Source organism: Acidovorax sp. NN32, from assembly GCF_057597245.1.
Genome location: NZ_CP199679.1, coordinates 4,932,501 through 4,989,239 on the forward strand (window position 1 = coordinate 4,932,501; position 56,739 = coordinate 4,989,239).

General features: G+C 65.5%; 52 protein-coding genes (1 of these 52 cut by a window edge). 16 read left to right on the forward strand and 36 right to left on the reverse strand.

From position 1 onward, the window contains the following. Nucleotides 1-27: 27 nt before the first annotated feature. The 6 genes from gshB to ACT89O_RS22840 form a co-directional block, all read right to left on the reverse strand. Complete coding sequence (gshB, locus tag ACT89O_RS22815) at nt 28-984, reverse strand: glutathione synthase (protein WP_487261278.1); 957 nt, start codon at nt 982-984, stop codon at nt 28-30. A gap of 285 nt (nt 985-1,269) precedes the next feature. Then, on the reverse strand, nt 1,270-3,138 hold the full coding sequence (locus ACT89O_RS22820) for a potassium transporter Kup (protein WP_121421466.1): 1,869 nt from the start codon (nt 3,136-3,138) through the stop codon (nt 1,270-1,272). Nucleotides 3,139-3,335: 197 nt separating this feature from the next. Beyond that, the gene (gene gshA, locus ACT89O_RS22825) at nt 3,336-4,631 is read right to left on the reverse strand and encodes a glutamate--cysteine ligase (RefSeq protein ID WP_055395416.1); all 1,296 of its coding nucleotides are present in this window, start codon (nt 4,629-4,631) and stop codon (nt 3,336-3,338) included. Nucleotides 4,632-4,734: 103 nt separating this feature from the next. After that, nucleotides 4,735-6,201 (reverse strand): TrkH family potassium uptake protein, encoded by a 1,467-nt coding sequence (locus tag ACT89O_RS22830; protein ID WP_228900232.1) that lies wholly within the window; start codon nt 6,199-6,201, stop codon nt 4,735-4,737. Nucleotides 6,202-6,225: 24 nt separating this feature from the next. Then, nucleotides 6,226-7,680: a Trk system potassium transporter TrkA gene (gene trkA, locus ACT89O_RS22835; protein ID WP_487261279.1), complete on the reverse strand. Its 1,455-nt coding sequence runs from the start codon at nt 7,678-7,680 to the stop codon at nt 6,226-6,228. Between the two features lie 60 nt (nt 7,681-7,740). Continuing rightward, entirely contained in the window at nt 7,741-9,021 is a 1,281-nt protein-coding gene (locus tag ACT89O_RS22840) for a glutamate-5-semialdehyde dehydrogenase (protein ID WP_487261280.1), read from the reverse strand. Nucleotides 9,022-9,084: 63 nt separating this feature from the next. Here ACT89O_RS22840 and ACT89O_RS22845 point away from each other — a divergent pair, with 63 nt between their 5' ends. Further along, nucleotides 9,085-9,369: a hypothetical protein gene (locus tag ACT89O_RS22845; RefSeq protein ID WP_156358621.1), complete on the forward strand. Its 285-nt coding sequence runs from the start codon at nt 9,085-9,087 to the stop codon at nt 9,367-9,369. Nucleotides 9,370-9,469: 100 nt separating this feature from the next. Here the strand turns inward: ACT89O_RS22845 and holA are convergent, their stop codons facing one another. Then, on the reverse strand, nt 9,470-10,525 hold the full coding sequence (holA, locus tag ACT89O_RS22850) for a DNA polymerase III subunit delta (RefSeq protein ID WP_055395424.1): 1,056 nt from the start codon (nt 10,523-10,525) through the stop codon (nt 9,470-9,472). A 194-nt stretch (nt 10,526-10,719) separates the two neighbouring features. On the opposite strand from holA, the gene rocF reads away from it, so the two are divergent. Beyond that, complete coding sequence (gene rocF / locus ACT89O_RS22855) at nt 10,720-11,670, forward strand: arginase (RefSeq protein ID WP_487261281.1); 951 nt, start codon at nt 10,720-10,722, stop codon at nt 11,668-11,670. A 96-nt stretch (nt 11,671-11,766) separates the two neighbouring features. Here the strand turns inward: rocF and ACT89O_RS22860 are convergent, their stop codons facing one another. The 6 genes from ACT89O_RS22860 to ACT89O_RS22885 form a co-directional block, all read right to left on the reverse strand. Beyond that, nucleotides 11,767-12,264: an LPS-assembly lipoprotein LptE gene (locus tag ACT89O_RS22860; RefSeq protein ID WP_055395428.1), complete on the reverse strand. Its 498-nt coding sequence runs from the start codon at nt 12,262-12,264 to the stop codon at nt 11,767-11,769. Between the two features lie 5 nt (nt 12,265-12,269). Further along, complete coding sequence (leuS, locus tag ACT89O_RS22865) at nt 12,270-14,963, reverse strand: leucine--tRNA ligase (protein ID WP_487261282.1); 2,694 nt, start codon at nt 14,961-14,963, stop codon at nt 12,270-12,272. 135 nt (nt 14,964-15,098) lie between these two features. Then, entirely contained in the window at nt 15,099-15,548 is a 450-nt protein-coding gene (locus tag ACT89O_RS22870; RefSeq protein WP_487261283.1) for an ExbD/TolR family protein, read from the reverse strand. Then, on the reverse strand, nt 15,545-16,312 hold the full coding sequence (locus ACT89O_RS22875; protein ID WP_487261284.1) for a MotA/TolQ/ExbB proton channel family protein: 768 nt from the start codon (nt 16,310-16,312) through the stop codon (nt 15,545-15,547). Before ACT89O_RS22875 ends, ACT89O_RS22870 begins: the two co-directional genes overlap by 4 nt. A gap of 132 nt (nt 16,313-16,444) precedes the next feature. Beyond that, nucleotides 16,445-17,290 (reverse strand): 4-hydroxy-tetrahydrodipicolinate reductase, encoded by an 846-nt coding sequence (gene dapB / locus ACT89O_RS22880; protein ID WP_121421477.1) that lies wholly within the window; start codon nt 17,288-17,290, stop codon nt 16,445-16,447. 81 nt (nt 17,291-17,371) lie between these two features. Continuing rightward, nucleotides 17,372-17,932, reverse strand: a complete 561-nt coding sequence (locus ACT89O_RS22885) for an outer membrane protein assembly factor BamE (protein WP_121508286.1) — start codon at nt 17,930-17,932, stop codon at nt 17,372-17,374. Between the two features lie 89 nt (nt 17,933-18,021). Here ACT89O_RS22885 and fur point away from each other — a divergent pair, with 89 nt between their 5' ends. Further along, nucleotides 18,022-18,438, forward strand: a complete 417-nt coding sequence (gene fur, locus ACT89O_RS22890; protein WP_055395436.1) for a ferric iron uptake transcriptional regulator — start codon at nt 18,022-18,024, stop codon at nt 18,436-18,438. 174 nt (nt 18,439-18,612) lie between these two features. Here fur and hprK read toward each other — a convergent pair whose 3' ends face one another. The 4 genes from hprK to ACT89O_RS22910 all read right to left on the reverse strand — a co-directional run bounded on the left by hprK (nt 18,613) and on the right by ACT89O_RS22910 (nt 21,985). Beyond that, the gene (gene hprK, locus ACT89O_RS22895) at nt 18,613-19,569 is read right to left on the reverse strand and encodes an HPr(Ser) kinase/phosphatase (RefSeq protein WP_055395437.1); all 957 of its coding nucleotides are present in this window, start codon (nt 19,567-19,569) and stop codon (nt 18,613-18,615) included. A 35-nt stretch (nt 19,570-19,604) separates the two neighbouring features. Continuing rightward, entirely contained in the window at nt 19,605-20,072 is a 468-nt protein-coding gene (locus ACT89O_RS22900; RefSeq protein WP_487261285.1) for a PTS sugar transporter subunit IIA, read from the reverse strand. A 113-nt stretch (nt 20,073-20,185) separates the two neighbouring features. After that, complete coding sequence (gene hpf / locus ACT89O_RS22905; protein WP_010464246.1) at nt 20,186-20,521, reverse strand: ribosome hibernation-promoting factor, HPF/YfiA family; 336 nt, start codon at nt 20,519-20,521, stop codon at nt 20,186-20,188. A gap of 237 nt (nt 20,522-20,758) precedes the next feature. Next, on the reverse strand, nt 20,759-21,985 hold the full coding sequence (locus ACT89O_RS22910; RefSeq protein ID WP_487261286.1) for an MFS transporter: 1,227 nt from the start codon (nt 21,983-21,985) through the stop codon (nt 20,759-20,761). A 270-nt stretch (nt 21,986-22,255) separates the two neighbouring features. On the opposite strand from ACT89O_RS22910, the gene ACT89O_RS22915 reads away from it, so the two are divergent. After that, the gene (locus ACT89O_RS22915) at nt 22,256-23,179 is read left to right on the forward strand and encodes a phosphoribosylaminoimidazolesuccinocarboxamide synthase (protein ID WP_487261287.1); all 924 of its coding nucleotides are present in this window, start codon (nt 22,256-22,258) and stop codon (nt 23,177-23,179) included. Between the two features lie 46 nt (nt 23,180-23,225). On the opposite strand, the gene ACT89O_RS22920 is transcribed toward ACT89O_RS22915, so the two are convergent. Both ACT89O_RS22920 and trxA read right to left on the reverse strand, forming a co-directional pair. Next, nucleotides 23,226-24,080: an META domain-containing protein gene (locus ACT89O_RS22920; RefSeq protein ID WP_487261288.1), complete on the reverse strand. Its 855-nt coding sequence runs from the start codon at nt 24,078-24,080 to the stop codon at nt 23,226-23,228. A gap of 13 nt (nt 24,081-24,093) precedes the next feature. Then, complete coding sequence (gene trxA, locus ACT89O_RS22925) at nt 24,094-25,002, reverse strand: thioredoxin (RefSeq protein ID WP_487261289.1); 909 nt, start codon at nt 25,000-25,002, stop codon at nt 24,094-24,096. A 157-nt stretch (nt 25,003-25,159) separates the two neighbouring features. Between trxA and purE the strand changes: the two genes are divergently transcribed. The 4 genes from purE (at nt 25,160) to ACT89O_RS22945 (ending at nt 28,952) form a co-directional block, all read left to right on the forward strand. Next, entirely contained in the window at nt 25,160-25,651 is a 492-nt protein-coding gene (gene purE, locus ACT89O_RS22930; protein WP_121421480.1) for a 5-(carboxyamino)imidazole ribonucleotide mutase, read from the forward strand. Nucleotides 25,652-25,730: 79 nt separating this feature from the next. Continuing rightward, complete coding sequence (locus ACT89O_RS22935; RefSeq protein WP_487257460.1) at nt 25,731-26,903, forward strand: 5-(carboxyamino)imidazole ribonucleotide synthase; 1,173 nt, start codon at nt 25,731-25,733, stop codon at nt 26,901-26,903. Nucleotides 26,904-26,905: 2 nt separating this feature from the next. Beyond that, nucleotides 26,906-27,922: an L-threonylcarbamoyladenylate synthase gene (locus ACT89O_RS22940; RefSeq protein ID WP_426305488.1), complete on the forward strand. Its 1,017-nt coding sequence runs from the start codon at nt 26,906-26,908 to the stop codon at nt 27,920-27,922. 76 nt (nt 27,923-27,998) lie between these two features. Further along, on the forward strand, nt 27,999-28,952 hold the full coding sequence (locus ACT89O_RS22945; RefSeq protein WP_487257461.1) for an SGNH/GDSL hydrolase family protein: 954 nt from the start codon (nt 27,999-28,001) through the stop codon (nt 28,950-28,952). A gap of 123 nt (nt 28,953-29,075) precedes the next feature. On the opposite strand, the gene ACT89O_RS22950 is transcribed toward ACT89O_RS22945, so the two are convergent. From ACT89O_RS22950 to dacB, 3 genes are all read right to left on the reverse strand, one after another. Further along, complete coding sequence (locus ACT89O_RS22950) at nt 29,076-30,374, reverse strand: lipase family protein (protein ID WP_487257462.1); 1,299 nt, start codon at nt 30,372-30,374, stop codon at nt 29,076-29,078. Nucleotides 30,375-30,505: 131 nt separating this feature from the next. Further along, a complete protein-coding gene (locus ACT89O_RS22955; protein WP_055395455.1) occupies nt 30,506-30,775 on the reverse strand; it encodes a SemiSWEET transporter in 270 nt (89 codons plus the stop codon). A gap of 50 nt (nt 30,776-30,825) precedes the next feature. Next, entirely contained in the window at nt 30,826-32,298 is a 1,473-nt protein-coding gene (gene dacB, locus ACT89O_RS22960; protein ID WP_487257463.1) for a D-alanyl-D-alanine carboxypeptidase/D-alanyl-D-alanine endopeptidase, read from the reverse strand. A 97-nt stretch (nt 32,299-32,395) separates the two neighbouring features. Here dacB and ACT89O_RS22965 point away from each other — a divergent pair, with 97 nt between their 5' ends. The 5 genes from ACT89O_RS22965 (at nt 32,396) to corA (ending at nt 36,636) form a co-directional block, all read left to right on the forward strand. Next, the gene (locus ACT89O_RS22965) at nt 32,396-33,394 is read left to right on the forward strand and encodes a DMT family transporter (RefSeq protein ID WP_121421485.1); all 999 of its coding nucleotides are present in this window, start codon (nt 32,396-32,398) and stop codon (nt 33,392-33,394) included. 30 nt (nt 33,395-33,424) lie between these two features. Continuing rightward, nucleotides 33,425-34,141 (forward strand): tRNA (adenosine(37)-N6)-threonylcarbamoyltransferase complex dimerization subunit type 1 TsaB, encoded by a 717-nt coding sequence (tsaB, locus tag ACT89O_RS22970; protein ID WP_487261290.1) that lies wholly within the window; start codon nt 33,425-33,427, stop codon nt 34,139-34,141. A 19-nt stretch (nt 34,142-34,160) separates the two neighbouring features. Beyond that, nucleotides 34,161-34,640: a ribosomal protein S18-alanine N-acetyltransferase gene (rimI, locus tag ACT89O_RS22975; RefSeq protein ID WP_121421487.1), complete on the forward strand. Its 480-nt coding sequence runs from the start codon at nt 34,161-34,163 to the stop codon at nt 34,638-34,640. A 28-nt stretch (nt 34,641-34,668) separates the two neighbouring features. After that, complete coding sequence (locus ACT89O_RS22980) at nt 34,669-35,451, forward strand: uracil-DNA glycosylase family protein (RefSeq protein ID WP_199727061.1); 783 nt, start codon at nt 34,669-34,671, stop codon at nt 35,449-35,451. Between the two features lie 198 nt (nt 35,452-35,649). Then, nucleotides 35,650-36,636, forward strand: coding sequence for a magnesium/cobalt transporter CorA (corA, locus tag ACT89O_RS22985; protein ID WP_055398450.1), 987 nt, complete (start codon nt 35,650-35,652; stop codon nt 36,634-36,636). A 293-nt stretch (nt 36,637-36,929) separates the two neighbouring features. Here corA and ACT89O_RS22990 read toward each other — a convergent pair whose 3' ends face one another. From ACT89O_RS22990 to ACT89O_RS23025, 8 genes are all read right to left on the reverse strand, one after another. Then, nucleotides 36,930-37,697 (reverse strand): 5'-methylthioadenosine/adenosylhomocysteine nucleosidase, encoded by a 768-nt coding sequence (locus ACT89O_RS22990; RefSeq protein WP_487261291.1) that lies wholly within the window; start codon nt 37,695-37,697, stop codon nt 36,930-36,932. A gap of 70 nt (nt 37,698-37,767) precedes the next feature. After that, on the reverse strand, nt 37,768-39,447 hold the full coding sequence (locus ACT89O_RS22995; protein ID WP_121421489.1) for a long-chain-fatty-acid--CoA ligase: 1,680 nt from the start codon (nt 39,445-39,447) through the stop codon (nt 37,768-37,770). A gap of 91 nt (nt 39,448-39,538) precedes the next feature. Beyond that, a complete protein-coding gene (pntB, locus tag ACT89O_RS23000) occupies nt 39,539-40,951 on the reverse strand; it encodes a Re/Si-specific NAD(P)(+) transhydrogenase subunit beta (protein WP_055398453.1) in 1,413 nt (470 codons plus the stop codon). A 35-nt stretch (nt 40,952-40,986) separates the two neighbouring features. After that, on the reverse strand, nt 40,987-42,588 hold the full coding sequence (locus ACT89O_RS23005) for a Re/Si-specific NAD(P)(+) transhydrogenase subunit alpha (RefSeq protein WP_487261292.1): 1,602 nt from the start codon (nt 42,586-42,588) through the stop codon (nt 40,987-40,989). 63 nt (nt 42,589-42,651) lie between these two features. Then, nucleotides 42,652-43,386, reverse strand: coding sequence for a hypothetical protein (locus ACT89O_RS23010; protein ID WP_121421491.1), 735 nt, complete (start codon nt 43,384-43,386; stop codon nt 42,652-42,654). Nucleotides 43,387-43,703: 317 nt separating this feature from the next. After that, nucleotides 43,704-44,768, reverse strand: coding sequence for a class II fructose-bisphosphate aldolase (fba, locus tag ACT89O_RS23015; RefSeq protein ID WP_055398457.1), 1,065 nt, complete (start codon nt 44,766-44,768; stop codon nt 43,704-43,706). Nucleotides 44,769-44,847: 79 nt separating this feature from the next. Further along, complete coding sequence (locus ACT89O_RS23020; RefSeq protein ID WP_487261293.1) at nt 44,848-46,239, reverse strand: histidine kinase dimerization/phospho-acceptor domain-containing protein; 1,392 nt, start codon at nt 46,237-46,239, stop codon at nt 44,848-44,850. Beyond that, nucleotides 46,236-46,943 (reverse strand): response regulator transcription factor, encoded by a 708-nt coding sequence (locus tag ACT89O_RS23025; RefSeq protein WP_487261294.1) that lies wholly within the window; start codon nt 46,941-46,943, stop codon nt 46,236-46,238. The genes ACT89O_RS23020 and ACT89O_RS23025 overlap by 4 nt, the downstream gene beginning before the upstream one ends. Before the next feature lie 79 nt (nt 46,944-47,022). Here ACT89O_RS23025 and ACT89O_RS23030 point away from each other — a divergent pair, with 79 nt between their 5' ends. Beyond that, nucleotides 47,023-47,763 (forward strand): phosphatase PAP2 family protein, encoded by a 741-nt coding sequence (locus ACT89O_RS23030; RefSeq protein WP_487261295.1) that lies wholly within the window; start codon nt 47,023-47,025, stop codon nt 47,761-47,763. Between the two features lie 19 nt (nt 47,764-47,782). On the opposite strand, the gene pyk is transcribed toward ACT89O_RS23030, so the two are convergent. From pyk to ACT89O_RS23055, 5 genes are all read right to left on the reverse strand, one after another. After that, entirely contained in the window at nt 47,783-49,219 is a 1,437-nt protein-coding gene (pyk, locus tag ACT89O_RS23035) for a pyruvate kinase (protein ID WP_055398460.1), read from the reverse strand. A gap of 113 nt (nt 49,220-49,332) precedes the next feature. Beyond that, nucleotides 49,333-50,118 (reverse strand): CPBP family glutamic-type intramembrane protease, encoded by a 786-nt coding sequence (locus ACT89O_RS23040; protein WP_487261296.1) that lies wholly within the window; start codon nt 50,116-50,118, stop codon nt 49,333-49,335. Nucleotides 50,119-50,132: 14 nt separating this feature from the next. Beyond that, entirely contained in the window at nt 50,133-51,530 is a 1,398-nt protein-coding gene (locus ACT89O_RS23045) for an aminopeptidase P N-terminal domain-containing protein (RefSeq protein ID WP_487261297.1), read from the reverse strand. Further along, nucleotides 51,527-52,312 (reverse strand): nucleotidyltransferase family protein, encoded by a 786-nt coding sequence (locus tag ACT89O_RS23050; RefSeq protein ID WP_487261298.1) that lies wholly within the window; start codon nt 52,310-52,312, stop codon nt 51,527-51,529. Before ACT89O_RS23050 ends, ACT89O_RS23045 begins: the two co-directional genes overlap by 4 nt. Beyond that, entirely contained in the window at nt 52,309-52,698 is a 390-nt protein-coding gene (locus tag ACT89O_RS23055; protein WP_431151130.1) for an S-adenosylmethionine decarboxylase family protein, read from the reverse strand. The genes ACT89O_RS23050 and ACT89O_RS23055 overlap by 4 nt, the downstream gene beginning before the upstream one ends. A gap of 123 nt (nt 52,699-52,821) precedes the next feature. Here ACT89O_RS23055 and tkt point away from each other — a divergent pair, with 123 nt between their 5' ends. Both tkt and gap read left to right on the forward strand, forming a co-directional pair. Then, nucleotides 52,822-54,903 carry a transketolase gene (gene tkt, locus ACT89O_RS23060; protein ID WP_487261299.1) on the forward strand — a complete coding sequence of 694 codons (2,082 nt, stop codon included), beginning with the start codon at nt 52,822-52,824 and terminating at the stop codon, nt 54,901-54,903. A gap of 88 nt (nt 54,904-54,991) precedes the next feature. Then, complete coding sequence (gap, locus tag ACT89O_RS23065; protein WP_055398466.1) at nt 54,992-55,990, forward strand: type I glyceraldehyde-3-phosphate dehydrogenase; 999 nt, start codon at nt 54,992-54,994, stop codon at nt 55,988-55,990. Between the two features lie 211 nt (nt 55,991-56,201). On the opposite strand, the gene ACT89O_RS23070 is transcribed toward gap, so the two are convergent. After that, nucleotides 56,202-56,739 carry the 3' portion of a mechanosensitive ion channel family protein gene (locus tag ACT89O_RS23070; protein WP_176887423.1) on the reverse strand. The gene runs 611 nt beyond the window's last position, so 538 of the gene's 1,149 nt are visible here — the last part of the coding sequence; the start codon falls outside the window, past its right edge — the gene reads right to left on this strand; it ends in the stop codon at nt 56,202-56,204.

Here is a 56,739-nt window from a genome sequence, read left to right on the forward strand (position 1 = left end):
AAGAGATAGGGACGAAAATTCAGCAGACTACGGGGCAGAGGACGTCAATGCAGCCTCCAGGGCCTCGATGAACAGGGAAGCGACATCGCACCCCGTCTGGTCAAAGATCTCCTGGAAGCAGGTGGGGCTCGTGACATTGATCTCGGTAACGCAATCGCCGATCACATCCACTCCAGCCAGCAGCAGGCCCCGCGCCTGAAGCACAGGCCCCAAGGCGTTACCGATTTCCCAGTCCCGTGTCGACAACGGCTTAGCCACCCCCTTGCCTCCGGCAGCCAGGTTGCCCCGGACTTCGCTGCCCTGCGGGATGCGCGCCAGGCAAAAAGGCACTGGTGCCCCCCCGATGATGAGGACACGTTTGTCGCCTTCGACGATCTCCGGCAAGAACTTCTGAACCATGACACTTTGCGCGCCGTGGCGGTTCAGGGTTTCGGTAATGCTTCCCAGGTTGAGCCCATCCGAGCCCACGCGGAAGATTCCCATGCCGCCCATGCCATCGAGCGGCTTGAGAATGATGTCCCCGTGCTCTGCATGAAAACGCTGAATGTCTGCGGCATCCCGCGTCACCAGAGTGGGCCCGATGAATTCCGGAAACTCCATGATCGCCAGCTTCTCCGGGTGGTCGCGCAGCGCACGGGGCTTGTTGAACACACGGGCGCCGTCACGCTCAGCCTGCTCCAGCAGGTGTGTCGCATAGAAATACTCGCTGTCGAAAGGCGGGTCCTTGCGCATCAGCACAGCGTCGAAGCTAGCCAAGGGTGCACTGCGCTCGGGCTGTGCGGTGTACCACTGCACCGGGTCTGCTGTCAGTTGGATGTCGCACACACGGGCCGTCACCTTGCTGCCACGCTGCCAGGTAATGTGCTGCGGCTCGCACACCGCCAAGGTGTGCCCGCGCCGCTGAGCCTCGCGCATCATGGCGAATGTCGTGTCCTTGTAGATCTTGAAGCTTTGCAGGGGATCGGCAATGAAGAGCAGTTTCATGGTGTCGGGTCAGAAAGGTGTGCAGGTGCTGCCAATGGCAGATCACTTGCAGGCAGATAAGAAGAACAGGGAGCGACGAATGCAGTGCGCCGTGTACCTCACGCTGGTGAACGCCTGTACTGTTGCACAAATAGCGCAAAGCTGCCCGCGACACCTCCCCAGAAAGCCGATCCGACTCCCGCAAATACCACGCCGCTGAGCGTCACCAGAAACGTAGAAGGTGTCGCACTGTAGATTTGAGGCCGCCAAGCGCCAGGGCCTGAAAACACTCAAAAAACAATTAGCTCAAATCTCGATCTTGGAGCCGAGTTCGACCACTGCGTTGTTCGGCAGGTGCAGGAAGTCTGCCGCGCCGCTGGCGTTGTGGTGCATCTGGGCAAACAGCTTTTCGCGCCAGGGGGCCATGCCGCCGCCCATGGTGGGGATGACCGTATCGCGCGAGAGGAAGTAGCTGGTCGTCATGGCCTCCAGCTCGCAGCCCCGGCCGCGCAGCAGCTCCAGCGCGCGGGGTACGTCGGGGTCGTTCTTGAAGCCGTAGTGGATCACCACCTGCCAGCAGTCGTGGCCCAGCGGTTCGACCTGCAGGCGCTTGTCCAGCCCGATCCAGGGGGTTTCGTGGTTGTGCACCGTCACAAAGAGGTTCTGCTGATGCAGCACCTTGTTGTGCTTGAGATTGTGCAAAAGCGCATTGGGCACCGCGCCGGTTTCGGCAGTGAGGAACACTGCGGTGCCATCCACGCGCGTGGGCGGACTGACGAACACCGACTCCAGGAAGTCCTTGAGGTCGATTGCGTCGGCACGCAACTTGTCATTCAGCAGGCGGCGCCCTTCCTTCCACGTCATCATCAACGAGAACACGATGCCCCCAATCAGCAGCGGGAACCATCCGCCCTGGAACAGCTTGAGCAGGTTGGACGCAAAAAACGCCAGGTCCACCACAAAGAAACAGCCTGTGGCCGCAATACACAGCGCCAGCGGGTAGCCCCAGCCATAGCGGATTACGAAGAAAGTCAGCGTGGTGGTGATCAGCATGTCCAGCGTCACGGCAATGCCGTAAGCCGCCGCTAGGTTGCTGGACGAGCGGAACATCACCACCGCAAGAACGATGGCGGCGAACAGCCCCCAGTTGACCAGCGGCATGTAGATCTGCCCCGTGTCGCGCACGCTGGTGTGCTGGATATTCAGTCGGGGCAGGTAGCCCAACTGAATCACCTGCTTGGTCACGCTGAAGGCGCCGGTGATGAGGGCTTGTGACGCGATCACCGTTGCCATGGTGGCCAGCACCACCAGCGGGATCAGCGCCCAGTCGGGTGCCATCATGTAGAAGGGGTTCTTCACGGCTTCGGGCTCGGCCAGCAGCAGTGCGCCCTGGCCAAAGTAATTGAGCGTGAGCGCCGGCATGGCCACGCCAAACCAAGCCAGGCGAATGGGCCGCTTGCCAAAGTGGCCCAGATCGGCATACAGGGCCTCGGCGCCGGTCACGCACAACACCACCGCACCCAGGATGATGAAGCTGGTGCCCGGGTTGGCCCACATGAACCCGACTGCATGGTGCGGGCTCAACGCCCAGAGGATTTCGGGGTGGCCCACGATGTGAGAGACCCCCAGGAGGGCAATGCTGAAAAACCACACCAGCGTGATGGGCCCGAAGAACTTGCCGATCCCGCTGGTCCCGCGCTTTTGTACGGCAAACAGGCAAAACAGCACGACCAGTGTGATGGGAATCACGTACTGCTTGAAGTGGGGCGAGACCACCTCCAGCCCTTCCACCGCCGACAACACCGAAATGGCCGGGGTGATGACGCCGTCACCATAAAACAGCGAGGTGCCGAAGATGCCCACTGCCAGCAGCACGCCACGCAGCCGGGGTTTGTCCTTCACGGCCTGCGAAGCCAAGGCCAGCATCGCGATCAGCCCGCCTTCGCCATGGTTGTCGGCGCGCAGCACCAGCACCACGTATTTCAGCGAAACAATGACGGTCAGCGTCCAGAAGAAGATCGAAAGAATGCCGTAGATGTTGTCTTGCGTGAACGGCACATGGCCGGACCCGAACACTTCTTTGACGGCATACAGCACACTGGTGCCGATATCGCCATACACAACACCGATGGCGCCCAGCGTGAGCGCTGCGAGCGATGACTTGGAGCTTTGCACTGACCGCACCCGACACACAAGGGTCGCCGGGTTCCGTTACTTTTGGGAACGCTATTGTGCGCTTGCGCCCGATCAAGCGCCTGGAGGCCACACCCTATGTTGCAACGCAGCAACTCACCCTTGGCAGTCGTGGGCCGGCGTGGCAGGCAGCGTCCCCTGGCTGGCAGGAACGCGCCGTGGGCAATTCAGGGAAGAGGCTAGTCGTACACCTCGGCGTCGGGGTTGGTGGCCTCCAGCTCATAGCTGGCTGCCAGCATCGCCAGGCGACCCACCACGCCATACATATAGAAGCGGTTGGGCGCACTCACCCCCGGGCGCACGCCAGGCTGGGGCATGTGGGTGCTGTGCTCAAAGGCCAGCGGCACGAAGCTGGCGCCCGGTGCATTGAGGTTTTCGTCCACGCCGCGCTCGGCATGCATGCGGTAAAAACCGCCCACCACGTAGCGGTCCATCATGTAGACCACAGGCTCGGCCACGGCCTCGTGCACACGCTCTTGGGTCAACACGCCTTCCTGGATGATGAGGTCGTTGACCGGCTGGCCGTCCTTGATGACGGCCATCTTGTTCTTGGTCTTGCGGTTGACCGCATCCAGCTCCTTGGCATCGCGCACGGTCATGATGCCCATGCCGTAGGTGCCGTTGTTGGCCTTGACGATGACAAACGGCTTTTCGTTGATGCCGTATTCCTTGTACTTGCGGCGCACCTTGGTCAAAAGCGCATCCACCGTGGTCTGCAGCTTGTCCATGCCTTTGTCTTCGGCAAAGTCCACCTCGTCGCACTGGCTGTACATGGGATTGATGAGCCAGGGGTCGATGCCCAGCATCTTGCCAAAACGCTTGGCCACCTCTTCGTAGTTCTTGAAGTGGGTGCTCTTGCGGCGCACGCTCCAGCCCGCGTGCAGCGGGGGCAGCAGGTACTGCTCGTGGATGTCTTCCAGGATGCCGGGGGCGCCGGCCGAGAGATCGTTGTTGAGCAGGATGGTGCAGGGGTCAAAGTCCTTGAGACCCAGGCGGCGCTTGGTGCGCACCACGGGCTCCAGCGTCACCGTGTCGCCGTTGGGCAATTCGATCAGCGTGGGCTTCTTGATTTCGGGGCTGATGGAGCCTACGCGCACGTTGAGCCCGGCCATGTTGAAGATGCGCTGCAGCTGCACCACGTTGGCCAGGTAGAAGGTGTTGCGTGTGTGGTTCTCCGGAATGATCAAGAGGTTGCGCGCCTCGGGGCAGATCTTCTCGATGGCGGCCATGGCGGCCTGCACGGCCAGGGGCAGCATCTCCTTGGTCAAGTTGTTCCAGCCGCCGGGGAACAGGTTGGTGTCCACGGGCGCGAGCTTGAAGCCGGCATTGCGGATGTCCACCGAGGTATAGAACGGCGGCGTGTGCTCCATCCACTCCAGCCGGAACCAGCGTTCGATGGCGGGCATCGAGTCGAGAACGCGCTGTTCGAGTTCGTTGATCGGCCCGGTCAGGGCCGTGATGAGATGCGGAACCATGGGGAGCCCTCAGAGGAGACGGGAACGATTGCAATCCATTGTAGGGTTGGGGCGTGACCGGGCCTTCGCAAGCCCGCCGGGCGGATTTTTCGGGCAGCCCCGTTCAGCGCCGCCAAAACGCCGGGGTTAGCAAGGCCATAAAGCTCAGAATCTCCAGCCGCCCCAGCAGCATGGCCAGCGTGCACACCCACACCTGAAAGTCCGTCAATACGGCGTAGTTGGACGCTGGCCCCACACTGCCCAGCCCCGGCCCCATGCAATTGACGCTGGCGATCACAGCGGAGAACGCGGTCACCGGATCCAGGTCGGTGAGCAGCAGCACCATGCTCAGGCCAATGATGGTGGCGCCATACACCAGCATGAAGGCGAGCACCGAGAAGATCACCCGGTTGTCCACCACCGCATCGCCCAGGCGCACCGGCTGCACGGCGCGGGGGTGCACCAGACGGTTCATCTCGCGCCGCGCCTGCTTGAGCAGGATGAGCATGCGGACCATCTTGATGCCACAACCGGTGGAGCCCGCGCTGGTCGCCACGCCCGACAGCAGCAGCATGAACACCGGCGCAAACACCGGCCAGCTCAGGTAGTCCACCGTGGCATAGCCGGTGGTGGTGGCAATCGACACCAGGTTGAACATGCCGTAGCGCAGCGCATCGAGCGGCGCATACACGCCTTTCACCCACAGCAGCACAGACACCAGCAGCCCCCCGCCCACCAGCGTGAACAAGGTGGCGCGCAGTTCGGGGTCGCGCCAGAACCCCTGCCAGTGGCCTTTGCGAATGGCCACAAAATACAGCGCAAAGTTGCAACTGGCCACCAGCATGAAGCCCACGGCAATGGCTTCCAGCAAGGGCGACTGATAAAAACCGAAGCTGGTGTCGTGGGGCGACAGTCCCCCCAGGCTCACCGTGGAAAACATGTACATCAGCGCGTTCACCGGGTCCATGCCCCCCGCCCAGTACGCCAGCGCACACGCCGTGGAAAACAGCGCGTACACCCCCCACAGCCCTTTCGCGGTTTCGGTCATGCGCGGGGTGAGCTTGGCATCCTTCACCGGGCCCGCCGCCTCGGCCTTGAACAGCTGACTGCCGCCCACGCCCAGCAAGGGCAACACCGCCACGGCCAGGATCAGGATGCCCATGCCCCCCACCCACTGCAAAAAGGTGCGCCACACGTTCATGGACACGGGCAATGCGTCGAGCCCGGTGAGCACCGTGGACCCGGTGGTGGTCAGGCCCGACACCGCCTCGAAGTACGCATGGGTGAACGACATGGGCCGGCCGATTTCATGGGTGACCAGCATCAGCGGCAGCGCCGCAAACAGCGGCAGCAGCACCCAGACCAGCGTGACCAGCATCACGCCATGGCGCGGCTGCAGCTCGCGCCGAAACAGGCGCAGCTTCCACCACAGGCCGCAGCCTACGGCCAGGGTCGCAGCCATGGCCACGGGATAGATGTGCCACACCCCATCGCGCAGGAACCACGACACCGACAACGGCAGCCCCATGGCCAGCGCAAAGATCATGATCAGGATGCCCAGCACCCGCAGCACGGGAAACATGTCCACCATGGCGTCGTTCTCGCAGGCCCTGCGTCAAAAGAAAGTGGCGCTCACGCGGAAGAGCTTTTCCACGTCACGCACCAGCCGCTTGTGGGGCAGGAAGAACACCACGTGGTCGTTGCTCTCGATGACGGTGGAGCTGCGCGGGATGATCACTTGGGGTTCGCGCAAATCATCAGGCGGCACGTCCGGCGAATCCGGCAGGCCGCGCACGATCAGGCCCATGTGCACCTCGTGCGGCAACTGCAGGTCGCTGACCTTGCGGCCGACCACGCGCGAGCTTTTGCGGTCGCCGCGCGCCACGATCTCCAGCGCTTCAGCCACGCCACGGCGCAGACTGTGCACGGCCTGCACATCGCCCTGGCGCACATAGGCCAGGAGCTCGCCCAGCATGGCCTGCGCAGGCGACAGCGCAATGTCGATCTGCGTGCCGTGCATCAGGTCGGCGTAGCTGCGCCGATTGATAAGGGCCAGCACCCGCTTGGCGCCCATGCGCTTGGCCAGCAGGGACGACATGATGTTGTCCTCGTCGTCATCGGTCAGCGCCAGGAAGAGGTCGATCTCTTCCACGCTCTCGCCGCCCAGCAGGTCTTCGTCCGTCGTATCGCCCTGCAGCACCAGCACATCGGACGGCAGACTGGACGCCAGCTCAATACAGCGATCAGGGTCGGACTCAATCATCTTGATGTGAAACCGCCCCGGCTCCTTGCTGAGCTGGCGCGCCAGCCGCAGCCCCACGCGGCCACCCCCGGCAATCATGATGCGCCGGACAGGCTGCCCCTGGCGGTCCCCGCGCCGGTGCAAGGCCGTGAGCACGTTGGCAATGTGGCCGCTGGCCGCCAGCACAAACACCTCATCGCCCGGCTCGATGCGCGTGTTGCCATCGCAGGCCACAAAGCGGTCCGGCTCGTCCTGAAACCGCCGGTAGATCGCCACCAGGCGCATGGCCACGTCGGGCAAGCTCTCGCGCAGCTCGCAGATGGTGCGGCTCACCATGGGCGCCCCGGCGCGCGCACGCACCGACACCAGGCAGGCGCGGCCGCCCGCAAACTCGCGCACCTGCATGGCCTCGGGGTATTCGATCAGCTTGCCGATGTAGCGGGTCAGGGACTCTTCGGGGCAGATGATGCGGTCCACGCCAAAGCCCTCGGGGCCGGTCAGCCGCTCATCCAGCGTGAATCCGTTGGAACGCACCCGCGCGATGCGCTTGGGGATGTTGAACACCAGCTGCGCCACCTTGCAACACACCAGGTTGGTCTCGTCCTGTGCAGCGCAGGCGATCAGCAGATCGGTGTCCTCGGCGCCCGCCTCGGCCAACACGGCCGGTTCGATGCCATTGCCCACCACACCGCGCAGGTCAAAGCGCGACTCCAGGTCGCGCAGGCGGGCGGCATCGGTGTCGATGACGGTGATGTCATTGCGCTCCGACACCAGGCTGTCTGCCACGCTCTGGCCCACACGGCCTGCGCCGAGGATGATGATTTTCATAAGAAATTGGGCCCTAGCGCTTTACAGGTAAGCGCTAACAGCTATGAAATAAGGAGCAAATCAACCCCGCACCTCACCCTCGCCCAGCACCACGTACTTGAGTGAGGTCAGCCCTTCGATGCCCACCGGCCCGCGTGCGTGGAACTTGTCGGTACTGATGCCGATTTCGGCGCCCAGGCCGTATTCGAAGCCGTCGGCAAACCGCGTGCTGGCGTTCACCATCACGCTGGCCGAATCCACCTCGCGCAGGAACTGCTGGGCGTGCATGTGGTCACGCGTCAGGATGGCATCGGTGTGGTGGCTCGAATAGTGGTTGATGTGGGCAATGGCCTCGTCCACACCGGCCACCACCTTCACGCTGATGATCGGGGCCAGGTATTCCTCACTCCAGTCCTGCTCGGTGGCGGGGGTGAGGAGTGCGCCAGGCACGTCGGCCAGCAGCGCCAGCGACTCCGGGCAACCGCGCATCTCCACGCCCTTGGCGGCGTACACCACGCCGATCTGGGGCAAGAATTCGGCCGCCACGCCGCGCGCCACCAGCAGGCCTTCGCTCGCGTTGCAGGGGCTGTATTTGTTGGTCTTGGCGTTGTCGGCCACCTTCACCGCCATGGCGATGTCGCAGGGGTCGTCCACATAGGTGTGGCAGTTGCCGTCCAGGTGCTTGATCACGGGCACCTTGGCATCGCGGCTGATGCGCTCGATCAGCCCCTTGCCGCCGCGCGGGATGATCACGTCCACAAACTGCGGCATGGCAATCAGCTGGCCCACGGCCTCGCGGTCCGTGGTCTGCACCAGCTGCACACCGTGCTCCGGCAGGCCCGCCTCCGCCAGTGCCTGCTGCACCAGCTTGGCCAGCGCCTTGTTCGAATCAATCGCCTCGGAGCCACCACGCAGGATGCAGGCGTTGCCGCTCTTGATAGACAGCGACGCGGCCTCGATGGTCACGTTGGGGCGGCTCTCGTAGATCATGCCGAACACGCCAATCGGCACGCGCATCTGGCCCACGCGGATGCCGCTGGGCTGCTGCTTCATGCCCAGGATCTCGCCAATGATGTCGGGCATGGCGGCGAGCTGCTCGCAGCCTTCGGCGCAGGTCTCCAGCACCTTGGGGCTGAGCTTGAGGCGGTCCACCATGGGCTCGGCCAGGCCGTTGGCCACAGCGCGCTCCAGGTCTTTGGCGTTGTCGATCTGCAGCGAAGCCACGTTCTCACGCAGCAAGCGGGCCAGCGCCTTGAGCGCTTTGTTTTTGATAGCTGCTGGCGCTTTGGCCATCAGCGCAGAGGCCGTTTTGGCCTGGAGACCGAGAGAATGCGTGTATTCGGCGACGTTGAGAGCGTTCATCCAGCGATTTTGCCGCACTTGGCTTTACCCTTGCGGCCTTGCCCTACTCGCACATCCTTGGCCATGACCACCACCGCCCCCGCCCAGCTCGTCGCCCTGACCGAAGCCTTGCAGGCCTTTGAACGCGGCGACCACACCGCCGCCACCCTGAGCACCCTGGCCCGCCAGCAAACCACCCTGCTGGCCGCCCTGCCCCCACGCTACGGCGAGGTGCTGCTGAACCTGCTGGACCGGCTGGAGTCGAGCGCGCTGTTTTCAGAGGAAAGCTGCTCATTCAGCCAGAAGGATCTGGTGGCCAACCTGCGGATGTGGGCAGACAAAGCGCGCGGGGTGCTGGAGCAGCCCTGAAGCCCACGTGCAGACAAAACCGTCACTACATTTTTGATAGCTACTTGCGCTTACTGGATAAGCGCCAGAGGCCAAAAACACTCAAATTTATCGGCCAACCTTACCGCGCGGCCTGGGTCAGCCTGCACACCTGCAACGCAAGCCTCTGCAGCGCCTGCCACCCATCGGTGGGCCAATCGGGCTGCTTGAGCCCCTTGACGATGCCGTCCACGATATGCGCCGACTGCAGCAGGCGCGCCAGCGCCGCGTCGCTGGCCCTGGGCAGGATGCGTTCGTACAGCTTTTCCTTGGCGCCCCACACCCGGTTTTCGCGCAGGGCCATGGGCAGAGGGCGGCCGGCGTTCATGGCGTCTTTCACGCGCTTCAAGGCACGGATGTCTTCGGCCAGCGCCCAGTGCACCAGCACTTCGGCCTCGCCCTCGGCCTGCAGGCCGTCGAGCATGCGCTGCACGCGGGCGGTATGGCCTGAGAGCACGGATTCAGAGAGCTTGAACACGTCGTAGCGCGCGACGTTGAGCACAGCGGCTTCGACCTGGGCCTGCGCCAGCTCGCCGGGGGGGTGGAGCAATGCGAGCTTTTGGATCTCCTGGTGGGCGGCGAGCAGATTGCCCTCCACCCGGTCGGCAAAAAACTGCAGCGTGCGCTGGCCCTCCTCGCCCGCCACCACGCGCTGGCCCTGGGCGGCCAGGCGCTGGGCGATCCACTGCGGCAGCATGCCGCGCTCGATGGGGTCGATCTGGATCGATGTGCCGCTGGATTCCAGCGCCGCAAACCATGCGCCCGTGCGTGTGGCCTTGTCAAGGCGCGGCAACATCACCAGCGTGAGCGTGCTGTCGTTGCCCTTGGCGGATTCAGCAATCTGCTGCAGCGCCACGCCACCATCCTTGCCGGGCTTGCCCGAGGGGATGCGGATCTCGACGATCTGCTTGTCGGCAAACAGGCTCAAGCTGCCGCCTGCAGCCAGCACGGCGCTCCAGTCAAAGTGAGCGCCTGCTACCGTGTACGAGGTGCGTTCGGTATAGCCCTGAGCACGGGCCGTGGCGCGGATGGCGTCTGCCGCCTCCTGCTGCAGCAGGGGCTCGTCGCCATGCAACACGTAAAGCGGCGACAGGCCCCGTTGAAGATGCGGTGAGAGTTGGGCCAGGGCGACTTGCATGCGGCAAAGTTTATCGCCTGGGCAGGCCCGGCACTGTGCACATTGCCAGCAAATGCCCTCACAGTGCACAAGAGAGACCGCGAACTAATCAGCTGCAGTGCTATTCACTGGCGCCCAAAGCCCCGAGAATTCCCCCGGGGCGCGTACACGCGCCCGTACCGACATCGACTGCCTTCCCAGAAAGCCCCCGCACCATGCCACCCAACGCCCTGCGCAGCGCCCAGCCCACCAGCCTGATCGGCGCCCCCACCGACATCGGCGCCGGGGCGCGCGGCGCCTCCATGGGGCCCGAGGCCCTGCGCGTGGCGGGCCTGCAGGCAGCGCTGGAGTCGCACGGACTGCAGGTGTTTGACCGGGGCAACTTGAGTGGCCCCGCCAACCCCTGGCAGCCGCCCGTGGACGGTTACCGACACCTGCCCGAGGTGGTGGAGTGGAACCAGCGGGTGTTTGACGCCGTGTATGCCGAACTGCAATTGGGCCACCTGCCCATCCTGCTGGGTGGCGACCACTGCCTGGGCTTGGGCAGCATCAGCGCCGTGGCCCGCCATTGCGCAGAAATGGGTAAGAAGCTGCGGGTGCTGTGGCTGGATGCCCATGCCGACTTCAACACCAGTGCACTCACGCCCAGCGGCAATGTGCATGGCATGCCCGTGGCCTGCCTGTGCGGGTTCGGCCCCGAGGCGCTGACCGGGCTGGCCCGCATGCCGGGCGGTGGCGCAGCGCTGCACCCGTCGCAGATCCGGCAGATCGGCATCCGCAGCGTGGACGCAGGCGAAAAGCGCTTTGTGCATGAGCAGGGCCTGGAGGTGTTCGACATGCGCTACATCGACGAGGTGGGCATGCGCCAGACCATGCAGCAGGCGCTGGCCGGACTGGATGCACACACCCACCTGCATGTGAGCTTTGATGTGGACTTTCTGGACCCCGACATCGCGCCAGGCGTTGGCACCACGGTGCCGGGAGGCCCCACCTACCGCGAGGCGCAGTTGTGCATGGAGATGATTGCCGACAGCGGGCGCCTGGCCTCGCTGGACATTGTGGAACTCAACCCTGCGCTGGATGTGCGCAACCGCACGGCGGTGCTGGCGGTGGACCTGGTGGAGTCGCTGTTTGGCAAAAGTACGCTCATGCGGACATCCCCCTGAGCACCTGCGCCTCGCCCATCACGAACGCCCGGCACGGCGCTGTAGCTGCCTGCTGCTCTGCGCTACCGCCAAGAGGCCACAGCCCCACGCCTGGGCTCAGCGCTTGGCCGCTGCCAGGCGGCGCATAAGCTGCTGCACCAGGTCGGTCCGCATGTTGCGGTAGAGCAGTGCTTCCTCAGCCTCCTTGGCCAGGGCGATGGTTTCGTTGTAGCTGATGTCGCGCTGCTGCAGCAGCTCGGTCTCGGGAATCAGTTCGGCACCTGCCGGGGTACGCAGCCGGAACCTGATGCGCAGGCGCAGCTGCAGTTCGCGCACCTGGCCGGAAGCATTGAGCCCCACCACCGCGCGCTCCTGCTGCTCCTGCAGCACATCCAGAATGGCATCGGCCGTGGGCATGGCCGCCGGGTCGCGCAGCAGCTGCAGCTTGCCGCCCGAACCCTCCAGCGTGCGCTGCAACTCCCGCGCGAGGGGCGAGCCTGCAGGTGCTGCGATGTAGAGCGAGTCAAACCCGAACTCGGGCACGCCCCGCAGCCGAAATCCGCAAGCGGACAGCAGGGCCACGGGCGCGAGGGAGAGCAGTGTGCGCTTGTTCATGGGGGCTATACCACCACGTTCACGAGGCGGCCAGGCACCACAATGACGCGCTTGGGTGCAGCGCCTGCAGCCTGGGCCACAAACGCCTCGCTGGCCAGGGCAATGCGTTCGATCTCGGCCTTGTCAGCCTGCGCGGGGACATGGATGGAGCCGCGCAGCTTGCCGTTGACCTGCAGCATGAGCTCGATCTCGTCCTGCACCAGCGCGTTCGCATCGACCTGGGGCCAGGGTGCATCCAGCAGGTCGCCCAGTTCGGCCGCGTAACCCAGGCCGCTCCAGAGGCTGTGCGCAATGTGGGGGGTGGCCGGGTACAGGCAGCGCAGCAGGATGCCAAAGCCTTCGATCAGCGCCACCTGAGCACCAGCCGAGTCGGTGGCCTTGAAGTCTTCGAGCGCGTTGATCATCTTCATCGCGCCGGAGACTACGGTGTTGTACTGCATGCGCTGGTAGTCGTAGTCCACCTGCTTGAGCACGGTGTGGATCTCCAGGCGCAGGGCCTTGGCTTCTTTGCCGAATTCCACATCTTTCAGGCTGCTGGCGCTTGCTACGCTTGCGCTTGCAGCTCCCATATCCATAGCAGACAGCTTGAGGCCGAAGTTCCACACCCGGCGCAGGAAGCGGTAGCTGCCTTCCACCGCCGCGTCGTTCCACTCCAGCGTGGCTTCGGGCGGGGCGGTGAACATGGTGTACAGGCGGGCGGTGTCGGCGCCGTACTTCTCGATCAGGTCCTGCGGGTCCACGCCGTTGTTCTTGGACTTGGACATGGTGCCCACGCCCTCGTAGTCGATGGGCGTGCCCACGGGCAACAGGCCGTCGCCGCTGGTGGCTTCGTTCTTCAGCTTGGCGCCGATGATCTTGCCGCCTTCGTCCAGCACGTGCTCCACGTCGTGCGGCCAGAAGTAGTCCTTGCCGCCCTTGGCGGTGCGGCGGCTGTAGATGTGGTTGAGCACCATGCCTTGCGTGAGCAGCTTGGTGAAGGGCTCGTCCACTTTCACCAAGCCCATGTCGCGCATGACCTTGGTCCAGAAGCGGGCGTACAGCAGGTGCAGGATGGCGTGTTCGATACCGCCGATGTACTGGTCCATCGGCATCCAGTAGTCGGCGCCACCGGCCACCATCGCGTCGGCATTCTTGGGGTCGCAGTACCGCATGAAGTACCACGAGCTGTCCACGAACGTGTCCATGGTGTCCGTCTCGCGGCGGGCAGGCTTGCCGCACACGGGGCAGGTCACGCCCGCGTGGAAGCCTTCGTGCTTGTGCAGCGGGTTGCCCGAGCCATCGGGGATACAGTCTTGCGGCAGCACCACGGGCAGGTCTTTTTCGGGCACGGGCACGGCGCCGTGTTCATCGCAGTGGATGATGGGGATCGGAGTGCCCCAGTAGCGCTGGCGGCTCACGCCCCAGTCGCGCAGGCGCCAGGTGGTCTTCTTCTCGCCCAGGCCCTTCTGCTCCAGCGCATGGGCCACGGCGTTCACGGCTTCCTTGTACGACAGGCCGCTGAAGCTGTCGGAGTTGATGGTCACGCCGCGTTGCTTGTCGCCGTACCAGTCGTTCCATTGGTGGTAGTCGAAGTGTTCGCCATCGACCAGCACGACCTGCTTGATCTCGATGCCGTACTTGAGGGCGAACGCGAAGTCGCGCTCGTCGTGCGCGGGCACGCCCATCACGGCGCCGTCGCCATAGCCCATGAGCACGTAGTTGCCGACCCAGACCTCGACCTTCTCTTCGGTCAGCGGGTGGGTGACGAACAGCCCCGTGGGCACGCCCTTCTTCTCTTGCGTGGCCAGCTCGGCCTCGGTCGTGCCGCCGCTCTTGCACTCTTCGATGAAGGCTTTCAGTGCAGGGTTGGTTTTGGCGGCATGGGTGGCCAGCGGGTGCTCGGGCGCCACGGCGCAGAAGGTCACGCCCATGATGGTGTCGGCGCGCGTGGTGAACACGTACATCTTGCCGTCGCCGATCAATGCGCCATCGTCGCCTGCAATGTCGTGCGTGAACGCAAAACGCACGCCTTCGCTCTTGCCGATCCAGTTCTCCTGCATCAGCTTCACGCGCTCGGGCCAGCCGGGCAGCTTGTCGCCGGTGACGAAGTCCAGCAGCTCTTCGGCGTAGTCGGTGATCTTGAGGTAGTAGCCGGGGATCTCGCGCTTTTCGACCACCGCACCCGTGCGCCAGCCCTTGCCGTCAATCACCTGCTCGTTGGCCAGCACGGTCTGGTCCACCGGGTCCCAGTTCACGACCTGGGTCTTGCGGTAGGCAATGCCCTTTTCCAGCATCTTCAAAAACAGCCACTGGTTCCACTTGTAGTAAGTGGGGTCGCAGGTGGCCACTTCGCGGCTCCAGTCGATGGCCAAGCCCATGGCCTGCATCTGCTTTTTCATGTACGCGATGTTTTCGTACGTCCACTTGGCAGGGGGCACACCATTCTTCAGCGCCGCGTTTTCAGCGGGCAGGCCGAAGGCGTCCCAGCCCATGGGCATCAGCACGTTGTAGCCGTTCATGCGCAGGTAGCGCGTGAGCATGTCGTTGATGGTGTAGTTGCGCACGTGGCCCATGTGCAGCTTGCCGCTGGGGTACGGCAGCATCGAGCAGGCGTAGAACTTCTTCTTGTTGGCGTCTTCCGTCACGCGGTAGGCATCGGTGGCGGTCCAGTGGCCGTGGGCGGCGCGCTCGACGTCTTGGGGAGAGTATTTGTCTTGCATGGGGGCTCGGGGGTGAGAGGGAGGTGCAGCCGCAGGGCCGCGCTGCGCAGATTTTAGGCTGTCAGGCCCCGCCTTCCGCGCCTGCCGCCGCCAGCGGCCTGTGCAGACCGGCTGGCACGGCGGCGCACGGCGGTTTCAGGGGGCCTTGGCAGGGGCAGACGGCGCGCCTGCGGCCGGTGGCTCGGCCACAAAGCCGATGCGCTGCAGCCCGGCCAGATGCGCTGCGCCCATGACCTCGACCACGCGCCCATAGGGCACTGCGGCGTCGGCGCGCAACTGGACTTCGGTGTCGGGCCGTTCGGCGCCGATGCGGCGCAGGCGCTCAGCCAACGCGCTCTGCGACAGCGGCTGGTCGTCCAGAAAGGCTTGGCCCGACGCATCGACCACAAGGGTAACGAACTGCGGCGCACTACCGGGCGTGGCGCCCTCGGAGCGTGGCAGGTCGAGCCGGATGGAGCTGGCCAGCAGCGGTGCCGTGAGGATGAAGATGACCACCAGCACCAGCATCACATCGACCAACGGCGTCATGTTGATGTCGCTCATGGGCTGTGGCCCGGTGGTGCGTTCGAGTCTGCCGAAACTCATGCCCCCACGCTCCCCATGGGGGCGGACCCGCCTTGGGGCGGCCCGGCGGCGGGTCGGCTCGCATTGCTCAGACCTTCTGTGGTGCCTGCCAAACTCTGGGGGGCCGCCGTGTCAATGACCAGTTCGCGCAGGTCGCGCGCAAACCCTTCCAGGTCCGCCTCGATGCGGCCGATCAGCCGCCCAAACACGTTGTAGGCCAGCACGGCGGGGATGGCCACGGCCAGCCCGGCCGCCGTCATGACGAGGGCCTCGCCCACGGGGCCGGAGACGCGGTCGATGGTGATCTGGCCCGCGCCCGCCATGGCCGTCAGCGCATGGTAGATGCCCCACACGGTGCCCAGCAGCCCCACGAACGGCGCGGTGGAGCCCACCGTGGCCAGCAGCACCTGGCCAAACTGCAGGCGCCCCAGCACGCCATGCAGGGCATCGCGCAGCACCCGGGTCAACCGCTGAGACAGGCTGCCCGCGCTGGCCAATGAGGCCGGGGCATCGGGCAGAGAATGATTTGCTATTGAATTTGCAGCAACCACCAGAGGCAAGACCAGCGCAGCGCGGTCAAAAGACTGCAAACGTTGTGCTGCAACCTCCATGGATGGCGCCTGCCAGAACGCCGCAGTGCAGCGGGCCACATCGGCACTGGCCTGGCGCATGAGCCGCAGCTTCCAGACGATGACCACCCAGCTTGCCACCGACATGGCCAGGAGCACCAGTGCGGCACCCTGCGTGACGGCGTCGCCCTGGCGCCACCAGTGGAGAGCGTCCATCAATACCTCGTTATTTGGCGCATCGCCCGCAACTGGCGCGCCCGAAGCCAGTGCCACCGTGGAACTGGCTTCGCCAGGTCACGGGTGGCGTTCCCCTGCAGGGGGAAGATGCGAAGCATCTCAGGGGGTTTCTCATTGCAGACCGAGCACGTCGAACATGTCGAACATGCCCGTCTTGTGCCCAGCGAGGAACCGCACCGCCCGCAGGCTGCCCTGTGCGTAGGTGGAGCGGCTGGAAGACTTGTGCGTGATCTCGATGCGCTCGCCGATGCCCGCGAACAGCACGGTGTGATCGCCCACGATGTCACCACCCCGGATGGTGGCGAAACCGATGCTCGACGGGTCGCGCTCGCCGGTCACACCTTCGCGGGCGTACACGCCACATTCCTTGAGGTCGCGCCCCATGGCGTCGGCAATCACCTCGCCCATCTTGAGCGCGGTGCCCGAGGGCGCATCCACCTTGTGGCGATGGTGGGCTTCGATGATCTCGATGTCGTAGCCCGTGGCCATGGCCTTGGCCGCCATCTGCAGCAGCTTGAGGGTGACGTTCACGCCCACGCTCATGTTGGGCGCCATGACGATGGCGGTGCGCTGGGCAAAGACGGCAATCTCGGCCTTTTGCGCATCGGTGAAGCCCGTGGTACCCACCACGGCTTTTACCCCGAGTTCGCAGCACACGGCCAGATGGGCCAGGGTGCCCTCAGGGCGTGTGAAATCAATCAGAACGTCGGCGTTTTTCAGGCCCGCAGCAATGTCGGCGGTGATGGCAACACCGCTGGCATGGCCCAGAAACGCGGTGGCATCCGAACCGATGCCGGGGCTGGACGGCACGTCCAGCGCGCCTGCCAGCACACAGTCATCACTGGCGCGAAGGGCCTCGATCAGCATGCGGCCCATGCGACCGGAGGCACCGGCAACGGCAACACGGAGGGGGCGCGAGGGCGTGGATGCGGGGGCAGGCGAAGGGGTCCCTGTCATGAGTGTCCTGTACGTTGTCGTTGGCTTTGAAGTGAGGCGGGCATCGATCTACCCGTTGCCCCACCGGCCAGATCGCGAAAATCAGCGTGCTGGCGCTTCCAGCGGCGGGTAGCTGACAGAAGCAGGCTCCAGCGGGGGCGCTGTCGGGGAGGCAGATGGCCGTTGCGACGCAGGGTAGCGGGCCAGTTGCTCCGGTGTGGCCTCCAGCACGGGCACCTTGCTTTTGGAGCCACGCGAGCCCAGTGTGGCCACGAACTCGGTCTCTGTGGGCATGGGGTCGCCTTCGGAGCGATCCAGCCCATCGCCCTTGAAATACACTGTCAGCTTGCGGGTCTGGGCTTCTTCACCGGGGCGCTTGAGCGTGAACACGTATTCCCAGCGGTCTGCATGGAACAGGCTGGTGACCAGCGGCGTACCGAGGATTTCACGCACCTGCTGGCGGCTCATGCCGGGCTGGAGCGCCTCGACCTGCTCGCGCGACACAAAATTGCCCTGCACCACATCGATTTTGTAGGGAGTGACAATGCTGGCAATGCGGGTACTGGCACCATCCAGGCTACTGCAACCGGCCAGGGCGGCCACGCTGGCACCGACCAAAAGGACCAGGCCCAGGCGGGCGCTGAAACGGGCTTTGACGGGCATGGGTAAAAGGGCTGAGGATATGATCGCCCCATTGTAGCGGTAGGCCTTCTGACCTTGAGGCCGAGGCCCGCATCCCGAAAGACCATGCCATGACCAACATCGACGAACTCAAAAGCACGGGACTCAAGGCCACGCTGCCCCGCCTGAAGATTCTGGAGATCTTCCAGAAAGGCGAGCAACGCCACATGACGGCCGAAGATGTGTTCCGCGTGCTCCTGGAAGAGCGTTCGGACATTGGTCTGGCCACGGTCTACCGCGTGCTCACGCAGTTCGAGCAGGCGAGCATCCTGATCCGCAGCAATTTCGAGAGCGGCAAGGCGGTGTACGAACTCAACGAAGGGCAGCACCACGACCACTTCATCTGCACGTCGTGCGGTAAGGTGGAGGAGTTCTACGACCCCGAGATTGAAAAACGCCAGCAGGCCGTGGCCAAGGCTAAGGGCTGGCTGGTGCAGGACCACACCATGGCCCTGTATGGCCAGTGCGCTGCCTGCGCTAGCAAGTAAGCCCCCCTGAGTCGCCTTCGGCGCCTTCCCCCGAGGGGGACGCACCCAGTGGCCCGGCGAAGCCGGTTCCACGGGTGCACTGATATTGGCGCGCGCCAGTTTCGCAGTATCTGAACCTAAATTGGCTGTAGCGCCTGCCTGCCAAGCGCCGGCAGCTATCAAATACGCAGCATACTAGCCGCCTGTATCGCGCTCCATGGCGCGGCGATGGCGCTCCACAAATTCCTGGTACGTATCAATGCCGCGCAGTTGCAGGATGGTGTTGCGCACGGCGGCTTCGACCAGCACGGCGATGTTGCGGCCAGCCACCACCTGGATCACCACCTTGAGCACGGGCACGCCCAGCACGTCTTGCGTGAGTGGTTCGTAGGGCAGGCGCTCGTAGTCGCGCTCCAGGGTCTCCTTGCGCACCAGGTGCACGATGAGTTTGAGGCGCATCTTGCGGCGCACCGCCGTCTCGCCAAAGATGGCTCGGATATCGAGCAGACCGATGCCGCGCACTTCCAGCAGGTTCTGCAACAGATCGGGGCACTTGCCCTCGATGGTGGTCTGGTTGATGCGGTACAGGTCCACCGCGTCGTCGGCCACCAGGCCGTTGCCGCGCGAAATCAGCTCCAGGCCCAGCTCGCTTTTCCCCAGGCCAGATTCGCCGGTGATCAACACCCCCAGCCCGAGAATGTCCATGAACACGCCGTGCATGGTGGTGCGGTCGGCAAAGTGCTTAGACAGGTAGGCACGCAGCACGTCGATCACAAACGCCGAGGACTCGTGCGTGGAGAACATCGGGATCTGCGCGCGTTCGCACATCGAGACCAGCGCATCGGGGGCGGTCTGGTCGTCGGCCAGCACCAGCACGGGCGGCTCCAGCGTCACGATGCGGGCAATGCGACGCTTGCAATCGTCGGGAGACGCGCTGCTCAGATAGGCAATCTCGCGCTCGCCCAGGATCTGGACGCGGTAGGGATGGATGTAATTGAGGTAGCCGACCAGATCGGCCCCGGAGCGCGCGGACCGCACGGCCACTTCGTCAAAGCGCCGCTCGGAAGCGCCCAGCCCGGCCACCCACTCCCACTTCAGGGGGCCGCGAAATTCCTCAAACAGAACATCGGCGCTGACAACATTGGGCTTCACGGCGAATCAGCGAAAGTGCGCAGCGCCAGACAGGCTCAAGCCGTTTGCGTGGACTGCCAGCCGGCAATCATGCCGTGCAGTTCGGCAGCATCGGTGCAGGCCTTGAGCCTTTCACGCAGGGCCGAATCGCTGAGCAGTTCGGCAATCTCGGAGAGGATTTCGAGGTGCTTCTGTGTGGCGGCTTCAGGCACCAGCAGAAAAATCAGCAGACCCACAGGCAATTCGTCTGGCGCATCGAACCCGATGGGGTTCAACAGCTGTAACACAGCAGCCATCGGTGCCTTGAGGCCCTTGATGCGCCCGTGGGGAATGGCCACGCCATGGCCCAGTCCGGTGGAGCCCAGGCGTTCACGCGCAAAGAGGCTGTCGGTGATCAACGCGCGAGAGAGACCGTGCTGGCTCTCGAACAGCAGACCCGCTTCTTCAAAAGCACGCTTCTTGCTGGTGGCGTCAACGCTCACAAGCACTTGAGCGGAGGGCAGGATGGAGGCGAGTCGGTTCATGGTCAAGGGTAACAATTATGCACATATTGGCGAAAACCCTGAGCGCGGCGCTGTGGGCAACAAAAAAACCGCCCGAAAGGGGCGGCTGCTGTGCCAAGCTCAGGGCTGGCGCATCAAGCGTGCAGTTCGCGCTTGGCGGCTTCGTGGTGGTGGTCCTGCAGGCGATCCTTGTGGCGCACCACCTGACGGTCCATCTTGTCGACCAGTTCATCCACGGCAGCATACAGGTCGGCGTGGGAGCTTTCGGCAAACAGGTCGTTGCCCTTCACATGGATATTGCATTCCGCTCGCTGCCGCTTTTCCTTCTCCTTTTGCTTCTCTACCGTCAGCAGTACCTTGACGTCGACAACTTGGTCAAAATGGCGGGTGATCCGGTCCAGCTTGGTGGTGACGTAGTTGCGCAAGGCTGGGGTAACTTCGAGGTGGTGACCGCTGATCGTCAGGTTCATAAATAAGTCTCCTGTAACACTCTCTGTGGAAGAAGCGCCGCCCTGGATCAGAGGAGCGGCCCGGCGAACTTGGATGCATCCCGTTGACGTGAAGTCACTATGCCCCCGCCCTTCCTGAAAAGCAATCCCATTCCGCCCCGACCCGCTGGGTTATGCCCGCCAAGGTGCCAAGCCTCCAAAAAGCGCGCACAATGGCTGAGTTGCCGGGGAGCACACGCCCCGCCAGTCGGCAGTTGCTCAGCGTGCCGAAGGCGCTGCGCCATGCAGCGTCAACCGTCCTGCCACCACCATCGACAGCAGGCTCGCGGCAATGCCCACCAGCGCCGCCATCCAGTAGTTCTGCACCAGTCCCTGCGCGTCGCGGCTGATCAGCATCCCGCCCACCAAAGACGCCGCCCCCATGGCCGCAGACTGCACCGATGCGTTCAAGGTCATGAAGGTACCGCGCAGCGGTGCCTGCGCCGCAGAGGCCACGATGGCCATGCCCGGAATCATCCGGCCGCTCACAAAGGCAAACATCAGGGTGGACACCGCCAGAACGCCCCACAGCGGCAGCCCCTGCACCAGCGTGATGCCCAGCAGGCAGGGCGCCGCAGCCAGGGCCAGCCAGCGAAAGGTTCGCACCTTGCCGCGCAGGTCCGTCAAACGGCCAAACAGGCGCGCGGTGAACAGGGTCGCGACACCTCCACACAGGTAGGCCACCGGAATCTGGTCGGCCCGCACACCGGCATTGGTCTGCATGTAGATGGTGATGTAGGGAATCACCGTAAAACCTGTAAACATGAGCAACGCGGAGAACAGGAACGCCCAGCGATGGTTCGGGTCGGCAAGCACTTGCCCGATGCCGCCCAGCGCCGTTCTGCCGCTGGCAGCCTGCACATGGGCCGTCATCGCCGGCATGGTGCGCGCCGCCAGCACAGCCAGGCCCCCCACCATGGCGGCAATCGCAATGAACGGCATGTTCCAGCCGCCCACCTCGGCAAGGATCAGCCCCAGCGGAACACCGGCCACAGTCGATACCGAGAATGAGGTCATCACGATGCCCATCGCACGGCCGCGCCGCTCGAACGGAATCACGTCAGCCACGATGGTTTGCGACAGGGCCGACAAGACACCCCCGAATGCCCCTGCCAAAACGCGCGCCACCATGAGCGTGCCGTAGGTGGGCGCCACGCCACAGGCCAGTGTGGCCAGCCCAAACAGGACGTAGAGGACCAGCAGCAGCCGCTTGCGCCCGAACCGGTCAATGTACGTAGACGCCAGCAAACCCGACACCCCGGCCGAGAGCGTGTAGGCCGACACCAGCAGCCCGAACTGCGCGTCGCTGATGGAAAACAGCTGCGTGAACCGGGGCCCCAGCGGCATCATGATCATGAAGTCAAGGATGTGGGTGAACTGAATGCCCGCCAGGGTGAGCAGCAGCCAAAGTTCGCGGCGGGGAGTGAGCGCAGAGGTGGAGGGCACGGGGGCGCGGCCAAAGGTGGCGCTGTCAGATTCAGGGCCACACAGTGTGCCGCAAGCTCACCGAGCGCGCAGGTCCGCACTAGCGCCCTCATGCACGCCGGTACATGCCCCTGCCGAGCCCCCACCGAGCCCTTGCCGCAGACACGCGTCAGACCCGCGCGTAAAATCCGAAGGTTGCGCGCACGCACTTGAAGACTTCACCAGCTCCCGCGCTTCACTCCCCGTTTTGCGGCCTGCCTGCAGCGCACATCGATCGCCCACACCGACACCATGACCCAGCCCAGCTCCAACGCCCTGCACACCTCCGCCCTGACATCGCTGCCCCTGCTGGCACGCGGCAAGGTGCGCGACAACTACGCCGTGGGCGACGACCGCATCCTGATGGTGGCCAGCGACCGCCTGTCGGCGTTTGACGTGATCATGGGCGAGCCCATCCCGGGCAAGGGCGAGCTGCTCACGCAGATGGCGCTGTTCTGGTTCGACAAGCTCGGGGATATCTGCCCCAACCACCTGACGGGCGACGCGCCGGAAAGTGTGGTGTCTCCGGAAGAAGCCCCGCAGATCCGTGGCCGGTCCATGCTGGTGCAGCGGCTGCAGCCCATTCCGGTCGAAGCCGTGGTGCGCGGCTACCTGGCCGGCAGCGGCTGGAAGGAATACCAGGAATCACGCGCGGTGTGCGGGGTACCCCTGCCGGAAGGGCTGACCAACGCCGCCAAGCTGCCCGAGCCCATCTACACCCCGGCCGCCAAGGCCGCTGCGGGCGAGCACGATGAAAACATCACGTTCGAGCGCACGGTGGAGATGATTGGCCTGGACCTGGCCACCCGCATCCGCGACCTGAGCATCGCGATCTACAAGGCTGCTGCCGACATCGCGCTCGCCAAAGGCATGATCATTGCCGACACGAAATTCGAGTTTGGCCTGGCGCCCGATGGCACGCTGGTGCTGATGGACGAAGTGCTCACGCCCGACAGCTCGCGCTACTGGCCCGTGGAAGGCTACGAGGCCGCCCTGGCCGCTGGCCAGAACCCACCGAGCTACGACAAACAATTTGTGCGCGACTGGCTGGAGCAAGCCCAGGTGAACGGCAAGCCCTGGGACAAGACCGCGCCCGCCCCCCGTCTGCCGCGCGAAGTGATCGAAAAGACCGCCGCCAAGTACCGTGAAGCGCTGGAACGGCTGACCACTGCGTAGGACCTCTACAGCGGCCTAACCCGACCCGGGAGGATGGAGCAGACGATCAACTAAGTGGTGTCTCGGTAGCCTCAAAGCGGAGCAAGGGCTTGCCGTCCTTATCACGCAGAAGGAGCTGCGCGCCTTGCTGGCGAAAGCTCTCCACGGCCTCCAACGCCGCAAAATACCTCGCTTCAGATACCCCACTTTGCAAGCAAAGGGTGATACCGGATACCAAACGCCTAAAGCGTAAACGCCCCCCGTCAAACATGTAGTCCGCCAGAAACCGGTTGCAACCACCTGCACCAGTTGCTTGGCCTTTATCTGACTGAAACACAAGGTGGGGAGTTAACCCACCTTGTGCTTCCACAGAGAAAGGCTGCTCCTCCAGTTCCACCAGCCGCCAGTAGGTCAAGACCAACGGTACGCTGGCCTCCACCGCAGACGATAACGCAGGCTGACGCTTCAACTGCACGTCCACACGGCGAAAAGCTGGATCCTGCGGTACGGGGTGGCGCATTTGGGTTGAGAGTAGCAACCGCCCCTCCAGGGTGACGGATGCGCGCACCTCGTAACGCCCTTTTGGTAGGAAACGCACAGTGGGATAGGGAATCTGTACGGGGTACGGAGGCTGTCCTGCGGGCTCACGTCGCTGCCGCCCCAGCACTACGGGGGGCATATCGGAGAAGGAAACATCCAGCAGCGTGGCCTCAAAAACCGCCTCAGGGGGAAGAACCACACGTTCGCGCGACATAGCCACGCCGGTGACCAAGGCATCGGGGGCGGGAGGGTGCGTTCCGCACCCCACCACAAGCAGTCCGAGCAAGGTTCCGGTTAACCAGCGCCAAACCGTGGGAATCTCCCTCCCGCCAACGGATGTGCCCCACAACGCACGCGATGTCACAGCGAACCCCACAGGCACGACCGGACAGGTTTCAGCTCAGCACCACGCTCGACAAACGGCGTCGGTAAGTAGCCACCACCGGGTCGTCGGGAGGGATCTGGCCGTCGGCCACCTTCACCTTGGGCGGCTCGATGATTTCAAGGATGGCCACATAGGTCTTGCGGGCAGCCTCTTCGCCCCAGGCCTTGTCGCGCATAAGGATTTCGAGCAGTTCGTCCATGGCGTCCGTCCAGCGCTGGTCGGCCATGAGCCAGCGGGCGCGGGCGTAGCGGGTGTCAAAGTCGCGCTTGTTGGCGGCGATTTTTGCATCAAAATCGGCACCGGCGCCTTCCCCATAATCGTTAGAAGCTACGAAATCAATAGCATCCATCCAGGCTTTCAACGCACCCAGCTTGCGCGAGGCTGCGGCCTTGGCGATGACGGGGGCAAAGGCCACCTTGGCGTCGTCCTCGCGACGCAACTGCAGCAGCAGCTTGACGTAGTCGAAGCGCGCGTCGTCATTGGAAGGATCGGTCACCACGGCGTGCTGCAGCTTCTCCAGCGCGGTACTGGTGTCGCCTTCGGCCAGGGCGTCCTGGGCTTCTTCTTCCTCGATTTCCGCCACCAGTTCTTCGGCGGTGGGGATGTGCTTGTCCAGGAAGGCGCGCACCTGGCCTTCGGGCAGGGCGCCCATGAAGCCATCCACGGGCTGGCCGTTCATGAGCAGCACGCAGGTGGGAATGCTGCGGATGCCGAACATGCCCGCCAGCTGCTGCTCCTGGTCCGAATCGATCTTGACCAGCTTGAAGCGGCCCGCGTAGTCGGTCTCCAGCTTTTCCAGCACAGGCCCCAGCGACTTGCAGGGGCCACACCAGGGCGCCCAGAAGTCCACCAGCACGGGCACGTTCATCGAGGCAGCAACCACCTCGGCTTCAAAATTTTCTACGGTGACGTCAATCATGGCGGTGTGGAGGCCAGGGGCCTGTGGAGCGGTTTGCGCGCTATTTTGGCCCATCGAAACAGCCCCATGCCGGGAAGGGAGGCGCAAAAAGTAAAATCGCGGGTTCCACCTACAGCGGCAGAGCAGGCGCAACCTGCCCGCCAGCGCCCTCCACACCATGAAACCCATCCAGATCGGCGTGGTCATGGGTTCCAGCAGCGACTGGGACACCATGCAGCATGCAGTGCAGATTCTTGAACAGTTCGGCATCGCGCACGAGGCCCGCGTGGTCTCGGCCCACCGCATGCCCGACGACATGTTTGCCTACGCCGAGGCCGCCGCGGGCCGGGGCCTCAAAGCCATCATCGCGGGCGCCGGTGGCGCCGCCCACCTGCCTGGCATGATTGCCGCCAAGACCACCGTGCCCGTGCTGGGCGTGCCCGTGGCCAGCCGCCACCTGCAGGGTGTGGATTCGCTGCACAGCATCGTGCAGATGCCCAAGGGCATCCCCGTGGCCACGTTCGCCATCGGCACGGCGGGCGCTGCCAATGCGGCCCTGTTCGCCGTGGCCCTGCTGGCCAACGAAAGCCCCGAATTGCGCCAGCGCCTGGAAGCATTCCGTGCCGAGCAGACGGAAGTGGCCCGCAACATGACCTTGCCGCCCGCATGAACACGACCCCCACGCTCCACCGCTGCGCGGGTCGCTGCCCCCCGAGGGGGCCGCTTTTTCATCTTGGGGCGGCCCGGCGATGAAAAAATCCACCCATCAACCCCTTCTGCCCGGTAGCACACTGGGCGTGCTCGGCGGCGGCCAGCTGGGCCGCATGTTTGTGCACCAGGCGCAGGCCATGGGCTACTTCACGGCCGTGCTCGACGCCGATCCCACCAGCCCCGCCGGGCTGGTGAGCCACCACCACATCCAGACCGGCTATGAAGATCCGCAAGGCCTGGCCGAGCTGGCCCGCCTGTCGGATGCGGTGACCACCGAGTTCGAAAACGTACCCGCTGCCGCGCTGGCCGCCCTGGCTGCGCAACGCCCCGTGTCGCCCGCCGCCAGCGCGGTGTCGGTGGCGCAGGACCGCGCGCGGGAAAAGGCCCACTTTGTGGCCTGCGGCGTGCCCTGTGCGCCGTATGCGGTGATCGAAACGGCGGAGCAACTGGCTGCAGTTTCTTCTGATCTGTTACCAGGCATCCTGAAGACGGCCCGCATGGGCTACGACGGCAAGGGCCAGGTGCGCGTGAAGACGCCCGCCGAGCTGGCCGCTGCATGGGACTCTGTCGGCAAGGTGCCCTGCGTGCTGGAGAAGATGCTGCCGCTGGCGCTGGAATGCTCGGTGATCGTGGCGCGCGGCGCGGACGGCGCCACCGTGCACCTGCCCGTGCAGCGCAACCTGCACCGCGACGGGATTCTGGCTGTGACGGAGGTTTTTGAACAAAATCTGCCCCCAGCGCTTATCCAACAAGCGGTAGCAGCTGCAATTTCGATAGCAAATGGTTTGCAATACGTCGGCGTGCTCTGCGTGGAGTTCTTTGTGCTGCAGGACGGCAGCCTAGTGGTGAACGAGATCGCCCCGCGCCCACACAACAGCGGCCACTACAGCCAGAACGCCTGCGATGTGTCGCAGTTCGAGCTGCAGGTACGCACCATGGCCCGCCTGCCGCTCACGCAGCCGCGCCAGCACAGCCCCGCTGTGATGCTCAACCTGCTGGGCGACCTGTGGTTTGCGCACGGCGACGCCGCGCAGACGCCCCCCTGGGCCGAGGTGCTGGCCCTGCCCGGCACGCACCTGCACCTGTATGGCAAGCGCGACGCCAAGCGTGGTCGCAAGATGGGGCATCTCAACATCACCGCAGCCACCCCCGAAGCAGCACGTGCCACTGCCCTGCAGGCGGCGGCCCTGCTGGGCATCGCACCGTTCTGACCATGATTCTTGACGGCACCCAGCCCGCATCCATCGCCGCCGCAGCGCGGGCCGTGCGCAGCGGCGCGCTGCTCGGCCTGCCCACTGAGACGGTGTACGGCCTGGCGGCCGACGCCAGCAGCGATGCCGCCGTGGCGCAGATCTTTGCGGCCAAGGGGCGCCCCAGCGACCACCCCCTGATCGTGCATGTGGCCAATGCCGAGGGCATTGCGCACTTCGCCAGCGAGGTGCCGGGCTTTGCGCAGAAGCTGGTCGATGCCTTCTGGCCCGGCCCGCTCACGCTCATCCTGCCGCGCCTGCCCGGCGTGGCCAGCGCCGCCACGGGCGGGCAGGACAGCGTGGGACTGCGCTGCCCCGCCCACCCCGTGGCCCATGCCCTGCTGCAGGCCTGCGCCGCACCCGGCGACAGCGACGCCCAGGGCGGCCCGCCCGTGTGGGGCGTGGCCGCCCCCAGCGCCAACCGCTTTGGCCGCGTGAGCCCCACCACCGCCCGGCACGTGCAGGACGAGCTGGGCGCCGAGCTGCTGGTGCTCGACGGCGGCCCGTGCGAAGTGGGCATCGAAAGCACCATCGTGGACTGCACGCGCGGCGTGCCCGTGCTGCTGCGTCCCGGCGCCATCACGCGCGAGCAGATCCGGGCGGCCTGCGGCATTGCGCCGCTGTCCAAAGACGACATGCCCGCGCTCACGCCCCGCGCCTCGGGCACGCTCGAAGCGCACTACGCGCCCGCCGCCAAGGTGCGGCTGATGGACGCCAAGGCACTGCAGACCGGCCTGGACCTGCTGGGCGCCGACGCCGCCCACATTGCGGTGTATGCCCGCGCAGCGCTGCGCACCCAATCGTCCAAGCTCGTCATGCGCCGCATGCCCGACGACGCCACCGCCACGGCCCAGCAGCTGTTTGCAGTGCTGCGCGGCTTTGACGACGATGGCGTGAAACTGATCTGGATCGAGACCCCGCCCACCAGCCCGGAGTGGGAAGGCGTGCGCGACCGACTGCAGCGTGCGTCTGCAGCGTGATTCCGGCCGCGCCAGGCGGCTTTACATGCGTTGACGTTGCACCGCTAAACTACCCCCCACTTTTCTGGAGAAATACATGGCAGCAAATTGGATGCGCCGCACCGTACTGGTCGCCGCATGTGCGTCGGCCGCGTTGCTCGCGGCCTGCGGTTCCAGCACCACCGAATCGGCCATCGCGCCCGAGCGCTTCATCGCGTTTGGCGATGCCAACAGCGATGTGGGGCAAAAAGGCACGCGCTATACCGTCAACGACGGCAGTGTGAACAACTGGACCCTGCAGGTGGCTGCCAACTACGGCAAGCCCCTTGCGGCCGCCTCTGCGGGTGGCAAGAGCTATGCCGTAGGCAATGCCCGCGTCAAGATCAAGCCCGACGCGGCAGGCAACGCCAGCACCCCCACCATCACCGAGCAGATCGACACCTTTTTGGCCAGTGGCAGCTTTGGCGCCAGTGACGTGGTGTTTCTGAGCGGCGGCATCAGCGACGTGATTGCCGGCATGGCCGCCGTGCAGGCCGGCACCCAGACCGAGGCCGCCATGGTGGCCGCAGCCCGCCAGGCGGGTGAAGACATGGCCGCGCAGGTGCGACGCCTGGTCGCCGCAGGCGCCAAATATGTGGTCGTGACGGGAACCTACGACCTGAGCAAGACCCCCTGGGCCAAGACCATTGGCCGTGAAGCCCTGTTGGCCGATGCGAGCAGCCGCTTCAACGACGGCCTGCTCGTGGGCATCGTGGACCTGGGTGCCAACGCGCTGTATGTGGACCTGGCCTACTACGTGAACCTGTACACCGGCGTGCCCGCCAACTACGGTTTCAACAACGCCACCACGGCCGTGTGCACCTCGGTGGATGCCACCAACGGCATCGGCATCGGCGCAGGACAGGTCAACTCTGCCCTGTGCACCGCCTCCACGCTGCTGCCGGGCGTCAGCCAGACCTCCTACGTGTTTGCCGACCCGGTGTACCTCACGCCCTCGGCGCAGCGCCAGTTCGGCACCTACGCCTACGACCGCCTGCGCGCCCGCTGGTAAGGGGCTGCTGACTCGCCCCAGCCGCCGCGGAGCCTGCTGCTGTGCTGGGGCAGCGGCCCACAAAAAAAGCCGACCCTTGGGTCGGCTTTTTGCTGTGCGGCTTGCTGTGGCAAGCCAGCTGGCTTACTTGACCATGTCGAACACAGCGCGCGCCTGGGCGTGGCAGAACGGGGGTTCGTAGGTGCCATGGTAGGCGCCGTAGTAGGTGGCAAACGCGGCCGATGCGGGGTCGGTGGGGGCCTGGCCACCCGGGCCAAAGGTGGCCTGGATGGCGGCATCGACGTCGACCGAGGTCACGTTGGTCAGGCCCCGGCTGTCGAAGTCGGCCTTCATCACGCGCTGGTGAATGGCTGGCGGCACTGTGGGGTCACCCGCGCCGCCGCACAGCAGCACGCGGGCCTTGGGGCTCCAGCCCAGCAGGTCGTTCTTCTTGGCCGCCAGGTACAGCGGGTGGGTGGTGCTGGTCTGCGAGCCCGTGATGAAGGCGGACTGGAACAGCGCATCGCGCGCCTGGTTGGGAGTGCCTGCGGGCAGGGTGCCCGAGGTGAGCAGCGTGGTGTAGGTCATCGTGGGGTTGGGCAGCAGGTTTTCGATGTAGCCCGAGTACGGTGCCTTGAAGACCTGCTTGACGTCCGTGTAAACGTCGCCATAGACCTTCTGCCAGGCCGTCACCAGATACGGCACGAAGAACTGCACCCCGGCAATCGCCTCCGGAATGCGCAGCGAGCCCGACAGGTTGTACGGGCCCGCCAGGTGGGCACCAGCAACCACATTGAATTCGCTGCCGTAGTCGCGTTCCGCAGCGCGGTGCGCGGCCATCGACGAGTGCCCGCCCTGCGAGTAGCCCGTGAACATGACCTTGCCCGACAGATTGGCCCCCACGGTGCCCGCTGCGTTGCGCGCGGCACGCACCGAGTCGATGACCGTGGTGGCTTCCGAGTCGGCATGCAGGTAGGGGTGGTAGCTGTAGCCCGACTTGGCAAAGCCCAGGTAGTCGGTGGCCACCACCGCATAGCCCTGGGCGGCGTACATGGCGGCGAGCAGGAAGGTTTCGTTGTCCTGTGGGTTGGCCAGGGTGCGGGGCTTTTGCACATCGGTGCCCTTGGCGTAGGCAATCAGCGGTGCGGCCGTGCTGCAGCTGCCAGCGGGCACCAGCATCACGCCCGAGGCGTTGGTGTTCTCTCCGGCCTTGGCGCCGACGGTGGCGTAGTTGAGCGCCACCACCTTGACATCACACTTCGCCTTGCCCGTGATGGCCTGCAGGCCGCTGCTGGAGGTGCCTGCGTCGATCTGCGCGGCCGTCAGCGTGGTCATCACGGCAGGGGGGTCGATCAGCGAGCCACGGTCTGGATCGTCAGAGCCACCGCAGGCGACAAGCAGCACCGCAGCAGCGGCAACACAGGTAAGGCGGAAATACTTCATGGATGGATACCTCAGGTCAAGAAACAACGACGCATCGTGCGCGCACCTGCACTGCACCATCCATAGGGGATAACGCGGACCGAACCAGCGGGCAGACGCCTAGGTGACAGCAGCCCGCCAGCAGTGGCCGCTCAACGATGGCCACGCGCCCCGTAGACCAGCTTCATCCCCAGGATCGTCCCCGCCAGCGCGAGCGTGATGGCGTTGGCCACCACGATGGGCCACGCCGCCAGGACGACGCCATACACCAGCCACAGCGCCACCCCCGCCGTGAACACGCTGTACATGCCCAGAGAGATGCCCCGGACATCGCGCGTGCGGAAGGTGTGCAGGGCCTGCGGAACGAAGCTGCAGGTGGTCAGGAAGGCGGCAACGTAGCCGATCAGCTCGGTGGTGGACATGAAGGGAGGCGGGTGACTGCGCGGCGGATGGCTGCGCGAGTGCGCATTATTCACTGGTCGCGCGCGGTCCAGTCGATCAGGCTGTCGAGCACGGGCCGCGCAGCGCCGGCATTGGCATGGTTGACCACGGCCACCAGCACATACCGCCGCCCGCTGGCCGCGTGCACGTAACCGGCCACGGCCATCACATCGCGCAGGCTGCCCGTCTTGAGGTGGGCCGTGCCCGCACGGCTCTGGCTGCGGCGCAGCGTGCCGTCCACCCCGGAGATGGGCAGCGACGCCACCAGCTCCGGCATCACGGGCGATACCCAGGCCACCTGCAGCATGCGCGCCAGTGCCTGGGCCGTCAGGCGGGCATCGCGGCTCAGGCCTGCGCCGTTGTCGGCCTGGGGCAGCTCGGCGTCGCCGATGCGTGCAAGCCACCACTGGCGCAGGGCATCGCGCGCGCCGTCGAAGGTGGCCACGCCGTTTTTCTGCAATGCCAGCGTCAGGAACACCTGCTGCGCCATCACGTTGTTGCTGTATTTGTTCACGTCACGCACCACCTCGGACAGCGCGGGCGAGGTGACGGTGAAGGCAGGCTTCAGGCCAGGCGGCACCTTGCCCTCGCGCACGCTGCCCGTGAGCTTGCCGCCCAGTTCGCGCCACATGCCCTCCACCGCACGCGCCGCAAAGCCGCGTGGGTCGGCCGCCGCCACGGGCCAGACGCGCTCGCCACATGCCGCGGGGTACACGCCCTGAAAGCTCACCTTGGCCGGGTCGGCCAGCTCCGCCCGCAAGGCACCACGCCAGTCGCCACACTCGGTGCCCGGCGCGCCCAGCGCCACGGTGGCCTGGCGCGCCACGCCCGCCAGGGGTGGGTCGTACTGAATGCGCGCCAGGCCTGCGGCGGCATCCGGCACAAAGGTCATCACCGACGATTTGTAGTTGAGCAGCAGCGCGTCGGGCGCGGCGTTGTAGGGGCGCAGGGGCTCGCCATCAAATCGCGCTGGATCGTGGTCGGGCACCTCAAAGGCGGTGCGGTCGAGCACGATGTCGCCCACGATGACCTGGATACCCTGGCCCTGCAGGCGGCGCATCAGCAGCCACAGCCGCTCCATGACCAGCTTGGGGTCTCCCTGGCCCTGGATGTAGACGTTGCCCCGCAGGCTGCCGTCCTGCACCGTGCCCTGCAGATAGACCGGGGTGTTCCACACATAGGCGGGGCCCAGTTGCTCCAGCGCGGCGTAAGTGGTCACCAGCTTCATCACCGATGCCGGGTTCACCGGCAACTGCGCACGGTGCGCCAGGCGCGCAGGCGAAGTCTTGCCGCCCTGGGCATCCACCACCATCACCGACAGGGCCTCGCGCGGTAACCTGGCGCGGGCCAGGGCGGCTTCGACCTCGGGCGGCAGCGGGGTGGCGGGCGCCGCCGCCTGGGCCTGGGCCGTGTCAACAGCCCCCACCAGAGCCAACCAGGCCACAACAACACCCAGGGCGCCACGCAGCGCAGCGCGGCGCCAAAAAACAGGAAGCAAAAGCATGGAGCGAGTCTATCGCCCGGCAGGAAACCCACCTGGGCCGCGGCGGCCCCCAGACCCGCTGCAAGCGCCGCCGCCCCCACCCACCGATAATCCCCCGATGCGTTTTTCTCCTCGTGCCATCGGCCTGCTGGCAGCAGTCGTGACGGTCACCATCTGGACGGGTTTCATCGTCATTGCCCGCGCCTCGGCCCAGCGCACGCTCACCCCGTTCGACATTGCGCTGCTGCGCATCGTGGGCGCCAGCCTGGTCCTGCTGCCCTGGGGCTGGTGGATGGTGCGGCAGCGCACCACAGCACTGGGCTCTGCGGCCCCGCCCTCCAGCCTGGCAGGTATCTCGCCCCTGCCGCTGCGCACCACGGTGCTGCTGGGCAGCTTTGGCGGTCTGCTCTACGCCATGCTGGCCTATGCGGGGTTCTTCCACGCGCCCGCCACCCATGCGGCGGTGCTCATGCCGGGCAGCCTGCCGCTGTGGACGGCGCTGCTCGCCGCCGTGCTGCTGCGCGACCACATCACCCCGCTGCGCGCGGCGGGCCTGGCGCTGATCGTGGCAGGCGACCTGCTGGTGGGCGGGCGCAGCCTGCTGGCAGCGTTTTCGGGCGGTGATGTGTGGAAGGGCGACGTGCTGTTCATGCTGGCCGCCTCCTGCTGGGCCACCTACAGCGTGCTGGCCCGGCGCCACGCCGTGGACGCCGTGCAGGCCACCATCGCCATCACCGCGTTTGCCTGCCTGGTCTATGTTCCCAGCTATGCCCTGCTGATTGCGCTGGGAACCGTCACCAGCCATCTGGCCATTGCGCCGTGGAGCGAGATCGTCTTTCACATGGCGTTCCAAGGTGGCGGGTCGGTGGTGATCTCGGGCATTGGCTTCACCCGCATGATCCAGCACTATGGCCCTGTGCGCTCCACCATGATCACGGCCCTGGTGCCCGGCCTCTCGGCCATCGGCGCGGTGATTTTTCTGGACGAGCCGATGTACTGGAACCTCGTCGCCGGCCTGCTGCTGGTGACTGCCGGTATCCTGCTGGGCGTGCTGCGCAGGAGCCAGGCGCCTGCGGTCACCCCGCCCACGCCCGTGCCTGGCCCTACCGTCCCCTGACCTCCTTTGCCGCGCAACCCCACTGGCCCCATGAATCTGCTTGCTTTCGACACCAGCACCGACACCCTTTCCATTGCCGTCCAGCACGGGGATGCCGTGTGGCAGCACACGGGTCCCGGGGGCGCGCAAGCATCGGCCACCCTGATCCCGACGGTGCGCAGCCTGATGGCACAAGCGGGCCTGTCGTTCGACACGCTGGAGGCCATTGTTTTTGGCCGGGGCCCAGGCTCCTTCACCGGCCTGCGCACCGCCTGCGCCGTGGCCCAGGGGCTGGCGTTTGGCGCGCGCGCGGGCCAGGGTGTGCCGGTGCTGCCCGTGGACACCCTGCTGGCCGTGGCCGAGGAAGCGCGCCACGCGCACGGCTGCACGCAGGTGGTGGCGGTGCTGGACGCGCGCATGGACGAGGTCTACCACGCGCGCTGCGAATGGGTCGCTGCCGAGGGCCGTTGGCACACCGAGGCCGACTTTGGCCTGGGCGCACCGGAATCCGTGCTTACCCCCGCAGGGTGGACGGTGGCAGGCAATGCGCGCACGCCCTATGGCGAGCGGCTGGCGCCCACGGCCGCCCACATGGCCGCGCTGCCCACAGCCACGGCGCTGCTGCGCCTGGCACCGGCCTTGCTGGCAGCGGGCGAAGGTGTGCCGGCCAGCGATGCGCTGCCGCGCTACATCCGCGATAAAGTGGCACAAACCACCGCCGAGCGGGCTGCGCTGCGCGCCGCCCAGGCGGTGCCCGCTCCTTTGTGAATCCTTTCTGCCGGACCCCATGAGCGCCCTGCCCACCCCGTCTGCCGGCGCGCCCGAGGCGCGCTTTGAAGCCCTCACGCTCGCGCGGCTGGATGCCGTGCTGGCGGTGGAACAACGTGCCTATTCGCACCCCTGGACACGCGGCAACTTCACCGATGCCATGGCATCGGGCTACCAGGCACAGGTGCTGATGGCGGACGAACACCTGCTCGGCTACTTCGTGGCCATGATGGGGGTGGACGAGGTGCACCTGCTCAACATCACCGTCACCCCCGAGTTCCAGCGCCAGGGCTGGGCGCGGGTGCTGCTGGACGCGCTGGCCCTGTGGTCACGCGGGCGCGGCGCCCAGTGGCTGTGGCTGGAGGTGCGCGTGAGCAACCTGCGCGCGCAGCACATCTACCAGACACACGGGTTCCGACGCGTGGGCGAACGCAAGCGCTACTACCCCGCTGACCTGGGCCAGCGCGAAGATGCCGTGGTCATGAGCCTGGCACTGTGAGCAACACCTTCAACCGGCCCTTTTTTCCATGAGCCTTCACCTCGATGCGCGGCAGCGCGCCATGCTGCAAGAAATGGGCGTCACCGTGTGGGTGCAGCCGGAGGCACCCGTAGCCCGCACCACAGCCGGGGCCCCCGCCGTCGCCGTGGCGGCGCCCGCCCCTGCCGCCCGCATGGCGCCCCCCACCGCCCCGGCACCCGCCGTGGCCAGCCCTCCTGCTGCGCGAGCGCCCCAGCCAGCGGCCCCGCGAGCACCCGCACCGGCACCTGCGGTAGAGAACGCAGGCGCAGCACCGGCCATCCCCAGCTTGCGGCTGCATGCGCCCCAGGTGCTTTACCCCAGCGCCGACCCATCGCAGACCCCGGCCGGGCTGGGTGGAGGCTGGCTGATCGTGACCGAGAGCCTGACGCCGGGCGAGCCGCTGGGTGGCGACGCAGGCCGGCTGCTGGACAACATGCTGCGCGCCATGCAGCTGCACAAGCACCCCCGTGTGTTCCTTGCGGCGCTGGAGCGCACTGCAGCCGGCGCAGAGACCGGTGGCGACAGCAACATCCCCGCCGCGCTGGCCGACGCCGTGGCTGAGTTACAACCCGCCCTGGTCCTGGTGCTGGGCCATGTGGCGGCGCGGGCGGCGCTGGGGCGCACCGAGCCGCTGGGCCGCCTGCGCGCGGGCCCGCACCAGCTGGCGGAATGCCCGGCCGTGGTGACCTACGACCCCGCGTTTCTCTTGCGCTCGCAAGACGTCAAGGCCGCCGCCTGGGCCGACCTGTGCCGGGCGCTGGCCATCGTGCGCCAGGCTTCGCCCGGCTGACCGCTGAGGGCGCGGGCATTTGCAACGACTCCACTGCAGCCGCAGTGCCATAATCCGCCGCCTGTCCATTTTTTTACGGAGAAAGCTCCTTGGAAACCTACCCGAGTTGGTAGCTTTCAGCTCCCCGGCCTGCCGCTGTGGGGTTGAAAGCACCCGATCCCCCACACCGCAGATGCCATACAACAAGGGAGTGAGCCCATGCTCAACATCTTCACGCTCGCCAATGGCCGGCTGTTCCAGGAAGAAATTGAATCGCTGGAAGAGCTGACCAAGTTCCAGCCGATCTGGGTGGACCTGGAAGCCCCCACGCTCGAAGAAAAACGCTGGATCAAGCAGCACTACGGCCTGTCCATCCCCGAGGATGCGATGGACGAGGACATCGAGGAATCCGCCCGCTTCTACGAAGAAGACAACGGCGAGCTGCACATCCGCAGCGACTTCTTGATTGACGACGACGAAGACCCCCGCTCGGTGCGCGTGGCCTTCATCCTGAACCAGCACAACGCCAACCTCAAGAGCCGGGGCGTGCTGTTTTCCATCCACGACGAAGACGTGCCGGTGTTCCGCCTGCTGCGCATGCGCGCACGCCGCGCGCCGGGCCTCATCGAGGACGCCAAGGAAGTTCTGCTCAAGCTGTTCGATGCCGACGCCGAGTATTCGGCCGACACGCTCGAAAACATCTACGACGAGCTGGAGAAAGTCAGCAAGCAAGTGCTGGCAGGCGACGTGACCGACGCCCTTGCTGGCGAGGTGCTGGGCGCCATTGCCCGCCAGGAAGACTTGAACGGCCGCATCCGCCGCAACGTGATGGACACCCGCCGCGCGGTGAGCTTCATGATGCGCAGCAAGATGCTCAACTCCGAGCAGTTCGAGGAAGCCCGCCAGATCCTGCGCGACATCGAATCGCTGGACAACCACACGGCGTTCCTGTTCGACAAGATCAACTTCTTGATGGACGCCACGGTCGGTTTCATCAACATCAACCAGAACAAGATCATCAAGATCTTCTCGGTGGCCAGCGTGGCGCTGCTGCCGCCCACGCTGATTGCGAGCGTGTACGGCATGAACTTCAAGTTCATGCCCGAGCTGGACTGGTCGCTGGGCTACCCGTATGCGCTTGCGCTGATGGTGGCCAGTGCGCTCGGGCCCATGTGGTATTTCCGCAAGCGCGGCTGGTTGAAGTAGCCCCCCTGTGGCGCTGCGCGCCTTCCCCCCCGAGGGGGGACGCCTCCAGCGGCCCGGCAAAGCCGATTCCGCGGTGGCGCTGGTATTTGGGGTGCGCCAGTTTCACGGCGCAGTTGTCGAACTTGTAGCCCCGGCGCTATAGCGGACTCCATGAATTCGGTCTCCCGACCGCTCGGGCTGAGCCTGTCGAAACCGAAGCGAAGCTGGTGATCGGTTCGTCGTTTATCTCAACGCAAAATATGAGTCAAATTGACCTCTATCGCTTATCCATAAAGCGTTAGCAGCTATCAATTTCAAAGTTTATGCATGAGGGCAAGCACCATGTGCTCGGCATAGCGGCTGGCCACGGTCTGCACGAAGAGGGGGAAGTCTACGTGCGCGGTGTCGTCGGCGCGGTCGGAGATGGTGCGCACAGCGGCGAAGGGGATGCCGTAGTCGTGACACACCTGGGCGACGGCGGCGCCTTCCATTTCTACGGCCAGCACATTGTGGCCAGCGTCGTGCAACGTGGTGCGCAGACGGTGGGCTTCATCGGCGGCAGAAACAAAGCGGTCCCCGCTGGCAACCAGGCCGTGGTGCGCGCGGTGCAGGGCATCTTTCGGTGTGCTCTGCGGCACATACTCCAAGCCAAATTGGCCTCTAGCGCTTGATACACAATCGTTAGCAGCTTCCAAAAGCATAGCAGACAATGCTGCATCACAGACTAGGCGGCTGCGTGCGTAGCCCGGCACTTCCCAGCGGGGGAACAGGGGAGAGGCGTCCATGTCGTGTTGGAGGTAGTCCTGCGCTACCACCACGTCGCCCACATTCACGCCATCGCCCACACCGCCCGCAACCCCGGTGAAGACGATGCGCGCCACACCGAAACGCTCGATGAGCGCCGTGGCCGTGGTGGCCGCCGCCACCTTGCCGATACCCGACAGCGCCAACACCACCGGACGGCCCTGCAGATCACCCAGCCAGAAAGCCCGGCCTGCGTGCATCACCCGCTGAGGGTGCAAGAGGTGATCAACCAGCGAGCTTTGCTCTTCGGGCAAGGCGCTGAGGATGGCGGTGGTCATGGGTTCTCCCTGAAAAACAAAGGCGGCCGAGGCCGCCTGGATTGTCAAGCGGGGCACGTGGCCCCACGGGTCACTTCTTGTCCCGAAGTTCGCGGCGCAGGATCTTGCCCACGGGGGTCTTGGGCAACTCGGTGCGGAACTCGATGACCTTGGGCTGCTTGTAGCCCGTGAGTTCAGCGCGGCAGAACTCCTTGACCTGCGCTTCGGTGAGCGCGGGGTCTTTCTTGACGATCACGAGCTTGACGGCTTCGCCGGTCTTCTCGTCGGGCACGCCCACCACGGCGCATTCGAGCACGCCGGGGCAGTTGGCCACGACCTCTTCCACCTCATTGGGGTAGACGTTGAAGCCGCTGACCAGCACCATGTCCTTCTTGCGGTCCACGATCTTGAAGAAGCCGCGCTCGTCCATGACACCGATGTCGCCGGACTTGAAGAAGCCGTCGTCGGTCATGACCTTGGCGGTTTCATCGGGGCGCTGCCAGTACCCGGCCATCACCTGCGGGCCCTTGATCGCGATCTCGCCGGGCTGGCCGAGGGTAGTGACTTCCTTGCCGTCGTCGTCGATCAGCTTCATCAGGGTGCCGGGGAGCGGCACGCCAATGGTGCCCGTGAACTCCTTGGCGGTCACGGGGTTGCAGCTGACCGAGGGGCTGGTTTCCGACAGGCCGTAGCCTTCGCAGATGGGGCAACCGGTCTTCTCCAGCCACAGTTTGGCCACGGCGCCCTGCACGGCCATGCCCCCGCCCACCGAGACCTTGAGGTTCTTCCAGTTGACGGTATTGAAGTCGGGGTGGTTGGCCAGGCCGTTGAACAGCGTGTTCACGGCCGGGAAGCTGTGGAAGGTGTGCTTGGACAGTTCCTTGAGCACGGCAGGCAGGTCGCGCGGGTTGGGGATCAGGATGGTCTTGCCGCCTGTGCGCATGCTCAGCATCATGTTCACGGTGAACGCAAAGATGTGATACAGCGGCAGCGCGCAGATGCTGGTCTGCTGTTCGCCTGCGGGCACCTTCTTCATCACGGGGTCGTTCCACGCCTCGGACTGCAGCACGTTGGCGATCACGTTGCGGTGCAGCAGCACGGCGCCCTTGCTCACACCCGTGGTGCCGCCGGTGTATTGCAGCAGCGCGATGTCGTCAGGCTTGATGTCGGGCTTCTTGAGCGTGCCGCGCGTGCCCTGGGCCACCGCGTCATTGAAGCGCACGGCACCCGGCAGGTTGTAAGCGGGCACCATCTTCTTGACGTTGCGCACCACATAGTTGACGAGCGCGCCCTTGAGCAGGCCCAACTGGTCGCCCATGGCGCACAGCACCACGTGCTTGACGGGCGTGTTCGCAATGCAGCTTTGCAGCGTGGTGGCGAAGTTTTCGATGATGACGATGGCCTTGGCACCCGAGTCCTTGAGCTGATGCTCCAGTTCGCGCGGCGTGTACAGCGGGTTCACATTGACCACCACAAAACCTGCGCGCAGGATGGCGGCCACCGTGACGGGATACTGCGGCACGTTGGGCATCATGATGGCCACACGGTCGCCCTTGACCAGGCCCAGGCCCTGCAGGTAGGCCGCAAACGCACTGCTCAGGGAGTCGGTCTGGGCATAGGTCACTTCCTTGCCCATGAAGCTGTAGGCCACGCGGCCCGCGTACTTGGTGAACGCCTCGTCCATGAGGGCCACGAGCGACGGATATTGCGTGGTGTCGATGTCTGCGGGGACGCCTTGCGGATAGGCAGTCAGCCAGGGGCGATGGGTCATTGTTGTCTCCTGATAAGTTTTATTGAGGTCGTGAAAACCGTGCTGCGCCTAACAGCACGGTCGTGCTTTTTTCGCGGTGGAATTATGCCCGTCACCCCTTGAGCGCGGAAAGAACTTCGTCGAGCATTTTCTTGGCGTCGCCAAACAGCATGCGATTGTTGTCCTTGTAGAACAGAGGGTTGTCCACCCCCGCATAGCCCGACGCCATGGAGCGCTTCATCACGATCGAGGTCTTGGCCTTCCACACTTCGAGCACCGGCATGCCGGCGATGGGGCTGGACGGATCGTCCAGCGCGCTCGGGTTCACGATGTCGTTGGCGCCGATGACCATGGCCACGTCGGCATTCGGGAAGTCCTCGTTGATCTCGTCCATCTCCATCACGATGTCGTAGGGCACCTTGGCCTCGGCCAGCAGCACGTTCATGTGGCCGGGCATGCGGCCTGCCACGGGGTGGATGGCAAAGCGCACCTCCACGCCCTTCTCGCGCAGGGTCTTGGTGATCTCGTACACCGTGTGCTGGGCCTGGGCCACAGCCATGCCGTAGCCGGGCACGATGATCACACTCTTGGCGTCGCGCAGCAGCTCGGCCGTCTCGGCGGAGCTGACGGGTACGGCCTCGCCCTGTGGCTCGGTGGCCTCGCCTTTTTTGGCGGGAGTTCCAGCGCCCGAGCCAAAGCCGCCCGCGATCACGCTGATGAAGTTGCGGTTCATCGCGTTGCACATGATGTAGGACAGGATGGCGCCCGAGGAGCCCACGAGCGCGCCCGTGACGATGAGCAGGTCGTTGGACAGCATGAAGCCCGTGGCCGCCGCTGCCCAGCCCGAGTAGCTGTTGAGCATGGACACCACCACCGGCATGTCGGCGCCACCGATGGCCATCACCATGTGGATGCCGAACAGCAGCGCGATCGCCGTCATCACCATCAGCGGCACCATGCCCTGTTCAATGGTCTCGGCGCGCAAGAACTCGCGGCCAAACCAGATCACGATCAGCAGCGCAGCCAGGTTCATCCAATGGCGGCCGGGCAGCAACAGCGGCTTGCCACCGATCTTGCCGTTGAGCTTGCCAAAGGCGATCAGTGATCCGCTGAACGTGATGGCGCCGATCAGGATGCCGACATAGATCTCCACCTCGTGGATGATCTTCTCCGCGCCTTGCAGCTGGATCGAGGTATCCACATAGCTGGCAAACCCCACCAGGCAGGCCGCAAGACCCACCAGACTGTGCATGAGCGCGACCAGCTCCGGCATCTGCGTCATCTTGACGACCTTGGCCGCATACAGGCCAATGCCGCCGCCAATGACCAGTGCACCGACGATCCAGGCCACCCCTGCGGGGCTGACGCGCGGGCCGAACACCGTGGCCAGCACGGCCAGCGCCATGCCGACCATGCCGAACAGGTTGCCCCGGCGCGAGGTTTCGGGGTTGGAGAGCCCGCCCAGGCTCAGGATGAACAAAATGGCCGCGCCCAGGTAGGCCACGGTAGCGAGACTTTGGGACATGTTCTGTGCTCCTCGTTGTTCTTGTCGTTATCGGACTACTTGCGGAACATGGCGAGCATGCGGCGCGTGACCGCAAAGCCACCGAACATGTTGACGGCCGTGAGCACCAGGGCCGCAAAGGCAAGCCAAAGGATGAGCCCATCAGGGCGCCCATTGATGCCCGCATCGGGCGGCGCAATCTGCACCAGCGCGCCGATGGCGATGATGCTGGAAATGGCGTTGGTCACGCTCATCAGCGGCGTGTGCAGCGCGGGCGTGACGTTCCACACCACCATGTAGCCGATGAAACAGGCCAGCACGAACACCGTGAAGTGCCCCAGGAAGGCCACAGGCGCATAGGCACCGATGGCCCAGAACAGCACGGCCAGCACGGCAAAAACAATGGTCAGCGTCTTGGCGGACATGGGGGCACCGGGGCCATGGCTGGATTTCTTGGCGGCCACGGGTGCCGCCGCAGCCTTGGGTGCCGGTGCAGGGGCCTGCTTGAGCGGTGGCGCAGGCCAGGTGATGGCACCATCCTTGACCACGGTAAGGCCCCGGATCGCGTCATCCTCCATATTGACCACGGCCACGCCGTCCTTGGCCTTGCACAGCTCTTCTGTCAAGCGCAGCAGGTTGGTGGAATACAGGGTGGACGACTGCTTGGCCAAACGCGAAGCCAGGTCGGTGTAGCCGACGATGGTCACGCCATGGCGCACCACGGCCTGGCCGGGCACCGTCAGCTCACAGTTGCCGCCTTGCTCGGCAGCCATGTCCACGATCACGCTGCCGGGCTTCATGCTCTGCACCATCTCGGCCGTGATGAGCTTGGGCGCGGGCTTGCCGGGGATCAGCGCGGTGGTGATGATGATGTCGGCGTCCTTGGCCTGCTCCGCGTACATCTTGCGCTGCGCGGCCTGGAAGCCCTCACTCATGACCTTGGCGTACCCGCCGCCGCCCGAGCCTTCTTCCTCGTAGTCCACCTTGACGAACTCACCGCCCAGCGACTTGACTTGGTCGGCCACCTCGGCACGTGTGTCGTTGGCGCGCACGATGGCGCCCAGGTTGGCTGCTGTGCCGATGGCCGCAAGACCCGCCACGCCAGCGCCTGCAATGAACACCTTGGCTGGCGGCACCTTGCCCGCCGCCGTGATCTGGCCGTTGAAGAAACGGCCAAAGGCGTTGGCCGCCTCGATGACGGCGCGGTAGCCGCTGACGCCTGCGGTGGAGGTGAGTGCGTCCATCTTCTGCGCGCGGGAGAGCGTACGTGGCAGGCAGTCGATGGCGAGCACCGTGGTCTTCTTCGCGGCCAACTGCTGCATCAGTTCCGGGTTCTGGGCGGGCCAGATGAAATCGATGAGCGTCGAACCCTCGCGCATCAGCGCCACTTCGTCGCTGCTGGGCGGGCGCACCTTGAAGACGATATCGGATGCAGCCCACAGCGCGGCAGCGTCGCCCACGATCTGGGCCCCGGCGGCGCGGTAGGCGTCATCGCTGAAATTGGCGCCATCCCCAGCCCCCGACTCCACAGTGACCGCGAAGCCCAGCTTGATCAGCTTTTCCACCACATCGGGCACGGTGGCCACGCGCTTTTCACCGGGGAAGGTCTCCCTGGGCACGCCGATACGCTGCGGCTGCGGGACGGGGGTTGTCTGCATTAGAGGTCTCCTCGAGTTTCGTAATCGTTATGCAAGGCCGCCAGGCAGGGAAAAACTGGCGAGCTAGGGCCTGGATGTGGGCGTGGGGAACGGGAAAGGCGGAATGGCCAGGTGGCCGTCCACCATGCCGGCGCTCAGGCGCGCAGCCTGGGCCAGGTCATAGGCCCACTGCTGGAAGGGCAGACCTGCGAGCAGGAACTCTTCGTTGTTGCGCGGCCGGACGCTGATCAGCCGCTGGTCCACCAGGGCATCCACCGCCACCCAGACACCCGCTTCGGTGACGTAGCGGTAGCTCACATGCGCATAGGGGGTGCTCAGCGCGATCTGGCGGCTGGCCATCCATTGGCCCAGATCGGGTCGGTTCTTTTCAAGCCACTTGGGGCTGCTCGCCCAAAGCTTGAAGCGCAGGCAGTCGGCGCGCACGGGGCTGCCATCCGCGGGATCTTTGACCACGACGTCCTGTTGCGGCGGGCAGTACCCCACCCCTTGCGGAGACCCGCGCAGATCGCCGGTGCGGTTGGTCTGCACGCGCACCGCAGCCAGCCATTCGCCTTGTGCACCCCGCAGCGCCACCGCACGCGTCTGGAGCGGGGTACGGCCTGCGGGGCTGGATGTGGCTTCTTCGGAGGTTCCCAGGTCCTGCCACGCCCCCGGCGGCAACACCAGACGGGCGCGACCCACGGGATATTCGGACTTGGGAGGAACGGTCAGGGGCGCGCACGCCACCGTGAACACCGTCACGGCCAACACAGGCAAGAGAGGCAACAGCCGCCGGAACTTTGAAATTGTCAGAGTCATAGAGAAAGGTTCATACGAATTCGCCTTCAATCATCCCACGGCACCCGAGTCCGTCCATCGACGGCTTCTGCCATGCAACAACCAGCTCGGTGTAGCTGGTGAGAAATGTGTTGAAAGCGCCCTGGTATCGGACACTTCTTGCGGCGCTGCCGGTGGGCAAGCTGACCGCGAGCTTACATGAAGAAGATCTTGTCGCTGTCACCTTTGTCTGCTGTAGAGGGAACTCCCCAGTCTCTGCATGCAGACAGGCAAAAAAAAGCCTGGCAGCACAACGCAGCCAGGCTGGGCAGCGGCCCCGCAGGGCCTCATGCCAACGATCAGTTCACCACTTGGGCCAGCGTACCCGCAGCGTACTGGGCGGCCACAACCTGGAGGCTGAGGCCCTTGATCTTGCTGCCCTGGCCTTCGCAGCCGAACTCCAGGTAACGCTGCTTGCAGACCTGCTTGGCAGCTTCGCGGGCAGGCTTGAGCCATTCGCGGGCGTCGAACTTGTCGGGGTTCTCAGCCAGGAACTTGCGCACCGCGCCGGTCATGGCCAGGCGGATGTCGGTGTCGATGTTGATCTTGCGCACGCCGTGCTTGATGGCTTCCTGGATTTCCTCGACTGGCACGCCGTAGGTTTCCTTCATCTTGCCGCCGTACTGGTTGATGATGGCCAGCAACTCGGCGGGCACCGACGAGGAGCCATGCATTACCAGGTGGGTGTTGGGGATGCGCTGGTGGATTTCCTTGACGCGGCTGATGGCCAGGATGTCGCCCGTGGGCTTGCGGCTGAACTTGTAGGCGCCGTGGCTGGTGCCGATGGCAATGGCCAGGGCGTCCAGTTGCGTGGCCTTGACGAACACGGCGGCTTCTTCAGGGTCGGTCAGCATCTGGCTGTGGTCGAGCTTGCCTTCAGCGCCAATACCGTCTTCTTCACCGGCTTCGCCGGTTTCCAGGTTGCCCAGGCAGCCCAGTTCGCCTTCGACCGTGACGCCCACCTTGTGCGCCATGTCCACCACCTTGCGGGTCACTTCCACGTTGTACTCGAAGGAGGAAGGCGTCTTGCCGTCTTCCATCAGCGAGCCGTCCATCATCACCGAGCCAAAGCCCAGGTCGATGGCGCCCTGGCAGACCTTGGGCGAAGTGCCGTGGTCCTGGTGCATGACGAGCGGAATGTGCGGGAAGGCCTCGACCGCTGCCTGGATGAGGTGCTTGATGAAGGGCTCACCCGCATATTTGCGGGCACCGGCGCTGGCCTGCAGGATGACCGGGGCGCCCACTTCGTCGGCGGCGGCCATGACGGCCTGGACCTGCTCCAGGTTGTTGACGTTGAAGGCAGGGATGCCATAGCTGTTGGCAGCGGCATGGTCGAGCAGTTCGCGCATCGAAACGAGGGGCATGGTCGTAGGGTCCGTTGAGGGTTGGGGAAGGCGCTGTAAGCCGGGCTTGGCGGTGGTAACCGCTTGGTAACTCGCAATTTTAACCGGGGGGCGTGACCGCCGAAGGGGGCAAATCCAACCGAAAACAGGTGGTAAAGGGCGGGGCGGCAGGCGCTGGCCCGAAATGGCCACCATGAATGTCTGCGACCCGCCGCAGGATCTCGTGGCCCAGATGCAGGCTGTCCGAGGGGTTTCTCGGCCCCGGAGCGACAGACGCATCGCCCTGGCGCCGCGCGCCGTCGTCGCACACCTGCAGCCATGCACCCGCCCCGTCAGAAGCACCTACCTGCACGGCGATGTGCGTGCCGTCTGGTGTGTGTTTGAGCGCGTTCTCCACCAGATTGCGCGCCGCGATGTCCAGCAGCAGCGCATGCCCAGACACCCACAGCGCCGGTGGCGCCGACAGTGCGATGTCGTTGCCCCGCTGCCAGGCCGCCTGGGCATAGTCGGCACACACCTGGCGCGCCACCGCGCACAGATCCACCGGCGCCTTGGCCTCATGCAGTTCGGCCCGGCTCGCGCGCGCCAGGGCCAGCAGCTGGTTGAGCACATGCCCTGCACGCAGGGCATCCTGGCCAATGCGGGCGATGGCCTGCGCCCGGGCGGCCGCATCCAGTTCGCCGCCCAAAGCACTGGCCTGCAGCGCAATGGAGGACAGGGGCGTGCGCAATTCGTGCGCGACTTCATTGGCCAGCCGGCGCTCGCGCACCATCGCCGCCTGCTGGCGGTCCAGCAGGGTGTTGATCGATGCGACCACGGACTCGAACTCGTTCCAGGCATGGCGTGACGCCAGGCGCTGGGTGCTGGCGGGGTCGAGCGCCGCCACGTCGGCCGACAGGGCATACAGCGGGCGCAGACCGCGCCACAGCGCAAGCCCGAGAGCCAGGGACACCACGGGCAGCAACCACAGGCCGGGCTCGATCATCTGCTCGGCAATGTCCTGGGCCAGCTCGTCGCGCTCGCGCAGCTCCAGCAACACCATGACCTTGTGCGTGCGTGCCGCATCCCACTGGGAAAAACTGCGCCACACCACACCCTTCGCCCCCAGCGCCATATTGGCGAACCCCTCGGCGGCGCTGAAAGCAGGAACGGGCGCCGTACCGCTGTGATGGAGCAGACGCCCCTGCGCATCCCACTGGACGACGCTGAGCGATTGCTGGTAGTCGTGCGACTTGAGCCAGGGTGTGGCGACCCGCTGGGTGACCTGGGGCCCCTCGGCAGCCTCGTTCGCACGCAGGTTAAGCAACAGGGCGGCCACGCTGGCCAGGTGCCCGTCGGTCAGTTCATCCGCTTCGTGCACCCCCGTCTGGTAGCCCATGAACACAAAGCTGCCCCACACCAGCACCAGCGCGCCCAGGGACCACAGCAGCAGCTGCCGGGTCAGCGACGGCCTGCGCGCACTCCCCCCGGGCGTTGCGGCAGCAGCGCTCATGCGGCCGCCTCCTGGGGCATGAAGTAGCCCACACCTCGCATGGTCTGGATACATGCGCTGCCCAGCTTGCGCCGCAGGTGGTGAATGTGGACCTCCACCGCATTGCTCTCGATGGCCGCATCCCAGCTGTACAGGCGCTCTTCGATCTGCTGGCGCGAGAGCACCCGCCCCCGCGCCTCCAGCAACACCAGCAGCACCGAAAACTCCCGGGGCGACATCTCCACCAGCTTGCCGCCTTGGTGCACCGTGCGCACCGCAGGGTCCATCTCGATATCGCCATAGCGGATGGTGGGCGAGGCGCGCCCGGCGGCCCGGCGCAGCAGGGCGCGCAAGCGCGCATCCAGCTCGTCCATGTCAAAAGGCTTGGCCAGGTAGTCATCCGCCCCCTGGTCCAGCCCCGCAATGCGCTGGTGGACCTGATCGCGGGCGGTCACGATGAGTACAGGGGTGGAGGGATCGGGCAAAACCTGCGCAGAAGCCGCTCCCCCCGGCGCCGGGCTCAGGCGCAACCGCCGCAGCAGATCGCCGCCATCACCGTCGGCCAGCCCCAGATCGAGCAGCACGGCATCAAAGCGCTCCGCGCGCAACGCCCCCCAGGCACTGGCCACGCCATCACACACATCCACCGCATAGCCACGTTGCTGCAGGTTCGTGCGCAGGCCTGCGGCAATGCCGGCATCGTCTTCGACAACGAGTATTCGCATGCAGCGATTGTCGCCGGGCGCGGCCACCTGCGCAGGGTCATTAAGGCGGCGTTAAGTGGCGCGCCCTATGGTCGGTGGAATGCTGCCCACGCCTTCCTCGCCCCGCCGCTTCGCCCACGACCACCGTACCTTGCTCCTGTGGACCCTGGGCATCCTGATCGCCATAGTGGCATGGGACGCTGGCGGGCAAGACATCCCCCTGGCCCGCGCGTTTGGCTCGGCCAACGGGTTTCCACTGCGAGAACAATGGTTCTTCGTGCAGGTGCTCCACGAAGGGGCCCGCCGCCTGGGATGGCTGCTGGTGCTGCTGCTGGCACTGGGCGTGTGGTGGCCCTGGGGGGTGCTGCGGCGTCTGGATATGGGTGAGCGCCTGCAGATGGCCATCAGTGCCTTGCTGGCGCTGGCAGCCGTGAGCGTGGGCAAGAACCTCAGCACCACCAGCTGCCCCTGGGACCTGGCGGAGTTCGGCGGTGTGGCGCGGTATGCCTCCCACTGGGCGCTGGGCGTGGTCGATGGCGGCGGTGGGCGGTGCTTTCCGGCGGGCCATGCCTCGGCGGGTTTTGCCTTCGTGGGGGGCTACTTCGCGCTGCGCCACAAGGCACCGGCTGCCGCGCGCTGGTGGCTGGCTGCGGCGGTGCTGGCAGGCTTGGTGCTGGGTGGAGCCCAACAGGTGCGGGGCGCGCACTTCATGAGCCACACGCTGTGGACGGGCTGGCTCTGCTGGACGGTGGGCTGGCTGTGCGACCTGGGAGCGTTGGCACTGCGCCCACGCCTGGCGGCGTTGTCTCTCGCCAACGACCCGCCACACGCGGCCAGCTAACGACTCAGAACCTGGCCATTCAGCTCGCCACGCAGATCTTCAGCATATTGGTCCCGCCCGGCGCACCCATGGGCTCGCCGCAGGTGATGGCGTAGACATCGCCCTTTTGCACGATGTTGCGGTTCTTGAGGTGGCGCTCGGCCTGCTCAAGGGCCGTATCGCGGTCAGCACTGGTGTCCATGAGCAGGGGGCGCACGTTGCGGTACATGGCCATCTTGCGCTGCGTGGTCACCTTGGGCGTGAGCGCATAGATGGGGATGCGGATGCTGTGGCGGCTCATCCACAGCGCCGTGGCACCGCTGTCGGTCATGGCCACGATGGCCTTGGCGCCCAGGTGGTGGGCGGTGAACAGTGCGCCCATGGCAATGGACTGGTCGATGCGGCCAAAGGTCTGGCCGGTGAAGTCCGCGTCCAGGTGATGGTCTTCCGCCGCCTCGGCCGCTGCGCAGATGGTGGCCATTTCTTCCACGGTTTCGAGTGGGTAGCGGCCTGCGGCCGTCTCGGCGCTCAGCATCACGGCGTCGGTGCCGTCCAGCACGGCGTTGGCCACGTCACTCACCTCGGCGCGCGTGGGCACGGGGTTGGTGATCATGCTTTCCATCATCTGCGTGGCGGTGATGACGACCTTGTCCAGCTCGCGCGCCATGCGGATCATCTTCTTTTGCAGCGCGGGCACGGCCGCGTTGCCCACTTCCACCGCCAGGTCGCCGCGCGCCACCATGATCCCGTCGCTCACGCGCAGGATGGCTTCGAGGTGCGGGATGGCCTCGGCCCGCTCGATCTTGGCGATCAGGCCCGGCTTGTGGCGGTACTCGGACGCGGCCACATTGCACAGCTGGCGCGCCATTTCCATGTCGGTCGCGTTCTTGGGAAAGCTCACGGCCACGTAGTCGGCCTGGAAGCTCATCGCCGTGCGGATGTCCTCCATGTCCTTGGCCGTGAGGGCCGGTGCCGTGAGGCCGCCACCCTTCTTGTTGATGCCCTTGTTGTTCGACAGCTCGCCACCCACCTTGACGGTGGTGTGCACTTCCTCGCCGCGCACCGCATCCACCGTGAGCACGATCAGGCCGTCATTGAGCAGCAGCAGGTCGCCCGCCTTCACGTCGCGTGGCAGCTCCTTGTAGTCGAGGCCCACGCCTTCGATGTCGCCCAGTTCGGTGCGCGATGCATCCAGCACAAACTTGGCGCCCGACTCCAGCTGCACCTTGCCCTCGGCAAACTTGCCCACGCGGATCTTGGGGCCCTGCAGGTCGGCCATGATGGCCACCTCGCGGCCCGCGCGCTGGGCAGCGGCACGCACGGTGGCGGCGCGGTCGATATGGTCCTGCGCCTTGCCGTGGCTGAAGTTCAGCCGCACCACGTTCACCCCCGCTCGGATCATGGCCTCCAGTAGTGCCGGGTCGCTGGAGGCGGGGCCCAGAGTGGCAACAATCTTGGTGGCGCGGCGGGTAGGCATGGGTTTGTCTCTTTCTCTCGTTTGTCTGGTGGATGTAATCGAGTTTCAATTCTCACACGAAGCGGTTACAGGCGAGTTACCCCTTGCATCCGCCCTGCGGTCCAAAAGCCCCATCAGAGCAACGGGGATGACAACAGATGCGCCAGCACATGCGCCAGGATCGCCGCCTCCAGCCCGTGGCGCGCGTAGAGCCAGCCTGCCACCAGGCCAAAGGCCGTGTTGCCCACCAGCACAAACACCACGACGGGCACCGTCAATGCGCCCGCCAGCGCCTGCGCGGCAGGCAGATGCCCCAGCGCAAACAGCAGCGCACTGAGCAGCACCGCGCCAGCCACCAGCCCCTTGCCCGGCTGGCCCTGTCCGCCCTGCACCACGCGCCAGCCCAGCCACATCAGCAAGGTCATCACGCCCCAGCGCAACAGCAGCTCTTCGGTGATGCCGCCATACAGCAGCTTGACCACCAGCGGCATGGCGCTGGCAGGGTCCGACGGCTGGAGCGCTGCGGGCGCCACCTGGGACAGCACCCACAACCACGCGGCGCCCACCACACCGCCCAAGATGCCAAGCAGGGACTGGACACGCAGCGCGGGGCCGATGGGCTGGCCGACCAGCCAGGAAGACACCACGGGCGCCCGCAGGCCCACGCGGGGCGCCAGCCACACGCCCACCGCCACAGCCAGCGCCAACAGCGAGGCGGTCTGCAACCCGCTGAGCAGCAGCACGGCCCACAGAGGCAGCGGTAGCAGCGCCTCGTTGGCCCTCAAGGTTGGGAACAGCGCCCAAACTACCGCCACCACGCCGGGCATGCCCAGCAACCACAGCACACCGCCCAGCCGCCACTTCGCGGGTTGCCTCAGAGCACCCGCTACATCCACGCCTGCAGCATTGTTCACGGCCATGGATTTGCCCACGCTCAGGTGCGCATCAGCGCTTCGATCTCGTCGGCCTTCACGGGCACGCCCCGCGTGATCAGTTCACAGCCCGCGTCCGTCACGATGGCATCGTCTTCAATGCGGATGCCGATGTTGTGGAACTGCTCAGGCACGCCATCGGCGGGGCGCACATAGATGCCCGGCTCGATGGTCAGCACCATGCCGGGCCGCAGGATGCGGCTGGGGCGATTGGTGATGGTCTCGCCCGAGAGCGGGTCTTTGCGTTCGCTGGTCTGCCCCACCTCGCCGGGCTCCACATAGCTGCCGCAGTCGTGCACGTCCATGCCCAGCCAGTGGCTGGTGCGGTGCATGTAGAACTGGAAGTACGCGCGCTTGTCGATCACGTCCTGCGCCGACCCCACCTTGTTCTTGTCAAGCAAGCCCAGGTCCAGCATGCCCTGCGCCAGCACGGCCACCGTAGCGTCGTGCGGGTCGTTGAAGCGGGCACCCGCCTTGGTGGCCGCCACGGCCGCTTCCTGGCTGGCCAGCACCAGGTCGTACAGCGCACGCTGGGGGCCTGTAAATGTGCCGTTGGCGGGGAAGGTGCGGGTGATGTCGCTGGCGTAGCTGTCCAGCTCGCAGCCCGCGTCGATCAGCACCAGCTCGCCATCGCGCACCGGGGCCGCATCGGCGCGATAGTGCAGCACGCAGGCGTTCGCGCCCGCCGCCACGATGGAGCTGTAGGCCGGGTACTGCGAGCCTGCGTCTCGGAACGCGTGCAGCAGCTCGGCATCGAGGTGGTATTCGCGCACATCCTCCCCGGCGCGCAGCATGCGGGCCGAGCGCTGCATGGCGCGGATGTGGGCCTGCGCGCTGATGCTGCTTGCGCGACGCATGATGTCCTGCTCATGCGCGTCCTTGAACAGGCGCATCTCGTCGAGCAGCGTGCACAGGTCGTTCTGTTCTGCGGGGCAGATGGCGCCATAGCGCACACGGCCGCGCACCACGTTGAGCCAGCCCTCCACCCGCGCCGCCAAGCCGCTGTGCGTGGCAAACGGGTACCAGACGCAGGCCGTGTTTTCGAGCAGGCGCGGCAGCTTGCCGTCCAACTCGGCCATCGAATGAGCCGCGTCCACTCCCAACGCAGCGGGCGCGGCGGCCGGGCCGAGGCGGTAGCCATCCCAGATCTCGCGCTCCAGGTCCTTGGGCTGGCAAAACAGCGTGCTGCGGCCGTCGTGGGCCAGCACCAGGCAGGCGCCCGGCTCGGTGAAGCCGGTCAGGTAGTAGAAGTAGCTGTCGTGGCGGAACAGAAAGTCGCTGTCCCGATTGCGCGGGCGCTCCAGCGCCGTAGGAATGATGGCGATACCCCCGGGGCCCAGCTGGGCAGCCAGGTGCGCGCGGCGCTGGGCGTAGACAGAGGCAGGCACGGTGGTGTTCATGGCGCGTTGGAAGAAAAGGAGTTGAGTTCGGCCAGCCGCTCGGGCGTGCCCACATCGGTCCAGCGGCCGGTGTAGAGCTGCGCACTGACGCGGCCATTGTCCATTGCACGGCGAAGCAGCGGCGCCAGCGGGGCTTTGATGCCGCTGGGGTTTCCGGGCGGAATGTCGCACCACGGCGCCGCAAACAGCTCGGCGCGCAACAGGGCGATGGTGCTGTAGGTGTAGCGTGGCGCGGGGTCGTCGGCGAGCAGGTTCAGCGCCAGGCCGTCGGCCGACAGGCCAAAGTCGCCACGCGGGTTGTGGGTGGGGTTGGGCACCAGCCACAGGTGGGCCAGATGGTCGCTGGCCTCGAAGGCCTCCACGGCGGCGCTGTCGAACACGAAATCGGGCGCAAACACATCGCCTGCGGCCAGCCAGAACACCGGGCCGAGCTGCGGCAATGCACGGGCGATGCCGCCGGCGGTTTCCAGCGCACCGCCAAAGTCCACGCCTTCGTGCGAGTATAAAATTGATAGCTGCTTACGCTTATTCATCAAGCGCTGGAGGCCAAAAACACCTAGAAAATGGTCGCTGATCTGCGCCCCCAGCCACGCGGTGTTGATCACCACCTGTTCCACACCCGCCTCCTGCAGCGCCGCCAAGTGCCACTGCAGCAGCGGCTGGCCCTGCACCGGCAGCAGAGGCTTGGGCGTGCGGTCGGTCAACGGGCGCATGCGCTCGCCACGGCCTGCGGCCAGCAGCAACGCGGGTACCTGGTGATGGGAGGCGGCACTAGAACTCATGCTGCCACCTCGTTCACAGCACCCCGTTGCAGCGCATGGCGTTCCACCGTGGTGGGGTCGAACAGGGCCAGCAGCGCGTCCATCAGCGCACGCGCCTTGGCCGAATGGTCGGCGCCGAAATTGCACACATACACATCCAGCGTCACCGCGCGCTGCTCGGGCCATGTGTGCACGCACAGGTGGGATTCCGCTAGCAAAACAGTAGCAGTCACTCCGCCAGGGCCATGCGCCGTGGCCGGAAACTCATGAAACAAATGCCCCACGGGCTGCAGCCCGGCGGCGTGCACCGCATCGGTACAGGCGTGGCCCAGGGCGGCGGCGTCCAGCAGCCAGGCAGGGGCACAGCGGCAGCCATGGAGATCGGCGGTGAGGTGCAGTCCTTGCATGGCCCGCACTGTAGTGCATTGCCACCGGGCTTCCGGCTTGCAGCCTGCGAATTCAGGTGGGCGAAAGCCGCCCCGGTAAAATGCCAGGTTTCCCCCGAATCACCCACCCTGAACCCTCCCCCCATGGCCAACACCCAGCAATCCCAACAGATGGCAAATGCGATCCGCGCATTGGCCATGGACGCCGTTCAACAAGCCAACTCCGGCCACCCCGGCGCCCCCATGGGCATGGCCGACATGGCCGTGGCGCTGTGGAGCCGCCACCTCAAGCACAACCCTACCAACCCCCAGTGGTTTGACCGCGACCGGTTTGTGCTGTCCAACGGCCACGGCTCGATGCTGCTGTACGCGCTGCTGCACCTCACCGGCTACGACCTGCCGATTGGCGAGCTGAAGAACTTCCGCCAGCTGCACAGCAAGACGCCCGGCCACCCCGAAGTGGGCTACACCGCTGGCGTCGAGACCACCACCGGCCCGCTGGGCCAGGGCATCACCAATGCCGTGGGCTTTGCGCTGGCCGAAAAGCTGCTGGCCGCCGAGTTCAACCGCGAAGGCCATGCCGTGGTGGACCACCACACCTACGCCTTCCTGGGCGACGGCTGCCTGATGGAAGGCATCAGCCACGAAGCCGTGTCTCTGGCAGGCGCCTGGAAGCTCAACAAGCTGATCGCCCTGTACGACGACAACGGCATCAGCATCGATGGCCAGGTCGCTCCCTGGTTTGCCGACAACACCCCCCTGCGTTTTGTGGCCAGCGGCTGGAACGTGATCGGCCCCATCGACGGCCACGATGCTGACAAGGTGGCCGCCGCCATCGAAGAAGCCAAGAAGCAGACCGAGCGCCCCACCCTGATCGTGTGCAAGACGCACATCGGCAAGGGCAGCCCCAACCGCGCCAACACCGCCAAGGCCCACGGCGAACCGCTCGGCGCCGAAGAAATCGCGCTGACCCGCGAAGCCCTGGGCTGGGCCAGCGAACCCTTCGTGATCCCCGAAGACGTGTACGCCAGCTGGGACTGCAAGGCCAACGGCCAAGCTTTTGAGGCCGCCTGGAACGACCGCTTTGCCGCCTATAGCAAGGCATTCCCCGAGCTGGCTGCCGAGCTGACGCGCCGCATGAATGGCGACCTGCCCGCCAACTTTGCCCAGGTGGCCGTGGACACCGTGGTGGCCGCCCATACCAAGGGCGAAACCGTGGCCAGCCGCAAGGCCAGCCAGCTGGCGCTGGAAGCCTTCACCGCCGCCCTGCCCGAGCTGCTGGGTGGCAGCGCCGACCTGACCGGCTCCAACCTCACCAACACCAAGAGCACGCCCAACCTGCGCTTTGACATGCAGGGCAACGTGGTCAAGACCGAAGCCGCGAATGGCGACAAGGTCGGTGGCCGCCACATCAACTACGGTGTGCGCGAATTCGGCATGGCCGCCATCATGAACGGCGTGGCGTTGCACGGTGGCTTCATCCCCTACGGCGGCACCTTCCTCACGTTCAGCGACTACAGCCGCAACGCCATCCGCATGGCTGCGCTGATGAAGCAACGCGTGATCCACGTGTTCACGCACGACTCCATCGGCCTGGGCGAAGACGGCCCCACGCACCAGTCCATCGAGCACGTGGCCAGCCTGCGCCTGATCCCCAACCTTGATGTGTGGCGCCCCGCCGATACGGCCGAAACCGCCGTGGCCTGGAGCGTGGCCCTCAGCAACCGCGACAAGCCCACCGTTCTGGCCCTGTCGCGCCAGAACCTGCCCTACGCCCCCAAGCGCGACCTGGGCGACATCTCGCGCGGCGGCTATGTGCTGTCCAAACCTGACGATGTCGGCCTCAAAAAGAAAGCCGTGGCCGTGATCATCGCCACGGGCTCCGAAGTGCAGCTAGCCCTGAAGGCCCAGCGCCTGCTGGCCGACAAGAAGATCCCCGTGCGTGTGGTCTCCATGCCCAGCACGACCACCTTCGACCGCGAAGACGCCAAGTACAAGAGCAGCGTGCTGCCCGCCGGCGTGCCCCGCGTGGCCGTGGAAATGGGCGTGACCGACGGCTGGTGGAAATACGGCTGCGCCGCCGTGGTGGGCATCGACACCTACGGTGAATCGGCCCCCGCGCCGGTGCTGTTCAAGCACTACGGCTTCACCGAAGAGAACGTGGCCGACGCAGTGCTGGTGGCCATCGGCGCGGCCCGCCTGAAGCCCGCCAAGAAGGCCCGCTAAAACTTCTCCTGCCCGCTGTGCCCCGCTGCCAGCGGGCGCGCGGCGGCAGATTCCCGATTTCGACTTTGCAACTTTGAAGAGGCTCCCTATGACGATCAAGATTGGTATCAACGGCTTCGGCCGCATCGGCCGCAACGTGCTGCGCTCGGCCATCCAGAACTTCAGCGACATCGAAGTCGTGGGCATCAACGACCTTCTGGAGCCCGAGTACCTCGCGTACATGCTGCAGTACGACTCGGTGCATGGCCGCTTCAAGGGCGAAGTCTCGGTCGAGGGCAACACCCTGGTCGTCAACGGCAAGAAGATCCGCCTGACGCAAGAGCGCGACCCCGCCAACCTGAAGTGGAACGAAGTCGGCGCCGACGTGGTGATCGAATCCACCGGCCTGTTCCTGGACAAGGTCACCGCGCAGAAGCACCTGGACGCTGGTGCCAAGAAGGTCATCCTGTCGGCCCCCTCCAAGGACGACACCCCCATGTTCGTGTTCGGCGTGAACCACGACACCTACGCGGGCCAGGCCATCATCTCCAACGCATCGTGCACCACCAACTGCCTGGCCCCCGTGGCCAAGGTGCTGAACGACAAGTGGGGCATCAAGCGCGGCCTGATGACCACCGTGCACGCAGCCACCGCCACGCAAAAGACCGTGGACGGCCCTTCGAACAAGGACTGGCGCGGCGGCCGCGGCATTCTGGAAAACATCATCCCCTCCAGCACCGGTGCTGCCAAGGCCGTGGGCGTGGTGATCCCTGCGCTGAACAAGAAGCTGACCGGCATGTCCTTCCGCGTACCCACCTCCGACGTGTCGGTGGTGGACCTGACGGTGGAACTGGACAAGGCTGCCACCTACGAAGAAATCAAGGCCGAGATGAAGGCCCAGTCCGAAGGCGCCCTGAAGGGCGTTCTGGGCTACACCGAAGACAAGGTGGTGGCCACCGACTTCCGTGGCGACACCCGCACCTCGATCTTTGATGCCGACGCTGGCATTGCCCTGGACGGCACTTTCGTGAAGGTCGTGAGCTGGTACGACAACGAATGGGGCTACTCGAACAAGTGCCTGGAAATGGTGCGCGTGGTATCCAAGTAAGTAAGACTTGCGCAAAAGGGGATCAGGCGCCATGCTTGTCCCCGGAACGCAACGGCGGACTCAGGCCTGTTTGCGCAGGTCTTGAAAAGTTTTCCCTTTGAAGATGAAGAAGCGCTAGTAGCAACTACCCTGTTCAAGCCGGTCGCCTGCCAAGGCCACCGGCTTTTTTTTGCCCGCCCTCCGCGCATAGCAGGTACGGAACACCTGGCATTCAACGGTCACCACCCCCAAGAGCTGCCGCTGCTGAGGCCGCCACAGCCAGCGGCGCAGGCCCCGGCACCTGCCCTGGAGCACTTGCGATGTGCACCGTGCGGGTGGGGAAAGCAAACTCCACCCCCATGGCCTTGAACTCGCGCAGCAGCCCGAGGTTGATGGACTGCTGCAGGTCCATGTACACGTTGAAGGCCGGGTCTTCGACGATATAGACCACCTCGTAGTCGAGCGAACTGGCGCCAAACGCCTTGAAATGCGCGCGGTCAAAACGCAGCTGCGGCTGGGCTTCGATGAGCTTGCGCACCACACCCGGAATGGCCTCAGCCTGCTCGGGGGTGGTGTCATAGGCCACGCCAAACGTGAACACGATGCGCCGCCGCTCCAGCATGCGAAAGTTGCTGATGGTCTGCTTGAGCAGGTCGGTGTTGGACATCACGATCTGCTCGCCCTGCAGGCTGCGGATGCGTGTGGTCTTGAGACCAATCACCTGCACCGTGCCCGACACATTGCCCACCACGATGAAGTCGCCCACCTCA

Coding starts and splice junctions, on each gene's coding strand:
- tsaB (WP_487261290.1), top strand. CDS start 33,425: ATGAATCTGCTTGCTTTCGACACCAGCACCGACACCCTTTCCATTGCC.
- purE (WP_121421480.1), top strand. CDS start 25,160: ATGAAACCCATCCAGATCGGCGTGGTCATGGGTTCCAGCAGCGACTGG.
- ACT89O_RS22950 (WP_487257462.1), bottom strand. CDS start 30,374: ATGAAGTATTTCCGCCTTACCTGTGTTGCCGCTGCTGCGGTGCTGCTT.
- ACT89O_RS23005 (WP_487261292.1), bottom strand. CDS start 42,588: ATGCAGACAACCCCCGTCCCGCAGCCGCAGCGTATCGGCGTGCCCAGG.
- leuS (WP_487261282.1), bottom strand. CDS start 14,963: ATGCAAGACAAATACTCTCCCCAAGACGTCGAGCGCGCCGCCCACGGC.
- ACT89O_RS22900 (WP_487261285.1), bottom strand. CDS start 20,072: ATGAACCGACTCGCCTCCATCCTGCCCTCCGCTCAAGTGCTTGTGAGC.
- fur (WP_055395436.1), top strand. CDS start 18,022: ATGACCAACATCGACGAACTCAAAAGCACGGGACTCAAGGCCACGCTG.
- ACT89O_RS22845 (WP_156358621.1), top strand. CDS start 9,085: ATGACCACCACCGCCCCCGCCCAGCTCGTCGCCCTGACCGAAGCCTTG.
- pntB (WP_055398453.1), bottom strand. CDS start 40,951: ATGTCCCAAAGTCTCGCTACCGTGGCCTACCTGGGCGCGGCCATTTTG.
- ACT89O_RS23020 (WP_487261293.1), bottom strand. CDS start 46,239: ATGAGCGCTGCTGCCGCAACGCCCGGGGGGAGTGCGCGCAGGCCGTCG.
- ACT89O_RS22870 (WP_487261283.1), bottom strand. CDS start 15,548: ATGAGTTTCGGCAGACTCGAACGCACCACCGGGCCACAGCCCATGAGC.
- holA (WP_055395424.1), bottom strand. CDS start 10,525: ATGCAAGTCGCCCTGGCCCAACTCTCACCGCATCTTCAACGGGGCCTG.
- gshA (WP_055395416.1), bottom strand. CDS start 4,631: ATGGTTCCGCATCTCATCACGGCCCTGACCGGGCCGATCAACGAACTC.
- ACT89O_RS23040 (WP_487261296.1), bottom strand. CDS start 50,118: ATGGCCGTGAACAATGCTGCAGGCGTGGATGTAGCGGGTGCTCTGAGG.
- gap (WP_055398466.1), top strand. CDS start 54,992: ATGACGATCAAGATTGGTATCAACGGCTTCGGCCGCATCGGCCGCAAC.
- ACT89O_RS23050 (WP_487261298.1), bottom strand. CDS start 52,312: ATGAGTTCTAGTGCCGCCTCCCATCACCAGGTACCCGCGTTGCTGCTG.
- ACT89O_RS22885 (WP_121508286.1), bottom strand. CDS start 17,932: ATGCCCGTCAAAGCCCGTTTCAGCGCCCGCCTGGGCCTGGTCCTTTTG.
- dacB (WP_487257463.1), bottom strand. CDS start 32,298: ATGCTTTTGCTTCCTGTTTTTTGGCGCCGCGCTGCGCTGCGTGGCGCC.
- rimI (WP_121421487.1), top strand. CDS start 34,161: ATGAGCGCCCTGCCCACCCCGTCTGCCGGCGCGCCCGAGGCGCGCTTT.
- ACT89O_RS23025 (WP_487261294.1), bottom strand. CDS start 46,943: ATGCGAATACTCGTTGTCGAAGACGATGCCGGCATTGCCGCAGGCCTG.
- corA (WP_055398450.1), top strand. CDS start 35,650: ATGCTCAACATCTTCACGCTCGCCAATGGCCGGCTGTTCCAGGAAGAA.
- ACT89O_RS22945 (WP_487257461.1), top strand. CDS start 27,999: ATGGCAGCAAATTGGATGCGCCGCACCGTACTGGTCGCCGCATGTGCG.
- ACT89O_RS23030 (WP_487261295.1), top strand. CDS start 47,023: ATGCTGCCCACGCCTTCCTCGCCCCGCCGCTTCGCCCACGACCACCGT.
- ACT89O_RS22980 (WP_199727061.1), top strand. CDS start 34,669: ATGAGCCTTCACCTCGATGCGCGGCAGCGCGCCATGCTGCAAGAAATG.
- ACT89O_RS22940 (WP_426305488.1), top strand. CDS start 26,906: ATGATTCTTGACGGCACCCAGCCCGCATCCATCGCCGCCGCAGCGCGG.
- ACT89O_RS23045 (WP_487261297.1), bottom strand. CDS start 51,530: ATGAACACCACCGTGCCTGCCTCTGTCTACGCCCAGCGCCGCGCGCAC.
- ACT89O_RS22995 (WP_121421489.1), bottom strand. CDS start 39,447: ATGACCCATCGCCCCTGGCTGACTGCCTATCCGCAAGGCGTCCCCGCA.
- rocF (WP_487261281.1), top strand. CDS start 10,720: ATGCCACCCAACGCCCTGCGCAGCGCCCAGCCCACCAGCCTGATCGGC.
- ACT89O_RS22990 (WP_487261291.1), bottom strand. CDS start 37,697: ATGACCACCGCCATCCTCAGCGCCTTGCCCGAAGAGCAAAGCTCGCTG.
- trxA (WP_487261289.1), bottom strand. CDS start 25,002: ATGATTGACGTCACCGTAGAAAATTTTGAAGCCGAGGTGGTTGCTGCC.
- ACT89O_RS22965 (WP_121421485.1), top strand. CDS start 32,396: ATGCGTTTTTCTCCTCGTGCCATCGGCCTGCTGGCAGCAGTCGTGACG.
- ACT89O_RS22955 (WP_055395455.1), bottom strand. CDS start 30,775: ATGTCCACCACCGAGCTGATCGGCTACGTTGCCGCCTTCCTGACCACC.
- ACT89O_RS23055 (WP_431151130.1), bottom strand. CDS start 52,698: ATGCAAGGACTGCACCTCACCGCCGATCTCCATGGCTGCCGCTGTGCC.
- ACT89O_RS22875 (WP_487261284.1), bottom strand. CDS start 16,312: ATGGACGCTCTCCACTGGTGGCGCCAGGGCGACGCCGTCACGCAGGGT.
- pyk (WP_055398460.1), bottom strand. CDS start 49,219: ATGCCTACCCGCCGCGCCACCAAGATTGTTGCCACTCTGGGCCCCGCC.
- hpf (WP_010464246.1), bottom strand. CDS start 20,521: ATGAACCTGACGATCAGCGGTCACCACCTCGAAGTTACCCCAGCCTTG.
- ACT89O_RS23010 (WP_121421491.1), bottom strand. CDS start 43,386: ATGACTCTGACAATTTCAAAGTTCCGGCGGCTGTTGCCTCTCTTGCCT.
- tkt (WP_487261299.1), top strand. CDS start 52,822: ATGGCCAACACCCAGCAATCCCAACAGATGGCAAATGCGATCCGCGCA.
- ACT89O_RS22935 (WP_487257460.1), top strand. CDS start 25,731: ATGAAAAAATCCACCCATCAACCCCTTCTGCCCGGTAGCACACTGGGC.
- gshB (WP_487261278.1), bottom strand. CDS start 984: ATGAAACTGCTCTTCATTGCCGATCCCCTGCAAAGCTTCAAGATCTAC.
- trkA (WP_487261279.1), bottom strand. CDS start 7,680: ATGAAAATCATCATCCTCGGCGCAGGCCGTGTGGGCCAGAGCGTGGCA.
- ACT89O_RS22860 (WP_055395428.1), bottom strand. CDS start 12,264: ATGAACAAGCGCACACTGCTCTCCCTCGCGCCCGTGGCCCTGCTGTCC.
- fba (WP_055398457.1), bottom strand. CDS start 44,768: ATGCCCCTCGTTTCGATGCGCGAACTGCTCGACCATGCCGCTGCCAAC.
- ACT89O_RS22915 (WP_487261287.1), top strand. CDS start 22,256: ATGACCCAGCCCAGCTCCAACGCCCTGCACACCTCCGCCCTGACATCG.
- ACT89O_RS22830 (WP_228900232.1), bottom strand. CDS start 6,201: ATGGTGGACATGTTTCCCGTGCTGCGGGTGCTGGGCATCCTGATCATG.
- dapB (WP_121421477.1), bottom strand. CDS start 17,290: ATGACAGGGACCCCTTCGCCTGCCCCCGCATCCACGCCCTCGCGCCCC.
- ACT89O_RS22840 (WP_487261280.1), bottom strand. CDS start 9,021: ATGAACGCTCTCAACGTCGCCGAATACACGCATTCTCTCGGTCTCCAG.